Here is a 48,441-nt window from a genome sequence, read left to right on the forward strand (position 1 = left end):
GCCATCTTTTGCGCATCTTCGGCTTTCATTGACATCACTGTTTGTGGTTTCTCGGGGTGCTCGCCGTCACCAAAATGAATAAGAAAACTATGCTCGCCGCCTTCAGGGATGTTGGTGAAGGTGAACTGCAACAGCCCTTTGAGTTTCTGTAAGCGCTCGAAGCGTGATTTGGTCAGTTCACCTTGATTGTTTTTGCCTCCAGGACCGAACAGACCAGAATCCGTTGCTAACGATGCCGCCCAATCGAAGTAGGCACGTGATTGGTACACGGTCATCACTGGCGGAAACGCGGCCTCTTGCTCGGCGCGCATTTCCCCGCTCTTCACATTGAGACACCAGGTGCCGCCCCCGTCACCTTCGACGACGATGCGAACTGTGCCCTGCGCGGTTTGTCGTTCCTGAATTTGTTGCTGAATGGTGAGGATTTGTCGTTGCAGATCATCGATACGGCGACGAAACTGCGGCGCGATTTTCTCGCTGAAGAATACCTCTGGAGTAATCGGCGTCGTTTTGTTCTCTGCCATGCGTGTCTCCTTGAGACTGTTTAATGAAGAGCATCGTGCATAATCGCAATCGCTTGGTCAATTTCACTCGTCGAAATAATCAGCGGTGGTGCGAGACGGACAACCGTATCGCGGTGCAATGTCCATCCTAGAATGAGACCCGCAGCGAAACAATGCTGAACAAAGTGTTTGGTGGCTTCTGGTGAGGCGAAGTCCATGCCGATCATTAATCCGCGACCACGAACATTGGTGAACTCCCCGTGCCCGACGAGCGAGCGAAGCTGAGACAGTAGTTCTTGTCCTTTTTCCTGCGCTCGCTGCGGAAGATTCGTCTCTAACATAAAGTTCAACGACGCGAGACCGGCGGCACAGCACACCGGGTGACCGCCAAAAGTTGTGACATGAGCGAGTGGAGGATCAGTGGAGAGGGTGGCCATAATTTCAGGCGTGCTCATAAAAGCGCCAAGCGGCATGCCGCCGCCGAGGGCCTTTGCCAATACCATAATATCTGGCGTTATTTGCCAATGCTCAGCCGCGAACATTTTTCCGGTGCGACTGAAGCCAGTGATCACTTCGTCGAAGATCAGGAGTGCGCCGACGTCATCACAACGACGCCGGAGGGTAGGAAGAAAGTCGTCATCAGGAATGCGCACGCCACCTTCACCTTGAATTGGCTCGATAAGCACTGCGGCAATCGTCTCATCAATGCTATCGAGTGCAGTTGTGACGTTAAATGGTAGAAACGTGACGTCTGGCAGAAGCGGCTCAAACGGCTCACGGTAGAGTGGGTTGCCACCGACGGATAACGAGCCGAACGTATCACCATGAAAGCTACCAAAGAAACTGACGAAACCTGAGCGGCCAGTATATTTGCGCGCAGTTTTCAGTGCCCCTTCGATGGCTTCAGTGCCACTGTTGGTGAAATAGGTCACAGACAGTGGCGATGGAGCGACCTCAGCCAATCGTTGTGCAAGTCGCACTTGTGGTTCCTGCACGTACTCGCCATAGACCATCGCATGCAGGTAACGCTCGGCCTGTTCCTTGATCGCGTTTATAACTGCCGGATGCGTATGGCCGATACTGGCGACACCGATGCCAGAGAGAAAATCGAGATACTCCGTGCCATTTTTATCGACGACCACACAGCCGTGCGCACGGGCGACTTCGATACCCATTGGTTCGGGGGAGGTTTGGCAGACATAGCGAAAAAATGCTTCTCGCGAAGTAGGCATAGGAAAAAAATACGTGAGTCGAGCAAGAAGCACTAGTCCTGCCGTCATTCCAGCGAAGGATGGAGGCTCTCAGTTTTTGAATTGCTGGAGAAAAATAGAGTCTTTATCAGCACAGATGGTGGGGAGAATTTTACCTCTTTAGGCAATAGACTTTTTGATGCGGATGACTTGAAAATTGATCCACAGAATCCGAATAGGCTCTATGCTGTTAAAGCAGGGAGTGGAGTGTACGTGTACGAAAAACAGTAGGGGGAGAGGTGGAAGTGATGGATCGTCTTGTGGGTTGGGTAATACGTATCTCGTGAAGTCATTGTACTTTTTCTCAAGCGTAGTCTGAGGTAAGGCTGCAGGCTGTTCCCAGCAAATTTAGTGACTGCGCCGGAAACGCTTTGCTTATTCCGGCCTACCTTTTGCGCACTTCACGTTGATAGTGAGCGAGCGCTCTGCTGAAGCAAATCCAAATACCACCAGTGTGAAGGTGAGGCGTTCGCGCGTTGGCGGAGTTCCGGCATGGGAGCGATTTCAGCGAGCCGAGTCAGTGCGATGGGAGTGGCAGTTAGCAGACGGGCGTCTGCTTCTTCCGACTGTCGCTGTTGATCGAAGGAAAGGTCAGCTTCTTTCTCCGCCAGAGTACTACGAGTGGTAAGAAGGTCGAGCCATGATCAGACAGACGCTCGGATTTCGGAATTGGTATGGCCCGGTCAATATGCCGAACAATATCCAAGTCTGTCAATAAACTGGAGTCGGGTGGGTCATGGCTCGCCCGACTATGTCTGTGTCTAAGCGTGCCGGAGTTGCACTTCCCTTCTGTGTCCCGCACACTGGTTAAGTCTCTAAGTTGGAGGTTGATATGACAACAGCTCAATCTGATGAGAGTGGGATGCAGCCGATGATTTTACACACGCGGCCAACGCTCGATATGAACGACGAACTTTTTTTCGATTTCTGTCGAACCAATCGCGAATGGCGGATCGAACGGACTGCGGACGGAGAGGTGCAAATCATGCCACCAACCGGATGGGAAACTGGCACGTATAACTCTCGCCTCACTGCCTTCGTCACAATGTGGGCGCTACAAGAGGGGACTGGAGTCGCGACTGACTCTTCCACCGGCTTCACTCTGCCGAATGGAGCGATTCGCTCGCCTGATGTCGCATGGGTAAAGCGCTCACGACTTGTCACACTCACGCCGGGACAAAAGCAGCGGTTTCTTCCTCTTTGCCCTGACTTTGTCATTGAGCTGCGCTCTGCTTCTGACCATTTGCGGACGTTGCAAAACAAAATGCAAGAATACGTGGATAATGGAGCGCAGTTGGGATGGTTGTTCGATGCACCGAATCGACGCGTCTACGTTTATCGACCCGGCAAAGCGGTCGAGTGCTTGGAAAATCCTGCGACGATCTTGGGAGGTCCCGAACTGCCGGGTCTTGAGATTGACGTGGCGAAAATTTGGACGTCGGATTTTTAGACCTTTGCCGGCTGCTCCGCACCTTCACTCTCTGTTTCTTCCCTCATCTCTAGTAATACCGGCACGCGCAACCAAAACCACAGCGCAGCAAAGAGGCACCCGACACCAGTCAAACCGACAGTCATTGGCGCGCCGATATGATGGGTGAGCCAGCCTGCCAGCAAACTCGCCAACGGTGGCGTGCCCATGAACATCATCAGGAACAAACTCATCACGCGTCCGCGTAGACGATTGGGTGTGAGCGTTTGTAACATTGTGTTCGCTGCCGCCATCGGCACCATGAAGCCAGAACCAATCAGCGGCAACAGCAGCATGGAGAGCCAGAAGTTACGAGAGAGCGAGAACAAAATCATACCGATACCAAAGCGAATCAACGCGAAAGTAATGAAGCGCCCCATCTCTTCGGTGTTCCGTTGCCGCGCAAGAAACATGACGCCTACAACTGCGCCTGCTCCGGCTGCACCTAATAGGAGACCCATTGCATCTGGCCCACCATGAAGAACATCCTTGGCGAAAATCGGCATCAGCACGGTGTACGGCGTACTGAGCAAGCTGATGAGGCCAATAAGCGTTAACAGCAGGCGGATGGCTGGCGTGTGAAACGCGTACGACATGCCTTCACGAATGAAGCTAGAGACCGATGACGTCATTGCGCGAGCTGTGCTTGATGGCACCTGCATGGCCATGAACCCGCCAATGATAGCGAGATAGCAAATGCCATTGACGGTGAAGCACATCCCTTCGTCAAATTTGGCGACCAGCAACCCGGCGATCGCCGGACCAATAATACGGGCGACATTGACTAAGGCTGAGTTGAGCGCAATCGCACTGGTTAAATCGTCTTTACCAACAATTTCTTGCAGGAAGGCTTGCCGTGCTGGCATTTCAAATGTCTGTAAAGTCCCCGCTACCAGCGCCAGGAGGAACACTTGCCACACGGTGATGAGCTGGTGTGAGGTTAACGCGCCGAGGATAAACGCTTGGACCATGAAGAGGATTTGTGTGTAGAGACAAATTTTGTAGCGACTAAAACGATCGGCGACGACGCCACCAAAGGGCCCCAGCACAACAGCGGGAATCTGTCCGGCGAACGCGACGAGACCGAGCATGAGCGAGGACTGTGACAAGCGATAGACAAGCCATCCTTGCGCCATGCCTTGCATCCAGTAGCCAGTGCGAGAAACGAGTTGTCCAGCAAAAAAGAGACAAAAATTGCGATGACGAAGCGCGCGCAGCGCGTACGGGAGGCGACGCCCTTCCCCTGCGGCGTCTGATTCAGGTGATGTTGGCATTGGCTGAACCTATCGTTCGTGGCACGTGTCTGTCAATGAAACGTTGCTTTGCTTGCTGTCGCCGGTGGTTTGCATTAAAAGCCTATTCGAATAATAACAGCCGTTGCACGTTGTCATTCTGAGCGAGGCGAAGAATCTTTTCTCCAGCGCGGAAGGGAGATGTTTCACGGCGCTCAAAACGGCATGGATGCAACCATTGTTGGAAGAAGCGCAAAGACGAGAGCATAGTTCACAAAAGGAGGACCACTCATGAATGTAGGTATTTTGATTCCGGCAACGGCAACGACGGGCGATTTAGCAGAAATCGCCCGTCAAGTTGAAGCGAACGGGTTTGATTCGATCTGGATTCCTGAACATCCTGTGATTCCGTTTGGCTACAAAACCTCCGTGCCTGGCGGTGGCCAACTGCCAGAGCATTACAATCGGTGGCATGATCCGTTTATTGCGCTGACGGTCGCTGCGACTGCGACGAAAAAAATCAAGCTCGCAACCGGCATCTGTTTGCTGCCTGAGCGTGAACCGTTGATGACAGCCAAAGTGATTGCCAGTTTGGATTGTTATTCTGGTGGGCGGACGTTGCTTGGCGTCGGTGCCGGCTGGTTGAAAGAAGAAACAGAAGTAATGGGCACGAGCTTCCGGGTGCGGTGGAAACGATTACGTGAAACGGTCGAGGCGATGCGGGTCTGTTGGACGCAGGCTGAACCGAAGTATGAAGGAGAACTGGTCCGGTTCCCAGCGGTGCATTGTGAACCGAAGCCGATGCAGAAATCTGGTCCGCCTGTGTTGCTCGGTGCGCATGGACCGAAAGCGGCGGAACGCATTGCTCGTTTTGGTGATGGCTTGTGTCCACTCGTGGACAGCCCGGTGACACTGAAAAATGTGTACGTCGATCCGGCAAGAAAATTGGCACGTGAGGCCGGACGCAATTCCGACAGCTGGCAAATCTCCCCCTTTGTCGATGCCGAAAACGGCAATTTGTCGGAGGAGAAGCTGAAACAGTATCGCGATGCGGGAGCAACACGACTTGTGATGTTCTCTCAGCCGATGGCGACAGAGATCGCCAATGGCAAAGGACTGGAGTGGATTAAACGGACCACTGCTATTGTTGAGCGGGCGCAGAAGGTGTGACGTAAGCAGGGGCGCAGCATGCTGCGCCCCTACGTGTTACTTCTTGAGCACCGCTGTCAGCTCATTGCCAGCTACACACGGCAAATTGAACGCCGTTGCTACCCCAGGATGCGCAACTTGCCCTTGAATCGTATTCAACCCCCGCCGCAATGCAGCATTGGGTTGCAACGCTGACACTCCCTTATCGGCTAATTCCAATGCGTACGACAGCGTCACATTGGTCAACGCATACGTGGAAGTATGTGGTACGATCGCCGGCATGTTGGTAACGCAATAGTGCACCACACCTTCGTCTATATAGATAGGATTATGGTGTGCAGTGGGACGCGAGGTTTCTGCACTTCCGCCTTGATCGATCGAAATATCAACGAATGCCGCACCGGGTTTCATCCCGCGAAAGAGCGTGCGAGAGAGAAGCTTTGGGGCACGGGCACCGGGAACTAAAATCGAACTGATGACCAAGTCGGCAGAGAGGGCTTCTTCCTCAATGTTTGCACGGTTTGACATCACCGTCGTGACATGTCCACCAAGAATATCATGAACATACCGTAGGCGAGCCGGGTTAACATCAAGAATGCTGACCCGAGCGCCAATCCCTACCGCGACCTGACATGTACTCGTTCCAGCAATACCTGCCCCAATAATCACTACATGTGCAGGTTTGACTCCCGCCGCTCCGCTGAGCAACACGCCACGGCCTCCGTTCGTAGCTTGGAGGCTCCACGCTCCTACTTGAATCGCCAAACGCCCGGCGACTTCACTCATTGGCGCGAGCAAGGGTAAGGAACCATCGTCGAGTTGGATCGTTTCGTACGCTACTCCGGTGACGCGTTTCTCCAATAGCGTACGGGTGAGCGTTTCATCCGCAGCAAGATGAAGATAGGTAAAGACGATCAGTCTAGGACGCAGCAGCGGATACTCCGCTGGGAGTGGTTCTTTGACTTTCAGTACCATGTCGGCTTGTTCCCACACCTCTTTGGCGGTGGGGAGGATCGTGGCTCCGGCAGTCTGATAAAGATCATCCGGGATACTACTGCCATGCCCAGCGTTGTGTTCGATCAACACGTGATGACCGTGCGTGGCTAGTGCGGCAACGCCACTGGGAGTGATCGCTACGCGAGTTTCTTCAGCTTTGATTTCTTTTGGAATTCCGATGCGCATATTTGTTATTATAATAGTTCCCTTTGCAGTGAGGAAGCGAATTGCGTATCTTGATTAGATTATGACTGAAACCACCGGAACCCTCCTCGATGGAAAAGCGGTAGCACAGACCGTACGGCAAACTGTTAAAGTTGGAGTTGCGCAGTTTCTTGACCGACATGGATATGTCCCAGGCTTAGCGACCGTGTTGGTCGGTGATGATCCAGCCTCGCGTGTATACGTCAGTACAAAGGAAAAGGCATGCCAGGAAGTTGGCATTCGTTCTTGTCCACATCGACTTCCTGCCTCAACCGCAGCGAAGGAAGTGCTACAACTCATCAATGAATTGAACCAATGTCGCGACGTGCACGGTATTTTAGTGCAGTTGCCGTTGCCTGCACATTTGGATCAGCGGGCTCTCATTTTGGCGCTGGCTCCGGAGAAAGATGTTGATGGCCTCCACCCGTTCAATCAAGGGCGACTGGTGTTAGGGGAAGATGCGTTACGTCCCTGTACACCACTCGGAGTAATGCGGCTCATTGAACATACGGGTATGTCACTGACGGGAAAAAAAGCTATTGTCATTGGGCGCAGTATGTTGGTCGGCAAGCCTGTGGCACTGATGCTCCTTGAACAAAATGCGACAGTGACCTGTTGCCACTCAAAAACTGTCGATCTTGCTGGGGAAGTGCGAGCTGCTGATGTCGTCGTTGCCGCGATCGGACAACCGGAGGCGATCAAGGGAGATTGGATCAAGCCAGGGGCGGTGGTGATTGATGTAGGAATCTCGCGTATGACTGACAATAAACTCAGAGGGGACGTGGAATTTACTGTGGCGAAAGAACGTGCCTCGTTTATCACGCCCGTTCCTGGTGGAGTTGGACCGATGACCGTTGCGATGTTACTCGCGAATACGTTGAAGGCCACGGAGAGAATAAGTAGTCAGCATTCACAGTAGTCAGTAGGAAAAGAAGGGCATCCGTAGGCAGAGTAGAGGAAGGAGCATTGATCATGAGCACTATTTTATGCTGGCTACTGGCTACCGACTACTGGCTACTCTGAGGTTTGTATGCCCAAACGCACTCCTCTCTACGATACTCATCGATCTCTTGGGGCTCGCGTGATCGAGTTCGGCGGCTGGGATATGCCGGTGCAATACAGTGGCATCCTTGCCGAGCATCACGCTGTACGGACCAAGGCTGGTCTGTTTGATCTGAGCCATATGGGTGAGATTGAGGTCAGTGGGCCTCATGCACTTGAGGCGTTGCAAGAACTGGTTGTGACAGATGTTGCTCGTGTCCAACTGGGCCAAGCGCAATACGCGCTGATGTGTTATCCTGACGGTGGCATTGTCGATGACATTATCATTTATCGCCAGGCTGAAGATCGCTTCTTTGTTTGCGTGAACGCTGCCAATATCGACAAAGACTTTGCGTGGATGACAGAACATAATCGCCTCAAGGCGGTGATGGTTGATCACAGTGACGAATATGCTCTTATTGCTGTCCAGGGACCAATGGCTGTCGCGATCGTGCAACGCTTGACTTCGCTCAATCTGGCACAGATCAAACGCTATTGGTTTGCAATGGGAGAAGTCGCCGGAGTGCAGGCTCTGGTTGCGCGCACTGGTTACACTGGAGAAGACGGATTTGAGTTGTTTGTTGCTGCTGACCAAGCCGTGAAAGTATGGAACGCGTGTCTGGAAGCGGGCCAGTCTGACGGTCTTTTGCCGATTGGCTTGGGTGCGCGAGACACATTGCGCCTCGAAGCCGCGTATATGTTGTACGGCAATGATATCGATGCGCAAACGACTCCTTTAGAAGCAGGGCTACAGCGACTTGTCAGGTTTGAAAAACCTGCGTTTCTCGGACGGGACGCGCTGTCGCAGCAACAGTCGACGGGAATAGGCAAACAATTTGTTGGTTTGAGCATGGATGAAGCTGGTATTCCTCGACATGGGTACTCGTTGTGGCACGATGGCCAGCGCGTTGGGGTAGTGACGAGCGGGACACAGTCCCCCTCGCTTGGCGTTGGCATTGCGCTAGGGTACGTTCCTCCTGCGGGCGCTGCGGTGGGAACGTCACTAACAGTGGAGATCCGTGGTCGACAGGTACGAGCGCATATCGTAACACGACCATTTTATCGCAAGGGATGAGTAGACGGAGGTGGCTATGGAATTCCCCAAAGGGCTGCGATACTCGCAGGAACATGAGTGGGTTGCGGTAGACGGTGATATTGCGACCATTGGCATTACGGATTATGCGCAGGAGCAACTCGGTGATGTGGTCTATGTCGAGTTGCCTGCGGTTGGCAAAGCCCTCAACAAAGCTGATACGTTAGGGGTTATCGAGTCGGTGAAAGCGGTGTCTGACATCTACGCTCCAGTGGGCGGAACCGTGACCGAAATAAATGCAGATCTCCCCAACGCTCCAGAAACTGTCAATGCAGATCCCTATGGCAAGGCGTGGGTGGTGCGCTTACGTCTGAGCAATCCGCAAGAAGTGAACGAACTGATGGATGCCGCGGCATATGAAAAATTTGTTGCGGAAGCGTAGTGATTAACCAGGAAAGTATGGATAACCTGAGGACCGTCATTCCCGCGAAAGCGGGAATCTAGGATAATTAACCTCTAGCCTTGACTTGAAGTTCCTGGATGCCCGCCTTCGCGGGCATGACGGGCGAGTTCTCCTCAAATTTCATTAGACAAACTCCCAGACTTTTTAGACTCCCGGACTCTTCGACTTTATTTATGCGTTACATTCCCCATACTGACAGTGATATTGCGTTCATGCTGGCAACAATCGGTGCGGGCTCAGTTGCTGACTTATTTGCGCACCTGCCTGAAGCTCTCCGTTCACAAGCAGCGATCGATTTGCCGCTTGGCTTATCTGAAGCCGGAGTGCGATCTCGCTTAACGGAACTGGCAGCGACAAACCGTGTCAGTCCCGAGACCGTCGCGTTTCTTGGAGCAGGAGCCTACCCGCACTTCGTTCCTGTAGTGGTCGACCAGATCATTCAACGTTCTGAATTCGCCACTGCCTATACGCCCTACCAACCTGAAGTGAGCCAGGGAACGCTACAGACGATTTTCGAGTTTCAGTCACTGGTTGCGATGTTGTTCGGTTTAGACGTTGCCAATGCCAGTATGTATGATGGTGCGTCGGCGACTGCAGAAGCTGTGTTGATGACCAAACGCCTGCTGCCACAACGGACGACAGTGCTCGTGGCGCGCTCGCTCCATCCGCAATATCGGCAAGTGATTCAGACCTATCTTGATGGCGTATCTGGCTTACAGATTGTCGAGATCCCGTGGGGAGCAGATGGACGGGTGGATCTCTCTCAATTGTCACGCCATTTAGATAACACCGTCTGTGGTGTCCTTGTCGGCTATCCCAATGTGTTTGGTGTGGTTGAAGATGTTGCCGCTATTAGTGAGGCGGCCCATAAAGCTGGCGCACTGATGGCAACGTCAACTGCTGAGGCGCTTGCGTTAGGATTGCTCAAATCTCCAGGTGAACTGGACGTCGATATTGCTGTCGCCGAAGGGCAGAGCTTCGGCATTCCGGTGTCATATGGTGGCCCTGGGGTCGGACTCTTTGCGTGTCGTGAACGTTTCTTGCGGAGTATGCCGGGACGCCTGGCCGGTGAAACCGTCGATCATGATGGGCGCCGCGGTTTTGTCTTGACACTCTCCACGCGTGAACAACATATTCGTCGCGAGAAAGCGACTTCCAACATTTGTACGAACCAGGGGCTCTGCTCGTTGGCAGCAACTGTCTATCTCTGTCTCATGGGAAAACAGGGACTGCGAGAGCTTGCCGAACGGAATGTCAAGAAAAGCCACTATGCGTGCGACTTGTTGACGCAAACCGCCAATTACCAACAGCAATTCTCTGCACCCTTCTTTAACGAATTCGTGGTGAACGTGCCGAATGCGCGTGCCACATGGCAGCGATTACAGGGGCAAGGGATTGTTGCCGGAGTGGTGCTTGAAGATTGGTACCCTGAATTGAAAGACTGTTTGCTATTGTGCGTGACGGAGATGCATACTCGTGGTGAGATTGAACAGTTAGCAGATGAACTGAAACGTAATGCGTAAAACGTAATACGTAACCGCCTCTCGTCCCCTCTTACGAATTACGGATGACGTGCAATTTGTGACAACAGCAATGAAAAAAAGAACATTACTGGACGAATCTCTCATCTTCGAACGTAGCTCACCAGGCCGTGTCGGTTACTCATTGCCAGAAGACGACCTGCCAGAAAGGCAACTCTTACAGGATGTTCCTGTTGATCTGTGCCGTACCGCGCTTGCGGATTTTCCTGAAGTCAGTGAAGGTGAAATCGTTCGCCATTTTACGCGCTTGTCGCAGTGGAATCTGAGCGCGGCGACGACGCTGTACCCGCTGGGCTCGTGCACCATGAAATATAACCCTATCGTCAATGAGTTAGTCGCACGGTTCGCTGGATTGGCCCAACTCCATCCTTTGGTGCCAGATGAGTTCGCCCAGGGAGCGCTTGCCTTGCTGTACGATCTTCAGCACCGCCTTGCCGAAGTCAGTGGTATGGATGCGATAAGTCTGCAGCCTGCAGCCGGTGCCCAGGGTGAACTGACGGGTATGAAGTTAATCCGCGCACATCATGTCGAGCAGGGGCGACCACGCAAGAAAGTCCTCATTCCTGGGAGTGCGCACGGTACGAATCCAGCCTCAGCCGCATTGTGTGGCTATACAGTGACAGAAGTTCCGACTGGGGTAGGTGGCATGCTTGAAGCAGCGACTGTCGCGAAGCATGTTGATGATGAAGTTGCAGCACTGATGGTGACAAATCCGAATACACTCGGCTTGTTTGAGCGCGAGATCGTGCAGACTTGTGAAGTGCTGCATGCGCGGGGCGCATTGGTGTACATGGACGGCGCCAACCTGAATGCGCTCATGGGTGTAGCGAAACCCGGTCATATGGGCGCAGATGTTATCCAGTTTAATCTGCACAAAACGTTCTCCACGCCACATGGCGGTGGTGGACCTGGGGCTGGTCCTGTCGGGGTCAAAAAGATTCTGGAACCATACTTGCCAAATCCACGGGTGGTGAAAGAACGTGGGCAGTATCGATGGAGCAATGACTTTCCTCGATCGATTGGCAAGGTTCGGTCATTCTACGGCAACTTTGGTATTCTCGTTCGTGCCTATGCGTACATCCTGGCCATGGGAAGCGATGGACTGACTCAGGCAACGCACATGGCTGTGCTCAATGCGAATTATCTGCGTAAACGCCTCGAACACGAATTCACCATTGCCGAAGCGACGCCGTGTATGCATGAATGCGTGTTCTCTGACCGTTCATTTACGCACTCGGGGGTGAAGACGCTAGATATCGCCAAACGTCTCCTCGACTATGGCTTCTATGCGCCCACGATCTATTTCCCACTGGTTGTGAGTGGTGCGTTGATGATTGAGCCGACCGAGACTGAGAGCAAAGAAGCACTCGATGAATTTGCTGACGCACTGCTCGCCATTGCGCAAGAGATCAAAGACAACCCTGATACACTCAAGAACGCGCCGTTACTCACTCCCGTCAGCCGCCTCGACGAAACCCGCGCTGCACGGCATCCGGTGCTGCGGTGGCGGAAAGAACCAATGAAAAATTAAAAATGAAGAATGAAGAATTGGAAAAGGGAAAAGTACTGCTCTCTTTTTCCGTGGCCCCTTTCTGCATTTTTAATTCTTCCTTTTTCATTTTGTATTCTTGGCGCTTTCCTTGACAAAACTCTCGATTCACTCTAGGGGCTAGGTATCCTTGTTCGTAGGAGCAACTGTATGAATTTTGGTCTGCTCACCCTGTTCGATTACTACCCCGAGGATTGCTCACCCCAAGAATATTACCGCTTTCTATTGGATGAAATCGCGTACGCCGAAGACCTCGGCTTTGACTCGGTGTGGATGGGCGAGCATCATTTCTGTAACTACTTATGCCCATCGCCACAGGTGTTTGCTGCCGCAGTGGCCCAACGAACCAAGCGTCTGCGGCTCGGTACGGCGGTTGCCCTGCTGCCGTTACATGATCCTGTGCGTTTAGCTGAAGATTATGCGATGGTCGATGTGTTGAGTGACGGGCGGCTCGACTTCGGTGTCAGTCGCGGTTTTCAGAAGACTAGCTATGACGGTTTCGAGCGTTCGATGGATGACAGTCGAGAACGTTTTGCCGAAGGTATCGAGATTATTGATAAAGCATGGTCGCAAGACTCGATCTCTTACGAAGGCCAGTATCGACGACTATCGAATGTGTCCGTTTTACCTCGCCCAGTACAGCGTCCTCGCCCACCGATTTGGATTGGCGCGGGACCAACACCTGAGTCATACGAACTTGCAGCGGCGCATGGCTATAACATCCTGTTGGCTTCGGTATTCGCGCCGATCAAGACGTTCACTCCGTTTGTCAAACTCTATCGCGAGCGGTTGCAAGCTGCTGGATTCGATCCTGCGCAGATGTCCACTTCTACTGGGAATCACTGCTATGTAGGGACCTCTTCCGCGCAAGCGAAAGAGGTGTGGGCCAAGCACTACCTGCGCTATTTCCACTTCGTTTCCACCTTAGTGGAAGAGAAAGACTACCAGCAAAACAAACAGTTCAAAGCCTTTGCTGGGGTGAAGACATTTTTAGAAAAGGTTGATTTCGACAAAGCACGTCAGACCCTGGCGATTTGTGGCGATGCCGAAGAATGCATCGATCGTGTGGCGCAAGCCAAAGAAGCCGTCGGCAACACCCATTACTGGGTCTACTCCGATCTTGGTGGTTTGCCACGAGAAGAAGTGTGGGCGTCATTGCGCCGCTTTGCTGAGAAAGTAATGCCGAAGTTTCGCTGAGTACTGTGGACGCAATACGTATTCGCGGTGCCCGCGAACATAATCTGAAAAATATCTCGGTTGAGATCCCGCGTAACAAACTCGTGGTGATTACCGGAGTCTCAGGTTCGGGGAAGTCGTCGCTTGCGTTCGATACGCTCTATGCCGAAGGGCGGCGACGCTATGTCGAGTCGCTTTCCGCCTACGCGCGACAGTTTCTTGACCAACGGGCAAAACCAGATGTCGACGCTATCGAAGGTCTCTCTCCAGCGATTGCCATCGAACAACGCAGTGCGACGACATCGCCGCGTTCGACTGTTGCGACGGTAACCGAGATCGCCGATTATTTGCGAGTTCTCTATGCGCGCGTTGGTACACCATACTGCTTGCAGTGTGGACGAATTATTGCCCACCATAGCGTGCCGCAAATTGTCGATCGGATTGCCAGTCTCCCTGAAGGTTCGCGTTTGCATGTACTGGCGCCGATTCGACTGACTGAGGCGAAAAACTTTGTTGCGACTGTGCGTGAGTTGCGACAGGCGGGGTTTGTCCGTGTCCGTGTGGGGGAGACCCAGTACGAACTGGCAGAAGAAGCATCGTTGCCGCGAAAACCACCGAGTGAATTCGAGATTGTCATTGACCGCTTGATCGTGAGAAGCGGTATTGCCCAGCGTTTGGCGGACTCGCTCGAAACCGCGCTACGTCATGGCAAAGATGTGGTGAAAATTCTCGTTGGCGAGCATGAGGAATTGTTGTTTACTCAGCGCTTGGTCTGCGCAGCGTGTGGGTTTTCCTATCCTGAACTGACCCCAGCCTTCTTCTCTCCTAATAGCCCGCAGGGCACATGTGCGGAGTGTGATGGACTGGGGACACAGGTGGTGAAACAAAAGCCTAAGAAGGCAAGGGGCGCTGCTACAAGTGAAGAGGAGGGAGGAGAAATCACTTCATGCGCTGCGTGTCACGGGACACGGCTGCGATCGGAGGTGCAGGGCATTCGCCTCGCTGAGCGAGACATTACCCAAGTGCTGCAGATGTCAATCGTCGAGGCGCAGCAGTTTTTTGCTGCGTTGTCGCTCAGCGACCAACAGACCCTGATTGCCCAGCCCTTACGTCAAGCGATTGAGCTACGCCTGCAATTTCTCCTGAATATTGGTTTGAACTATCTTTCCCTTGATCGCCCCGCAAACACTCTTTCCGGTGGAGAAGTACAACGGGTGCGACTCGCAACGCAAATCGGAGGTGGGCTCTCTGGCGTTTTGTATGTGCTCGATGAACCGTCGATTGGGCTCCATCAACGTGACACTGAGCGTTTGCTGAGTGCGTTACGGGAATTGCGCGATCAAGGGAACTCGCTCGTTGTCGTAGAGCATGATCCTGAAACGATCTTGGCGGCTGATTATCTGCTCGATCTTGGTCCAGGCGCTGGAGCGCAAGGTGGTGAACTCTTGGCTGTCGGAACACCACAGGAAGTGATAGCCTCGCCTGCGTCAATTACAGGTAGTTATCTTCGTGGGGAGACGAAAATCCCTCTCCTAAAACAGCGACGAGCCGCGCAACAGTGGCTCACGCTTGCTGATGTGACGCTGCATAACCTCAAGAACGTTACCGCTCAATTCCCGCTTGGTACGCTTACCTGTGTGACCGGTGTCTCAGGTTCAGGAAAAAGCTCGCTGGTGATGGATGTGCTGTACCCACAGGTGACAATTCTATTGAACAAAAGGCAGGAAGGCGAAAAGGGCGTCAAACTGTCAGGCTGGCAGCAACTGAAGAGTGTCATTCGCGTCGATCAAGCTCCGATTAGTCGCACGCCGAATTCCAATGTTGCAACTTATCTTGGCTTGCTCAATCCAATACGCGACCTCTTTGCGCAATTGCCTGAAGCGCGGGTGCGCGGCTATGGACCAGAACGGTTCTCCTTCAACGTGAAAGGTGGTCGGTGCGAAGCTTGTGAAGGTGACGGGGTCGTTGCAGTCGAAATGCATCTGCTGCCAGATTTATATGTTGAGTGTGATGTCTGTCACAGTACTCGCTACAACCGCGAAACCTTAGAAGTGCGCTTCCGGGGAAAAAATATTGCTGAGGTGCTCAGCCTGTCAGTTGCTGAAGCGCTGGCTTTTGGTGGTGACGTTCCGCTGCTGCGCCCTAAACTCGAAACTCTGCGTGATGTCGGCTTGGAATATCTCCGCTTAGGACAGCCAGCGCCAACGCTTTCTGGCGGAGAAGCGCAGCGTCTCAAGCTGGCCAAGGAACTGAGCCGTAAAGCATCTGGTCACACGCTGTATATCCTCGACGAACCAACCACAGGTCTCCATTTTGCTGATATTCATCGTTTACTGCATGTTCTGCAAATGTTGGTCGAAGGCGGGCATACGGTCATTGTCATCGAGCATAATCTCGAAGTGATTAAGACGGCCGACTACGTCATTGATCTTGGCCCCGAAGGCGGTATAGAAGGCGGAGAGATTGTTGCGGTCGGAACACCGGAAGAGATTGCGCAGGTGGAACGTTCGCATACGGGACGGTTTTTACGGTCGGTGCTTAGGTAGTGTAGACCATATGATTACCGACAAATTGGATGAGGGATTGGTCATTAAACAGACTTCCAGGATCCTTCACTCAGGTTTCAGGATTCCAGCGTATCCCCCATCGCGTTTTAAGCTTTTCACAAAGACAGTAACTGGTTGTTTTTTTGATTCTTGTTGATTTAATAACTGCAAGATCTGCTGTGCCACTCGAGTGGCGAAAACGTTAGGTGCCAATCCTGGAGAAAAACCATAACCCCCTTCTTTGGCACGACATGAAGAGACAAAGTTCATGATACCCATAGGATAGCCACTAAGCGTGTCAAGCCTTCATGGGACATACCATTTGTGTTCGTTTACTTTTCTTGCTGGATCGAGATTTAGAATAGCATGAGTGTGAATGAGATTTGGACGAGCCTTCGGGAGAGTAGAAAAAGCACATTCTTCTTTTGACCAGCAGGCTAGAACGAAACTCTCTATTTTCTCAAAATAGGAGTTAAGTTCTTTGCCAATTTCTAATGTAGCGGCAAGGCGCGCCGCAAATATACAAGCTGTCAAACAAATGTCTGGAGAGTTGGGGGCAAGAGCAAAAGAAGCTAAACTTGATTCACGATTATATGAGGGTTGGTATGCTTTTCGGTAACAAGCAACAATATAATTATAAATAGGTTCGCGGAAGTCCTGAACGGGTTCGCCAAGTTGCCGTAAGATTAATAGGCAGACATGAAGATCAACCAAATCACCCTCATGCGAGCGGTTCTTGGTAATTGCCGACAAATCGGTACGAACCTGATCCGTCATTTCTCTCCTGTCTTTTTCAGAAAACCATCCTTCTTCCTCTACCTCTTTGATTTTTGTGCTGAGTGGTGTGTCACATGGCAAATCGATCATCGCCTTGATTACGACAATTTTCGCCCTGAAATCTTGAAGTTTACGCTTTAACCCACTTCTTAGGCCATGCTCATTTACGAAGTTGAAGAGGGAGTCCTTATGGAAATCAGTTTTCTGGTTGAGGAGTTGTTCTACCTCAACAGCGTGGCTTGTTGCAACGAGAGACGGGTTGTCCCATTGAGAGACTTCTTCAATGAACGCCGCCTCAAACTTGAGATCTTCCGTAACGACAGGAGGATTAGACTGCCGTCGGTTACGCAAGAGAGAGAAGAGCCAGTCGAATAAGAAGAAGGACACGGATGCAATGAAGAAAATGGCCGAAACCAAAAAAAAGAGGAAAAAATAAGTTCATCACAGTAACCTTTTCTCGTTCTAGCTAGCGATCCTAAAAAGAAAATGAAACGCTAGCGGAAAAACGAGAGAACATGCAGCAATACCAAACAAAAAAACGTGCCGGAAAGAGGTCACTTTGTTTGATGAAGTAAAAACTCGAGTACAGAATAGAAAAATAAACACAATAACCACAAGAGACAAGGTAAGCATCGCCTTCTCACAGTCGAGGGAAGCTTGGTTATCGCACTTTCGCCCCATGATGACAGCAAGCTTTGTTTGACCGCCAGGCTTTGGAAGGATCCAAGAAGAAAATAACGAAACAAGAGAAACGTTGAGGAAATTCTGAGTGGCGCTTCCGATATCTTTCCATGATCTCCGTACGCTTTTCTTTGGACTTCTAGAGGCAGGTTTTGCGTACCATGGATCCTGACGATTGGTTCTTAATCTTCTGTGGAAAAAAAGAGTTATACTTCTTAGTGATGGTTCATTTTGTACTCTCCTGACATCAACGAAAGAGAAATGCGCACTCATCATGACAGTAATGGCTAAGGGAAGAAAGACTGTATATATACAAAAATTCATTGTCATTACGTCTTTGAGGATGTCGAACACCATACTTGTTGTGACCTTTTGACGGAAATCTAGCGGTTTATTTCAGATAGAGCGAAGGGTTGTCAAGCTATTCGCTTCAGAAAGAGCGTGAGTTCAAGCATAGAAACAAAGCAGACTCTTCAAACAAAAGCCCCAGGTTCCCTTGACAGCTCTCAGCCTGCATCTTATCGTAGACTTGTAAGGTCCATTTTAAGACACGTAAAACGTACCCAGTAAAACGTAATAAGGAAGAGTGGGGTGGTTACGCATCACGTTTTACGTTTTCTGCAGGAAGAAAAGCATGGCGCAAGCGACAATTGATATCAGTGAGAATGCGGCAAAGAAGATTCAGTCACTCTTGGCTCAACAGGAAAAAGACGCACAGGGGCTGAGGGTCAAGGTTGTTGGCGGGGGGTGTTCAGGGCTCTCGTACAAGATGGACCTTGATGTCCAACGTGATGGTGACCGAGTCTTTGAGCGCGATAACGTTAAAGTGATTGTTGATCGCAAAAGTTTTATTTATCTCCGCGGCACCGAGCTAGACTACGCTGACGGGCTGATGGACTCTGGGTTCAAACTACAAAACCCTAACGTCAAACGCTCGTGTGGCTGTGGTAGCTCGTTCTCGGTGTAAGCCGCGCTGTATGATGCATGACTACTGTTGCTGTTCTGCGGTGTTGGCGGTGTGCCCATGAGCATTCCGCCACACTCTTCTGCCCGCGCTGCTCTGCCGTTCAACCCCTCCCACCTCAGACCGATTATTTCACTGTTTTTGGCTTACCCCTTCGACCAGCAATCGATGAAGCTGGGCTGACTCAGCGGTATTACGACCTCAGCCGCCGTCTTCATCCTGACCTGTACCAGGCTGGCACTGCAGAAGAAAAAGACGCGAGTCTGAAAAATACGGTTCTTTTGAATCGCGCGTATCGGACCTTGCGGGATCTGATTACGCGTGGTCAATACTGGCTTGAAATGCAAGGCGAAGCCCTCGGGAAGGAGAACAACCGTGTCCCGCCGACGCTTGCTGCCTTGGTGTTCGAGGTACAAGAGAAATTGGCCGAGATCCGTGATGCGCGAGCTGCAGGTGACGGTGAGGTCGATATCGCTACTCTGACGGAAATTCGCGCTGACCTGGATGGACAAATGCAGCGACTCCGTACCGCCTTAGTTGGGAATCTTGAGCAGTGGCCTGAGCCCTCGCGCTCGCAAGAATTACTTGTGCAACTGAAACGGTTATTATCTGAAATTGCTTATTTGCGTACCTTGTTACGTGATGTGGAAAAAGAGAGTGAGGTTTCGTGGAACGCATAGTTGGTATCGACCTTGGAACAACCAACAGTCTGATTGCTTTTGTAGATGGCGAGACACCACGTGTGATCGCTGATCCTACTAGCGGTGATCCATTGCTTCCCTCGGTCGTTGCATTTCTTACCAACGGCCAGATTGAGGTTGGACAGGAGGCCAAGGCGCTTCTTGCCGACCAGCCACTGACAACGATTCAATCGGTGAAACGCTTCATGGGATTAGGCATGGAGCATGTTAATGTGGAAGACCGTCGACGCTATCGTTTTGCTGATGAAGGTGGTGTTGTCCGCTTCGCGTTGCCAGGCCATCCCTATACTGCACCGGAAGTGTCTGCCTTTATCTTACGAGCCTTGCGAGATCGCGCAGCAGTGTACTTAAAAGAACCCATCAATAAAGTAGTGATTACTGTTCCTGCGTATTTTAACGACTCGCAACGACAAGCCACGAAGGATGCCGGTCGATTAGCAGGGCTAGAAGTGGTGCGCTTAGTCAATGAGCCCACTGCCGCATCGCTTGCCTACGGCCTTGATAAGAAGGAAGAGGGGCTTATTGCTGTCTATGATTTGGGTGGCGGCACCTTCGACATTTCGATCTTGCGATTGCACACCGGAATCTTTGAAGTCCTGTCGACCAATGGTGATACGCGACTGGGTGGGGATGATATCGACCAGCGGATCGCAGAACGGTTTCTTCTGGTAGGCCTTCCTGAAGCAGTACAGCATGATCCGCACGTTGCCAGTAGTGCCCGGCGTGTGGCCGAACAAGCAAAGCGAGCCCTCTCTGACAACGATGACACGCAACTGCGCTTAGAAGTGCCGGAGAAGAAGGTGTCGATTACGCGAACCCTCGCGCGCAAAGAGTTAGAAGCTGCGGTTGATGATATCGTTGCACGGACCTTAGCTCCGTGCCGACAAGCATTAAAAGACGCCGGCCTTGAACCACGCGAGATCGATGAAGTGGTGATGGTGGGTGGCTCGACGCGGATGCCGTTGGTGCGCCGGCGTGTTGGTGAGTTCTTTGGTCGCAAGCCACTGACTGACCTCAACCCTGACGAAGTTGTTGCGTTGGGGGCAGCAGTACAAGCCGATACACTTGCCGGACGTCGTAAAGACATGTTGCTGCTTGATGTGGTGCCGCTCTCGCTGGGTATTGAGACGATGGGCGGAGTAATGAGTCGCCTGATCGAACGCAATACGACGATTCCCACGAGTGTGAAAGAAACCTATACGACAGCAGTGGATGACCAGACCGCGGTCGATATACACGTTCTGCAAGGCGAGCGTGAATTGGTGCAGGATTGCCGCAGCCTCGCGCGCTTCAAAGTGCCGATCGATCCCCAACCAGCGGGAATGCCGCGTATCGAAGTGACGTTCATGATCGATGCGAATGGCATCCTCAATGTTGCCGCTTTAGATATGCGCACAGGGCGTGAGCGTTCAGTCGAGGTCAAACCTTCATATGGGTTGACTGATGAAGAAATTGAGCGGTTGCTCGAAGAGTCGATCGATTTTGCCGAAGACGATGTCACTCGCAGATTGATCATCGAAGCGCGCACGGAAGCAGATACCTTACTGCATGTGACAGAAAAGCAATTGCAGCAACACGCTGCGTTTCTTCAGCTTGGCGAAGAAGCGAAGATTCGCGCTGTCGTGGCGGCTCTCAAAGAAGCGAAAGAGGGCGAGGACTATAATCGCACTCGTGACCTGATTGAAGAATTAGGGACGACCTCAGCACCTTTTGCGCAGCGGATTATGGATACCTCGATTGGTGAAGCATTGGGAGGAAGAGAGTTGGGAAGGGTGTAGCTGCTGGGAGTGCGGGCGTCCCGCCCGCAAAAAAGGCGACCGAGACGGTCGCGCTCCCGGGAACAAGTGAGGAATATATGAAACTCTACTGGGACACTCCCGAAGATATTGCTGAACAACTTTTCGAAGCTCACGCTGAGATTGACCCACTCACCGTGCGTTTTACTGACTTACATCGTTGGATAATAGAGCTGGAAGGGTTCGCAGATGACCCAAAAGCATCCAGTGAAGGAAAACTAGAAAAAATTCAAATGACCTGGCTAGAACTCTACAAAGAACAAAACGAATGATATACACTATGTAGTGTTGTCTAGAGTCCAGCCCGTAAGGGCTGTTGGTTGTGGTGGATGTGGCGATCAAGGAAGTGATCCTTGGTCAGAAAGGGTAGGAGGCTTCAGTATGAAGGACCAACGTGTCGCGGATGGGGGAGCAGGCGTTTTCCAGCCGGATTTTCTTCTTCCTCTCCAATTCTTCACCGGGACCCGTGGAAAAGGATGTGGCGAAGGCGAGCGTCGTTTGATGCTGGCCATCTTGGAAGATGCGGTTGATTGTTTCCAGAAATATCTGGGAACGCGGGAAAGTCGCGGTCGACTGCTTTGCTCTGATGCTGAGGAGTGGTTTATGTCAGATGACCGCAGTTGGCTGTTCTCATTCGTCAATGTCTGCGAAGTGCTCGGATTACAGCCCGACTTTATTCGTGAAGGGTTACAGGACTGGAAGACGAGACAGCTGGAAAAAGCATTGTCACCAAAGCCACCGGTAGCAGATGGACCAACACAAGCAAGAGGTCGAAAACGGGGGACGTTGGTGGCGGCGTAAGTTGTCGGTAGGGTGAAGAAGAGATTTGAGCTGATCTCTTTTTCGCGGTAACTCCTCACAATGGTCATTCTGAGCAACGCGAGGAATGTGTCAGTAAGACTCTTCGCTACGCTCAGAGTGACGTTGTCGTTGTCCAGGTCACTTGAGACCTGACTGCGTGCGGCCAACTCGACAGAGCAAGCAACGAACGAACCGTTCATGCCCATACGCAAATCCCTCACCCGTCGTACCGTACTCGCCTTCTTGTGGGGCAAGGATCACCTTGCGCGTTTGTTCGGACGGACGAAGCCGTACAATGTTGTTCGTCTCGAACTGTCTGGCGCTTTACCAGAAGAGGCAGGACTCTCTCTGACCAATCTGTGGCATCGTACGAGCCTTGATTTTTTCTCTGCAACGTCGTTGTTGCGTTGGTTGAGAGAAGATCCGCAGGTGAAAGCTGTCGTGCTGACGATTGCTGACCTCGAAGTGGGATGGGCGCGACTCCAAAGCCTGCGCCGTTCGCTTTTGGCGTTACGTCAGGCAGGAAAACTCGTATGGGTGTACGTTGCCGAAGGTGGCATGCGTGAATACTATTTCGCCAGTGCCGCCGATAAAATCTTCCTCGCTCCTGCTGGGCATCTGGCGATCACTGGGTTGGCGGCAGAGACCATGTTCTTTAAAGGCGCGCTAGATAAACTTGGGGTGACGGCACAAGTCCATCGTGCTGGCCGCTACAAGTCGGCGGCTGAGCCGTTTACGCACGAATCGATGTCGCCAGCCAATCGTGAAATGCTCGATAGCTTGCTTGATGACCTCTATGGCCAGATTGTTGATGACATTGCCGACGCCCGTCGCAAGGCAAAGGCCGATGTGCGCGCACTGATTGATCATGGGTTATTTCTCGCTCGCGAAGCCCTGGCGGCTGGGTTGATCGATCACGTTGGGTACGAGGATGAAATCGATACACTGCTGGAAGCGCAATTGGGCGAGGTCGAAACGATTGAACTTGCGGACTATCAACGCCAGTACGGACGGACGCTCCGACGACGATTACTGCGGGAGGATCATGGAAAGATCGCAGTGGTCACAGTAGATGGTCCGATCAAACGTGGAGAGTCCGTCGATGGTGGTGAGGGAACGCACGCGGTGGGATCGACCTCTTTTGCTGCCGATGTGAAAGAGGCGCGCGAAGATGAGTCGATTGCCGCGATTGTCGTACGCATCACCAGTCCCGGCGGTTCTGGATTAGCGTCTGATCTGATGTGGCGCGAACTGGTCAAAACCAGTGGAGAAAAACCAATAGTGATATCGATGGGCGATGTTGCCGCCTCTGGGGGATATTATCTGGCACTTGCTGGTGGAAAAGTGTTCGCCGAGGCCGGCACCATTACTGGTTCCATTGGCGTGATCGCTGGTAAAGCGGTCTTACGTGATCTGTATACACGTGTTGGCGTGAATAAAGATATTATTACGCGGGGGAAAAAAGCTGCACTCTTTTCAGATTACCATGAGTTTTCCCCAGCTGAACGAGAACGTTTGGATTTTGAGATTCAAGCGTTTTATCAAGACTTCCTCTCCAAAGTCGCTTCTTGTCGCTCGTTAAGTATCGAGGCGGTTGAACCCAATGCCCAAGGCCGAGTTTGGAGCGGGCGACAGGCCTGGTCGCGCGGACTGATTGACGAGATTGGCGGCCTCGAAGAAGCGTTGCGCGAGGCCAAACACCGAGCTGGTTTTGCTGCCGATCAACCCGTTATGGTCGAACGCTTCCCCAGGCCTTCGTCCGTGTGGCAATTGCCAAAACTCCTGCGTCGTTTTCCCCGTACGCGCCTCGGCCTTCCCCTGTGGTGGGGGCAAGAGCGAGTCTGGGCCATTATGCCGTTTTCTCTACGATTTTTATAAGGTGAGGGGCTCCGTATTCTTGGTGCTTGTAATAGGAACCCAGCTACGCTAGGTTCCTGACAATTTCTTTGCACAACCCCCCTTTCATAAGGGATAAGACAGAAAGGAAAAGGAATGGCGACGACCCCAGTAGCTTCTGCGCTACCGAAACAGGTGCAGGAGCGGGAGAGTGTAGTTATCCGTTTCGCTGGTGACTCTGGCGATGGGATGCAAGTGACCGGGACGCAGTTTGCGACTGAGTCGGTGCTGGCTGGCAATGATATTGGTACACTGCCGGATTTCCCCGCAGAAATCCGCGCTCCTACCGGAACCCTGTATGGTGTGAGTGCGTTTCAGGTGCAGTTTGGCAGTCGGAGTGTATACACTCCTGGTGATGATCTTGATGCGCTGGTGGTGATGAACCCAGCCGCGCTAAAGACCAACCTTGGCGATCTGAAACAGAATGGGGTGCTTATTGTTGATAAGGAAGAGTTCAACGAAGCGAACCTGAAGAAAGCCGATTACACTACCAATCCTCTAGAGGATGGATCGCTCGCCAAGTATCAAGTATATCCGATCGAAATCACCAGGATGACAACCTCTGCACTGGAGGCGCTCAACTTGCCGAATCGGTCGGTTATGCGTTCTCGCAACTTCTTTGCCTTGGGGGTAGTGTCCTGGCTCTATCAACGACCGATTGAAAATACTTTGCAGTGGATCAACCAACGCTTCAAGCGCAATAATGAAGTCCTCGAAGCGAATACACGAGCACTCAAAGGCGGCTACGATTACGCCGAGAATACTGAAATTTTTGCTTCGTCGTATTCAGTCAAACCTGCGCAAATTGCGCCAGGGACCTATCGTAATATCTCAGGCAATACGGCAACAGCCCTCGGGTTCGTGGTGGCCGCGAAGAAAGCCGGTCTGCCTTTGTTCTTAGGCAGTTATCCCATCACCCCAGCGAGTGATGTCCTGCATGAACTTGCGTCCTTCAAAGATTTCGGCGTCATGACATTTCAGGCCGAAGACGAAATTGCCGGGGTCGGCTCAGCGTTGGGAGCGGCGTTTGGTGGGTCAATCGCGATCACCACGACCGCTGGTCCAGGCATGAACCTGAAAGCTGAGACCATTGGTTTGGCGACAGTTGTCGAACTCCCCATGGTCATTACTGACATTCAGCGGTCAGGGCCGAGTACTGGTATGCCGACGAAGCCTGAACAGTCGGATCTCTTACAGGCGTTGTATGGTCGGCATGGCGACGCACCAATTCCTGTTGTTGCGGCATCGACTCCTTCGGATTGTTTCTTTGCCGCGTTTGAGGCGGTCCGTATTGCAGTGACGTATATGACGCCCGTCGTTCTGCTCACTGATGGTTATCTGGCCAATGCGTCTGAGCCGTGGCTGTTACCGAAAGTTTCTGACTTGCCGGAGATCAACATTCAGTTCCGGACCGACCCACAAGGGTTTTTTCCGTATCTGCGAGATGAGAACACGCTCGCTCGTCCCTGGGTACGGCCAGGAACTCCTGGGCTCGAACACCGTGTGGGCGGGTTGGAGAAGGATTATACGACCGGCAACATCAGTTATGCGCCAGCGAACCACGAACAAATGGTGCGAGTCCGCTTTCGCAAGGTGGCGAAGATCACCCAAGATATTCCACCGACCAAGGTTCATGGTCCTGAGCGAGGCAAACTGTTGGTGATTGGTTGGGGAAGCACCTACGGTTCGATCACTGCAGCGGTCGGCGAATCTCAGCAACAAGGCAAGTCTGTGTCGCATGTCCACTTACGGCACTTGAACCCACTTCCGGCGGACCTCGGCGAGGTCATGTCTCGTTTCGAAAAAGTCTTAGTGGTGGAGATGAACATGGGGCAACTGCTACGTGTGTTGCGTGCAGAGTACTTGATTGACGCAGTAGGGCTCAACAAAATTCAGGGACGCCCATTCAAAGTTTCCGAGATTATTACCCGGATCGACCGTATGTTGGAGGAATAGCGACAATGAGCACGGCAACTGCACCGAAACTTACCCGTAAAGATTTTGCTTCAGATCAGGATGTTCGTTGGTGCCCAGGGTGCGGCGATTATTCGATCCTTGCCCAAGTGCAGAAAATTTTTCCTGAACTTGAGGTACCGAAGGAAAATGTCGTCTTCATCTCCGGAATTGGCTGTTCGAGCCGCTTTCCGTATTACATGAACACCTATGGTTTTCACACCATTCACGGTCGAGCACCGGCGATTGCGACCGGCTTGAAAGTGTCTCGACCTGACCTCATGGTATGGGTGGTAACTGGCGATGGGGACGCGCTCAGCATTGGTGGGAACCATTTGTTACATGCCTTACGGCGCAACGTCGATCTCAAAATTCTGCTATTCAATAACCGCATTTATGGTTTGACCAAGGGACAATTTTCCCCGACCTCAGAACTGGGGAAGGTGACGAAATCGACACCGATGGGCTCCTCTGACCATCCAGTGAATCCGTTGCTGTTTGCGCTCGGAGCTGATGCGACCTTCATTGGCCGTACGATCGACGTCGAAGCCAAACATCAACAAGACATGCTCAAGCGCGCGGCTGCTCATAAAGGTGCGTCGATCATCGAAATCCTCCAGAACTGTAACGTCTATAATGATGGTGCGTGGGATGCTCTCACGGATAAACAGACGAAAGCTGATAGCCAACTTGTCCTAGAGCACGGCAAGCCGATGATCTTTGGCAAAAACAAAGACAAAGGGATTCGGCTCAAAGGTATGACACCGGAGGTCGTTACCCTTGGTGATGGGGTAAGCACTTCAGACCTTCTGGTTCATGACGAGACCGACCCGGTGCTGGGCTTTTTGGTGAGTCGTATGGCGCCGCCGCAGTTTCCCACACCTATTGGCGTTGTCCGCGTCGCTCAACGCCCAAGCTTTGATGAATTGATGAACCGTCAGCTCACTGAGGCGCAGAAAGCTGGCTCCGGTGATTTAGAAAAGCTGCTGCACAGTGGCGACGTGTGGACGGTGAAATAATTACCAAGACACAGAAGAAGGACGTATTTATGGCCCAACAAGTACAACGAGTCCCGAAAGAAGAACAAGCTGAATTGAAAAGACGTATTCGCATGTTGAAAGCGAAACGTGACGAAGCCATTTCGCAGAAAGACTCTAAAAAAGTGTCAAGCTTGCGGCGTGGCATTCGTACGCTCAAACGACGCACCCGCGTTGTTGCTCAAGCGGTGAAGGCCGAAGCCGCAACGGCAAAAGCGGCGGCAGATGCTACGGCAGCCCAAGCTGCACCAGCCCAAGCTGCACCAGCAGCAGCTCCGCAAGAGGCAGCATCCTAGTTTTTTTCGTTGTTCCTGACAATCGCATTGCTGTTCCTTAAGAGGGCATGGACCTCCATGCCCTCTTTCTCTTTGCTGCCCTGCCTTTTCGCTCCGGCCCCTGAATTCCGGCAATCTCTAGTTGCGCTCACTCAGTCGAGTCGATAAGATCAGCGCCTTTCTGACGGTCGAGTGGGGATGTACATGAAAACCATGACTGGCGCGCAAATCATGATTGAAAGCCTCCTAGCAGAAGGAGTTGATACCATTTTTGGTTATCCTGGTGGGGCTATCCTTCCGACATACGATGCGTTGGTGCAGAACCCAGCCTTACGTCACATTCTTGTACGTCATGAACAGGGTGCTGCCCATATGGCTGAAGGATATGCGCGCGTGTCTGGCCGCCCAGGGGTTTGTCTGGTGACCTCTGGTCCTGGTGCGACGAATACCGTCACTGGTATCGCCGATGCCTACATGGACTCAACACCGCTGGTGGTGATCACTGGTCAGGTGCCGACCAGTATGATCGGCAACGATGCGTTTCAAGAAGCTGATCTCACGGGGATTACTCGCCCCTGTACAAAGCATAACTACCTTATCCGCAATGTGAACGATATCACGCGGGTGATGAAAGAGGCGTTTTATATTGCTGGGAGTGGCCGCCCGGGTCCGGTGTTAGTTGATTTTCCCAAAGATGTGCAAAATGCGACTGCACCATTCAAGTATCCTGAGACGGTTGACATCCGTGGCTATAAACCAACGATGAAAGGCAATGAGCGTCAGATTGAAAAGGCACTCGAAGCCATCGAGAAATCCGAGAAGCCGCTCTTTTACGTTGGTGGAGGAGTGCAGTGGTCTGATGCCGCTGCGTCACTGACGGAGTTGGTACGCGGGCTCAAGGTGCCGATTACGACCACGGTGATGGCGCTCGGTGTGTTCCCCAGTTCTGATCCTTTGTGTCTCGGGATGTTAGGGATGCACGGTGGCTACTGGACCAACATGGCGGTGCAGAGCTGCGATACGCTGATTGCCATTGGCGCCCGCTTTGATGACCGCGTGACTGGGCGCCTCTCTGACTTTGCTCCCAATGCAAAAACTATCATCCATGTTGACATTGACCCAGCTTCGATCAGTAAAAATATCAAGGTGCATATTCCTATCGTGGGTGACATCAAAGAAGTTGTCAGCACCATGCTGAAGAAGGTGAAAAGCCAAGAGGGCCTGGCTCCTCGCCAGAAAGTCTGGGCGGAGTGGCACAAGCAGATTATGCAGTGGAAAGAAGAGAAGCCACTGCCGTATGAGCATGCGAAGCCTGAGGAGAACGCTCGTCCGCGCGATGTCCTTGAGGAGATCCATACGATTACGAAAGGTGACGCCATTGTGGTCACCGATGTTGGGCAACATCAAATGTGGACGGCGCAGATGATGCCGTTCGATCATCCGCGGTCGTGGCTGACCTCTGGTGGACTTGGAACGATGGGGTATGGGCTACCGGCTGGCATTGGTGCTTATTTTGCTGCTCCCGACCGACCGGTGGTTGTTGTCAGTGGTGATGGTAGCATTCAGATGAACATTCAAGAGCTTGCCACTGCGGTGCAATATAGAGTCCCAGTAAAAGTCGTCATTATGAACAACTACTACCTGGGCATGGTGCGCCAATGGCAAGAGAAATTTTATGAAGGACGTTATTCGCACTCCTACATGGAATCGATGCCGAACTTTGTCAAATTAGCTGAAGCCTACGGTGCGGCGGGATTTCGTGTGGAAAAAGCGAAGGATCTGTCAGCGACATTAAAGGAAGCATTCGCCACCCCAGGGCCGGCGATGGTGGATGTCGTTATTCCGCAAAGTGAAGGTGTGTTCCCGATGGTGCCGGCGGGGAGCGCCATGCACGAGATGCTTTTCGCGTAAACCGTGGAAAAAGATATACCCTTCATAGAGAACAGCGAAGAGCGACCGAAGGATAACTTCTACCACGGTGTCATCAGCAAGATTTTTTGGAGTAACGAGACTGGCGTTATTCATAGTGACAGCGGTAAAGAAATTCCTTTCATCTTTGCGTTCGTGACATTACTTGGTGCTCCGCGTCAGGACATCAACTTCCTGCGACCTGGGATGCGGGTCGGTTTTGATGTAGGGTGGACCTCTAAAGGACTCCGCGCCTCGATCATCAAAATTTACGATCTCTATCAGGACGATATCGCACTAGAAGAGAATGGCGCAGGGGTTTCTGCTGAAAGCAGTGATCCCATTGCGTCAGACCACCCGATTAGCCGATATCGACCGCCAGAGATACACGACGCTGCTGAACCGCCACGTTATCGTCAACGTCGTTCTCGGCCACGATCGCAGCCGCAAGAATCACGACCGCAAACACAAACATCGCACGAACAAAACCGGCAAGAGGCTCATCCCCCAAAGCCAGAGTTCAGTTCAGATGGTCGTATGTCAGGGCAGCAACAGAGCCGCCCACATGGTCGTCCTGCGGGACAGGAACAACGCCGACCAGAACCACGTACGCAGGGGCAAGAACAACGCCGACCAGATCGACGTCAGCAAGGGCAAGAGCAAAGACGCTCCGAGCCACGCCATCAGATGCCGGGGCAGCACCGTGGAGATGCCCGCCCTCAAGGCCAACGCCGAGAGGAACAGCCCCGTTCCTCAGCGCCGCAGAATACTAGACCGCCCGATTCTGCTCAAAAGTCTGATACCACGGCGCAACCGACAGACGAACGGTCGCGTCGGTCACGCCGTCGCCGCGGACGAAGGTAGTCATAACGACCCTTTTGAGTTCCGTTGGCTCCTCTTTCTCTTGCGACAGTGACCTGCTATGGAATGTGGACAGTCTAAGTCTACATTCAGGGATGAGATGCATCGATGGAAGCGCAATCGCTGATTACTGACGAGATTCGTGCGTGGATTGGCAGAGAAACGCCGCCGTGGACGATTGAGGTGACCGCACTTGATGTGAAGCGATTTGCGGTTGCGACCGATGATCCGAATCCTCTCTATCTTGATGAAGAGCGCGCGAGAAACAGCCATTACGGTGGACGTATTGCGCCGCCGTTGTTTTATATGGCACCGCTCACCAACCCGGTACCAGAGACTGAATTACGTCCAGATGGGTTACCGTACGAAGGGAAATTTCCCATTCCGCCAACTCCGTTGCCACGACTTATGGATGGTGGCACCGAAATTGAGTTCTTTCTCCCGATTCGCGTGGGCGATACATTAACCGGGCGCTGTAAGATCACTGACATTTATCAGAAGGATGGTCGCACTGGTCCGCTGATTTTTGTCGTTCGTGAAACGACATTTATCAACCAGAAGGGGGAGTTGGTAGTGATAGAGAAAGGGGCGTCGATTTTGCGATGAGTACAACAGCAAGATCGGTACCTTGGAGATGTCACCCTAAACGAAGTGAACGGTCTCTCTGAGAAATTCTTCGCGAACGGATACGAGGCAGAATTCCAAGTCTAAGCTAAACGCTATGGCAGAACAGCAACTCTATTTTGAAGATGTGACGATAGGTACCGCGCTTCCTGAAGTGCGCAAAATGCCATCGAATACCCTGTTGTTTCTCTATAGTGCCATCACCTGGAACCCGCAGCGAATTCACTTTGATAAAGATTTCACGCTATCCGAAGGCTATCGCGATATCATCGTGCATGGACCATTGCGGGGAGCGTTTCTCTCTCAACTGATGACGCGGTGGATCGGCGACGCAGGAATGCTCAAGAAACTCTCGTATGCGAATCGCGACATTGCCTATGTTAACGAGCCGCTTCTTTGTAAAGGAACGGTAACACGTACCTGGATCACTGACGGAAAAGGGTACGCTGAGTGTGAGATTTGGGCTGAAAATACTCAAGGGGTAAAACTCACGTTGGGGAATGCCACTGTGATTCTGCCACGAAGGAGTCCTGAGTCCAAAGTCCAAAGTCCAAAGTCTTCGTAAGGAACATGACATGCCACGTCGACGCCTCAAAATTATTCATACCTCTGACGTCCACCTCGAAAGTGACACCTTCGGCAAAAGTGAAGAAGGGCAAGCGTTTCGCCGCAAGATTCAACGCTCATTTGAGCGTGTTGTAGATCGCGTGCTTGAAGAGCAGGCTGATTTCTTTTTGATCGCTGGCGATTTGTTTGATTCCAACCGCGTACCAGAATCCGGTGTCGAGTTCGTTCATACCCAGCTCTCACGGCTGGCGTGTCCAGTAGTCCTGATCCCTGGCAATCATGATTGCTATGATCAGCGATCGATTTACAAGAAAGTAGATTTTCGCGCGATAGGCCCTCACGTCTATCCGTTGACTCGTGAGGAAGGGGAGACGCTCGAATTTCCCGAATTACATGCGACGGTGTGGGGCAAGGGGCTTGTCGAGCATGACAACCGCTATCGTCCGCTTGCTGGGGTACCAGCCCGTACGGGAGATTACTGGCATATCGGGATGGCGCACGGTTATTTCGTTGAAGAAGAAGAGATGCAGCGCTCATCGCTCGTCAAGCCTAAAGAAATTGCGCAGTCAGGACTCGACTATCTGGCGATGGGGCACGTGCACGTGTTCACTGACCTCACACAAGGTGTGACGAAAGCCTGTTATCCCGGCACGCCTGCGCCATTACATCTCGGTGTGAATGATGGTGGAAGCGTTGTCTTGGCCGTCCTCGATCCAGACGACGGCGTAATTTTCACTCAGCAAAAGATTGATCTAGGGTGAAGAAAGCGTTCAGCTATCAGCGCTCAGCGAAAACAGCGGGCAGTTGGCAACGATCAGCGGCAAAGATCTGTCCCTCTCAACGACCTGCGTCATCTGAGCAGCAACACCAGATTTGCTATATTTCCTTCTCTGGCTGAAAGCTGACTGCTGAAAGCTTGAGGCTGGCTTTTTACGGCCCCCCTGTTTTGTCCCCCCGCCCACTTCTGCTAAGAAATAATCATGGTGGAGAAAGCGGATTTACATCGTCGTGCGCACCGCGTGACAATCAGAGATATTCTGCGGACTGCGGTCGACATGGAAAAGAAAACCATGGCGCTCTATATGCGTTTCGCTCGCAATTTTCAGAAACAAGAAGAGCTGCGCAAGTTCTGGTTTACCATGGCCCGACATGAAGCTGGTCACCTTGGGGCACTCGCGCTAGTCGAAGGAGTATTGGACAACGAACCTGATATCGGAGAGACAACGAAAGTGTGGTTCGATCCTTCGACGGTCGTGCGATTGCGTTCGTTACTCGCTGCCTATAGTCGGGAAGCCACCAAAAATATCTCGGTCGAGCGTTCGTTTGAGATCGCGCTCGATATCGAGGGATCTGAGCTTGAGGATGTTGTTGTCGAACTCTTACAAGTTGTGAAAGAGCCGATGCTCCATGACCAAGCTGTGAAACTCATGCTCCATGACTTAAGCGACCTCAGTTACATGGTAGAAAAATTCACCAAGAATGAGGCGTTACTCAATCGCGCGGATGAATTGGTCGACCGCCGCGTTGATGCGTTCACTGTGTCCCAGGCGGAGAAGGCGCACTCAACGTCGTCATAGGCTGCGCGATCAGAATATATTGGTACGGCAGGATGGTGAGTTTCTCTGTTACTTTCAGTCCGGCTGCCTGCAGTTCTTTTTCTACCTTGTCTTCGCTGAGGCGCATGTACATTGGTGGACCGACCGGTGTTTCTCGCTGGTAAAAATCGATAATTGCGACACGACCATTAGGCTTGAGGGCTTTGCGCATTCACCTATTTTCTTCCCTATGGCCTGTAGCCTACAGCCTATAGCCTTTGCCTCTCGTTACTGCCGACCGCGGAGCATCAAGGCAAGCGCCAATCCTGTAAGCAACAACACTGGGCTCCAGCCCGCAAGTGGTGGAGGCAATTTCCCTCCATACCCAAGTGAAGCGAAAACACCGGTCAACAAAACATATGCGACCCCAAGGACACTGCATGTGAGAATTGTTACTGCTGGACCTGGAAACGGCGGACCACTGACGGCGAAAAATAAGGCTGCCGCAGGAAGTAGCAGGCACGCGAACGGTGCGGCGAGCTTCACATGCCAATCCACGCGATACGTGGTTGCACTATAGCCGCTGGTTTCAACATCACGGATCGCCTCTGCAAGCTGTGTTGTGTTTAAGTGCATGCTGTCTGGCGTCGTGCTGGGGGCTTCCCCGAGCACGATCCGTGATGCTGCTGGAAGGGGTTGCAACCCTTGCGCTGAGATCCCAATTCGTACGGGTTCGATCAATTCCCATACTCCCTTGCCAATATGCCTGGCTTCTCGTGCATCGATCCGGCTGACCGGCAAGCCCGAGTCATTGAGTTCGTATACTGCCAATCCTTGAGCTTCGCCGACTTTCGAGTCGAGGGCCGACGCTTGGTACAAATGAGTACTGTCCTGATACCAGATCATTCGCTGCCGCAGATTCGCTTCTGGTCCACGTCGCTTGATCTCTTCGTCTTTGAGCTGATCGGCAAGTGCATTGGTGCGGGGGACAACCAACTCGTTAAGCAAGAAATAGGCGGGCAAAATGAGACCGCAGATGAGCAAGATCGGAGCTAAGGCACGAGGAACAGAGACACCACACGCCCGCATCCCGATAATCTCGCGATGGACAGTGAGAATACTCACCGTCAGTGCAGTGGCGAGCAAGAGTGACATCGGAATAACGCGCGAGGCTAAGAGCGGTGTCCGAGCGCCATAGAAGCGTAGCACGGCCAACAGGTGGGCTTGATGACGTGCGAACCATTGCAGACGTTCGAGGATATCAACGAGCAAATACCCAACGAAGAGCATGCCAAAAGCAAGGAGCAGCATGGTCAGGTACTGTTGGGTTACGTATCGTTGCAAGACAAACCGTCGGACACGAGGGTGAGATGTCTCCTCTGTTGGCGCAGGTTCTTCCGACGTTGTCCGCTCTCCTGCTTGACGGCCCCATGTGGCCCATTTACGGACTCTCCAAATGAGAAGAATGGCGACGATGGCAATAACGATATTGGCCAGCCACACACCAAGGATGAGAGGCACCGCACGTGCTTGTACGAGGCCGTCCCCGAGTTGCATGAGTCCGTAGTAGACCACAGTCACCAAAAGTCCGGTGACACCTCCAGCCGCACGCGAAAACCGTTTCCCGGCTAGGCTGAGCGGAACGGCTAGTAATCCTAACACCAGTGCAGCAACGGGATAGGCGAGTCGATGGTGAAACTCCACACGGGCGAGAGAAGCTGAGGATTCTTTTTCACCGGTTTGTTGCATGTGAGCGAGAAGCTGGGTTAACGATTCGCCCGGAAGGACATCCGCCTCTTTTCGTGCCGGAGTTGGATTTTCTTGCAGTGTTTGTATGAAACTGCCAAAACGGGTTGCTTCCCCACGCTCGGGTGGGGAAGGGAGCATGACCCCTTCATGCAGGGTTAATTGCGTTGTGTGTTGGCCAAGAGGCAGAAGGTCCCCATGTTCAGCGAACAGTGTCTGACCTTGCTCAGGCAACCAGAGTAAAATGCCGCGGAGGTGATCTCCACGTGCAGACACCTCGCGCGCAAGCATTTTCACTCCGCTGAAATCGTAGACCGTGCCAGCACGTAACGAGAGCCCAGGGTTCTCCGCTGCCATGCGTTGGAGTGCGGCATCGAGCGATCGGGTTGCCCACGGCGCAGCAACGAGAGAAAGCATGAACCCCAGTACAGTTGCGATCGCTCCCCACAAGAGTACGGGGTAGACGAGACGGCGGACGGAAATGCCTGCCGCTTCCATTGACAACACTTCGAGGTCAGCTCGTAAACGTCCCAGCCCTACCAATGTCCCAATGAGAAGAGCGAAAGGAAGCGTGCGAGATAGGAGTGGGATGATCTCGTACAGCGCGATCATGGCGACCGCTGAGGCCCCGAACCCGCGATTGATAACAAGGTCAGAGAAGCCCAGCAGATCTTTAGTCAATACGAGAGCAGTAAGGCCGCCGAGGGCCAGAAGAGTCGGGCGGATTAGCTCAGTAATGACGTACCAAACGAGTGTGATTCCAAGCGTGCCCTTCCGCTTAGGAGGGAGTTCCGAAAGCGACATCAGGGGCCACGTCGGCTGTTGTTGGTTGCCTCGATTCTTGCGTTGAGAGGCACTCCTCCTTGATTCTTTCACGGATTTCTCTTATACCGGTCTTCTCTCACAGATGAAAGCGATTATTTTGAGTGCGGGGCAGGGGCGGAGGTTGTTGCCGTTTACAGCGGAGACGCCGAAGTGCCTTCTTCCGGTGGATGCTGGTCGTACTGTCCTTGAACTCCAACTCCGAGCACTAGCCCAGTGCGGTATTCAAGATGTCACCGTTTTGGTCGGTTTTGCGGCAGACAAGGTAGAGCGGTTCTTACGCGCGCGACCGGTACCCGGTCTCGACATCCGTACGCGGTATAATCCATTCTTTGCCGCTTCGAATAATCTGATTACGTGTTGGGCTGCAATGTCGGAGATGACCGAGGATTTCCTCCTTCTCAATGGCGATTCGCTGTTTGAGCCTGATGCTCTCCGTCGTCTTTTGGCTGCACCCTGGGCCCCAGCGACCCTGACCATCAATCGTAAGGAAGAATACGACGACGACGACATGAAAGTCTCGCTGAACGGTGGACGGCGACTCAAGGCAGTGGGAAAAACCTTGCCACGCGCTGCTGTCCACGGTGAGTCGATCGGTCTCATGCGCTTCTGTGGCGAAGGAGTCGGTGCATTCCGTGGGACACTCGAAGAGGCGGTTCGCGGTCCTGAAGCTTTGCAGCGGTGGTATCTTTCTGTGCTAAACACCATGTGTGTTTCAACAGTGGTGGAAACCGTGTCAATTGAAGGCCTCTGGTGGGGAGAGATTGATACGCCAGAAGATTTAGCGAAGGTTCGTGCGCACTTTGCCCTTAGCTCACCGGTTATACGGCCAGCGCTTCGTCTTGCACTGGTTTCTTAGCCCCCGGCCTTTTTCATCGTGAAGGAGAATGGGCCATGCGGGTTGGTTTTCTCCTCAATCACTATGCCGTTCATCAAGTGCCGCACGTCGTTCCGTACGCGCTTGAGCTGTCTCGCCACTACCCTGAATTCGAGGTGGTGATTGCCTGCTCTTCCCGGCGGGAACTCCTCACGGCTCGCGCTATCAGTGAACTCTATCCTCACCATCGGTGTCGCTTCAAACGATTACGCCCAGTGTGGTATTACCAATTTGCCGATCCATTCGTTTATCAGTGGAAATTCAAGCGCAAAGAGATGGTGCTACGGAACAATCTTGCCTTCTTCCGTACCCTCAATGCGCTTGTGGCCCCGGAGCGTCACTGTCTGAGATTACAGAGACGCCATGGGTTGACCAATCTCAAATTTATTAACGTCCGCCATGGCGCAGGCGATAGAGAAGGAAGTTTTGACGACCGTTCGGAGGCCTTTGATCTGACACTTTTACCTGGACAGAAGTATGTCGATCGCCTGACCGAACTGGACTATCTTCGTTCTGACTCATACGCGGTTGTCGGGTGGCCAAAGTTTGAAGTTGTCGCTGCTACGCCACCCAAAGCGAAACGCTTCTTTGCCAATGATAAGCCGATTGTCGTCTACAACCCCCATTTTGAGCAGGACGTTTCTTCGTGGCAGACAGTCGGCTTACAGGTGCTCGATTTCTTTGCCACTACTCACAAGTATAATCTGATCTTCGCGCCGCACGTGATCTTGTTCAAACGGAACAAACGGCACCAGGCAGTGCTCCCCACCAAATACTCTCATCTCCCCAATATCTTGATTGACACAAAAAGTGATTCTCTCACGGATATGACGTACATCTTGGCGGCTGACATCTACCTTGGCGATGTGAGTAGCCAAGTGTACGAATTCTTGTTGCAGCCTCGTCCATGTATTTTCCTCAACGCTCACAACGTGCAATGGGAAGACAATCCCTATTATTCCCACTGGCGGCTTGGGAAGGTTGTCAATGATGTTGCCACTGAACTGCCTTTAGCTTTGGAACTCGCGTATCCCAGTCATCCACAGTTTCTGGCCAAGCAACGTGGAGCTTTTGCGTACACATTTCGCATTGACGTAGAGGGAACGGCAGCCCGACGCGGCGCCGAGGCGATTGCGAAATTTCTGCAAGCCACGGGCTCAAACGAAGCGTAGTGATCTGTCCCTTTTGCTCTGGCTTTGCGCCTGCGGTTCGTTATGATCCGTGGTGAGTATGCGTGGCTTGAAGAATCATTTATGGTGTCAAAAAGACCAAGTTCGTACGGTACTGGAAAACGTGACGTGATTCGCTATCGTGACGCGTTTCACCATGTATAACTTTATGTTTGACAGAAAGGAAACCTCATGACGCATCGAATCGATGCTGCTGAAGAAAAAACTGAGAAGAGCGAGAAGACCGAAAGCCTTTCAGAGCAATTGACGTTCAAGTCTCGCTTTGTCCTGGTTTTTGGTGAGATTAATCACGCGACTGCGCGGGCGACGTGCGAGCGACTCATTGCGCTTTCACAAGAGTCGGACGCTCCTATCCGAGTGTTAATTTCCTCGCCTGGTGGTCATGTCGAGTCTGGCGACGCGATTCACGATATGATTCGCTTCGTTCGTTCACCGGTGACAACGGTTGGGACAGGGTGGGTCGCAAGTGCCGGGACTCACATCTTCCTCGCCGCGCCAAAAGACCGTCGCGTGTGTTTACCGAATACCCGTTTCATGATCCACCAGCCTGGTGGCGGTGCGGGTGGCCCAGCTACTGATATTGCGATTCAAGCGAAAGAGATTCTGCGCACCCGCGAGCGCATTGCCCAAGTGATCGCGAAGCAAACTGGGCAGCCACTGAAGAAAGTGCTTGCTGACATGGAACGTGACTTCTGGATGAGTGCCGATGAAGCGATCGAGTATGGCATCGTCTCGCGGGTGATCGAGACGCATAAGGAACTGCAGTGATACGTCATCACAGGAGGAGAGCATGACCGAAGCATGCGTCAAGGGGTGGTTGGAGACCTACAATACTGCCGACCTCGATGGAGCGATGGCCTGCTACACCGATGATGTCGAATTCGAAGATCCAATCTTTGGCGAGCTCGTGCACGGCAAGCCCGCGCTCCGCCAGGCGTTCAGCCAATTCTTCTTTTCTGGTGTAACGAAATTACGCTTTCTTGAGTGGTCCGGTGGGCCAGTGGGTGGTGCCGTGGAATGGGAATGGACGGCAACCTGGGGAGCGAATCGCACGTTCCTCGGGTTCGATGCATCACATAAGCGCTTCGTTGTTCGCGGTGTGACCGTGCTCAAACTGCGAGACGGGAAGATTAGTCACCAGACCGACTACTGGGATGCGCGTGGAGCGTTGCGGCAGCTTGGCGGGCTTCAGTAGTGTAGTTTTCAGCTAGGTTTACCTCATTTGTTATCCTTCCCTGGACTTGTTGCGCTTGTGTTTCCCTCTCCCTGGCAGGGAGAGGGCTAGGGTGAGGGTCGAGAGCGAGGATCTGAGCGACAGGCAATCGCAAATTGCTCTAGCCAGGCCAGGGGTAAAGCGGTCGCCCCACTAGTCGTTTCCCACATTCTCCCATACATACATAAGCCGTATGGAAAAAAAGAAACAGCCAGTGATCCTTGCCATTCTTGGGACCTTGATTGGCATCACGCCATTTTCGATTGATATGTACTTACCGGGCTTTCCGGCTATCGCCAGCGATTTACACACGGATATTTCACAAGTTACGCTTTCGTTGACTAGCTTCTTTATTGGGGTCGCGGTCGGACAACTCTTCTTTGGACCGATTTCTGACCGCTATGGCAGAAAGACGCCGCTACTTGTTGGCTTAGCCCTGTACGTTATCGCTTCTCTTGGGTGCGTCTTTGTCCGTTCCGTCAACGCGCTCATTGCCCTGCGCGTGTTCGAAGCGGTTGGTGGGTGTGCGGGGATGGTGATCAGTCGAGCTATCGTGCGCGATATGTACAGTGGGCCTGACATTGCCAGGGTGTTTTCGTTGTTGATGTTAGTCATGGGAGTAGCACCAATTCTTGCCCCGACAATTGGCGGGATTGTGACGACGACTTTGGGATGGTGGTATATTTTCCTGGTGCTGATGCTGATCGGTCTCTCGTTGCTGATCATCTCTGCGCGTGTATTGCCCGAGACTCGGCAGGCCGATCCCTCCATTTCACTACATCCGTTACGAGTGTTGCGCGAATATCTCACAGTGTTACGTGAACCTCGCTTTGCCACGTATGCACTCACTGGCAGTATCGCTTCGGCAGGATTGTTTGCCTATATTTCTGGCTCACCGTTTGTGTTCATGAAGTTATTTAGTATCTCCGAAAAGCATTACGGCTGGATTTTCGGCATGAACGCGCTAGGGCTGATTACAGCAAGTCAGATAAACCGGGTGTTACTGCGAAAGCGCACCAGTGCAGAAATCATTCTCAGAGCCAGTAGCCTGCAATTTACCTTTGGTCTCTTGCTGGCTCTGAGTACGCGCATGCATCTGATTGGCTTTGTTGGCACGGTTCTCCTCATCTTTGGTTTCATGATGATGCAAGGCTTTGTCTTTCCTAATGCGTCGGCATTAGCGATCGAGCCCTTCACGCGCAACGCTGGGAGCGCCGCCGCACTACTTGGTGGCCTGCAAATGACCTCGGGTGCAGTAGCGTCGGCATTGGTCAGTTATCTGCACAACAATACCGCACTGCCGATGGCTGGGGTGATGGCAATCTGTGGGGTGATCAGTTTTTCGACCTTGCTCACTGGGCGTGCGGTGCTGCGGAGAAAAGTTGCGGCAACGGAGTTGAATCTTTCACCGTCGTGATTCTCTAAACCTTGGGGAGATTGGATCACTGAAGGAATGATGCCATAGATACTGCATTCGAGTGATGCTTCACAAAGGAGGGATGTTTTATGTGGCTTCGCGTACGACAAATCGCCTTGATTGCACGACAGTTGGCTCCAGTTGTTGACGATATCAAAGATGTGTTTGGCCTTGAGGTGGCGTTTCGTGACCCAGCGGTGAAAGTGTTCGGGCTGGAGAACGCGGTGTTCCCGATTGGCAACCAGTTTCTTGAAGTGGTCTCACCGATTAAAGAAGGTACGGCTGGTGGACGGTATCTTGATCGCCGTAATGGTGACGGTGGTTACATGGTGATCTGCCAGTGTGATGATGAAGAGCCACGTAAAAAACGTGTAGCTGAACTAGGGGTTCGCAAGGCGATGGAACACGATGAGCCGGAGATGCGTATTATGCAGCTTCATCCACGCGATACTGGTGGATGTTTCCTGGAGATCGATCAGCAACTTGGTGACACGAGTGAGTGGATGCCTGCTGGAAAGAATTGGAAATCGGCGGTTCGTACTGAGATCGTTCGTGGTATTGCTGCGGCAGAAATCCAAACGCCTGATCCAACAGAGCTTGCTGAACGCTGGGGGAAAATCGTAGAACTACCTGTGAATGACAATGCCGCTGGGCAGGCGAATCTGCACTTTGATAATGCTGACGTGCGCTTTGTCAAAGATACCGATGGCCGTGGGGAAGGACTTGGTGGGGTCGATCTGATCGTTGCCAATCGCGAGAAGTTGCTTGCTGCAGCGGAACGGCGTGGTAAACGCGTCGCTGATGATATGGTCAATATTTGCGGTGTGCGTTTTCGGTTGGTGGAGAAGTAGAAAGGCTTGACGCGTTTCGCAGTTCGTCATTCCCTCGGAAGCGAGAATCCAGGAGGAATAATCAAGAGCTTCTGCTTGAGGTCCCTGGACGCCCGCCTGCGCGGGCATGACGGACCTTCCCAGAATGTCTCTTGATTTTAACCGAGTGTTGGCTTTCTCCAGGCCTCGATTCCCAACGCCACAACCCACACCATCAACAACACACTTGCTGGCATATTGATGAGCATGGAAAGGTCCGAGAACCCTGTATACGCGATGGCAATCCCCGCGATCGCTGTTGGAATGCCGCTCACCATCGCCAATGCTCCGAGCCAGCGCGGAAAGCGCTGGTCAAGAACTAACGCGATACCATAAACCACGACTGTCAGTCCGAAGAGGATGCTGCTCATGCTGGCAAGCCCGATCTCAATTTGCCGCACGGCGAAGGTCGCGTGAAAGAGCGATGTTTTCTCTGGCTCTGTCGCTGCGGCCCAGTGATCCACCATAATCTTGAGAGCTACGCCATCAACTGCTTGTAGCGCTGTTGCCAGAGATAAGCTCGCGCCTGCACCGATTCTTATGACAGGCACCCAGAGTGCGGTTGGTCCATCCTCCAGCGTGTGAGAGAACAATACGAGCGCTGCGAGCAGTAATATGACACCGAGCAACTGCGCCAGATGACTGGCGACCCAGTGCGGATCGGCGGCATATTCGCCGAATGCTGCTACCGGTACATTGGGGTCTGCGCTCATTGGATGCAGAAAGGTACCGATCAACAACAGACCCGCACCAAGAATGGCCACGATCAAGCCGATTTTTCCATTTGGCATGTTTGACCTGTTACGTCGTGATTGTGCTATGCCCAGGGAATGCCTTGTTCTTTAGGGTGTTGTCTCTGGCCACAGGTTGCAAAACCGATAATCTGCCGCTATTACCCGATGCTCACATTTGCGCAGAGTACCAGAAAGGACACTGTTAGTATTCTCATGTCATTTCATTTGTCGCCAATAGACACCGTAACTGTTGACCAATCAACAAAATCACGCTTACCTATTGGTATGAATTGTCTCATCTCCCTTTGTATAAAGAATGTCTCCAAACGACCCGCAAAATCTTGTCCACCGGCAATCACTCTGAGAAAGGCTATCTATCACGGCTTTCTCTTGGTTGCGGTTCTGCTTGCCGCTAGCGGGTGTGAAACCCCGGCAAGCCCGCAAAAGGCGGCAACGCCGCCGCCGCCACCCGAGGTCCTTGTTACTGAAGTGGTTCAGCAAGATGTGCCTATCTATTTTGAATGGATTGGTACGACCGAAGGCTTTGTGAATGCGCAAATTCGCCCTCGGGTTCAGGGGAATCTGCAGTCGCGTGACTATAAGGAAGGCTCCTTTGTCAAGGCTGGGCAGCTTATCTTCGTGATTGATCCGCGCGAATACCAAGCTGCCCTCAAACAAGCGATAGGGGATTTGCGCCGGGCTGAGGCTAACCTCGGGAAGACGCAACTCGACGTTGCTCGCTATACGCCGCTGGCGAAAGAGGGCGCCATCAGTCAGCAGGAACTCGATAATGCGATTCAAGCCCACCAAGCGAATAAAGCCTCAGTCGAAGCGGCGCGTGCTACTGTGGAGCGAGCTGAGCTGAATCTGAGCTGGACGAAAGTGACCGCACCAATCAGTGGTATCGCTGGTATTTCGGTTGCCCAGATCGGGGATCTGGTGACGCCGAATACGGTGCTGACGACTATTTCGCAGGTCGATCCGATAAAAGTCTATTACCCGATCAGTGAGCAAGAGTATCTCCACTTCGCGAGTAGAATACGAGCCATAGAGCAGGGCCGAGGAGACGCTGCGCCACCACTCGAATTGACCCTGGCTGATGGCCGCGTGTATCCAAAACGAGGGACGTTCAGTCTTGCCGATCGTCAAGTCGATTTGCGCACCGGTACCATTACTGTCCAGAGCGTGTTTCCCAATCCTGACAACATTCTCCGCCCTGGTCAGTATGCCAAGATTCGGGTTGCAGCTGAGACGCGGAAAGGGGCGTTACTAATCCCACAGCAAGCCGTGCAGCATCTGCAGGGCAGCCACCAGGTTGCGGTCGTTGGGGCGGACAATAAAGTCGAACTCCGGTCAGTAAAAGTTGGGGATCAGGTCGGGAACATGTGGATCGTGACCGAAGGTATCAAGCAGGGGGAACGGATTGTTGTGTCAGGCATACAAAAAGTAAAAATGGGAGGGATAGTCAACCCAAAACCATTTGTGACCCCCTCTGAGCCCGCGCAAGCAACGGCTGGGGCGCCGAAGGGAACCTAGCTTAAGGACAAACGGGGAAAAACAAAAGCTGAAATGGAGAATCGGGGAAACGGGGAATCGGTGACAATAGGGAACAGGAGTTTTTTATTCTCCGATTCTCCCTGTCTCCGCTTCCCCGCTTCCCCTTCTCCTCTCATCCCCCTAGTTATGGAGATAACACCCAATGGCAAAGATTTTCGTTGACCGGCCTGTGGTGGCCATGGTCATTGCGATCCTTATGGTGATGGTCGGCATTGCTGCACTGGTGCGATTGCCGGTGGCGCAGTTTCCGAACATCGCCCCCCCACAAATTCAGCTCTGGGCAACGTACGTTGGTGCAGATGCGTTGACGCTTGAGCAGTCGGTCTCGACGCCGACGGAACAGCAGATGAGTGGCGTGGATAACATGCTGTACATGTACTCCATCAACTCGAACAACGGCCAAGTGCGGCTGAATGTCATTTATGATGTTGGTACTGACCCCAACACTAACCAAATCCTCACGCAGATGCGCTATCAGCAGTCGGAGTCGCAAATGCCGGTTGAGGTACGCAACTTCGGGATCACGCTCCGTAAAGCGGTTGCCAGTCCGCTGGCGCTCTTTTCTATTTATTCCCCCAACGGCACGCATGACGCGCTGTTTCTCACCAACTATGCCAACATCAACATCAACGATCCGATGACGCGCGTGCAAGGTGTTGGGCAGGTCAACGTGTTTGGCGCTGGCCAATATGCGATGCGCTTCTGGGTGCGGCCCGACACATTGGCGAAGCTCAATATCACTGTCAATGAGATTCTTGAGGCGCTCACCAAACAAAATAGTGTGAATCCGGCGGGCCAGATCGGTGCTGAACCGGTACCACCTGGTCAAGTCTATACCTATACTGTGCGAGCGCGGGGTCGTCTGAGCAGTGTTGAAGAGTTCGAGAATGTGATCGTGCGCGCCAATCCTGATGGCTCGATTGTACGGATGAAGGATGTCGCGCGGGTGGAACTCGGCTCGCAGACCTACAATATGCAAGGTCGCATCAATGGCCGTGCTGCGGCGCTGATCGCTATTTACCAGGTGCCGGGGTCGAACGCCCTTGAAACCATGGCTCGTGCCAAAGCGCTGCTGGATGAGGTGAAGACCCGGTTCCCAGCGGATATGGATTATGAACTGACACTGGATACCACACGCGCAGTGAGTGAAGGTATTCACGAGATCATCAAAACGCTCTTCATTGCCATCGTGCTGGTGACGCTGGTTGTGTATCTCTTTTTGCAAAGCTGGCGGGCAACGCTGATTCCGCTGCTCGCCGTTCCGGTGTCCTTGATCGGAACGTTCATCATCTTTCCATTCCTGGGTTTTTCGATTAACACGTTGTCTCTCTTTGGCTTGGTCCTTGCCATCGGTCTTGTCGTTGATGACGCGATCGTCGTGGTCGAAGCGGTTGAACGTCATATCGAAGAAGGACTGTCGCCACGCGATGCGACACTGAAAGCGATGGACGAAGTGTCCGGCCCAGTGGTCGCGATCGCGTTGATTTTGGTCGCAGTGTTTATTCCCTCTGCGTTTATTCCTGGGATTACCGGTGGTTTGTACCAGCAGTTCGCTGTGACCACTGCCGTCTCGGTGGTGATCTCTGCACTGAATGCGCTCACGCTGAGCCCGGCGTTGTCGGCATTGTTGTTAAAGCCACGTACCCATTCTCGTGGTCCTCTGGCTCTATTCTTTCGTGGCTTTAATTGGGTTTTTGACAAAGTCACGAACGGTTACGTTTCTAGCTGTGCGTTTCTGATCCGAAAAGTCTGGTTCTCATTGCTGCTCTTAGGCGCCTTTGCCGTAGCGGGTGGGTGGATCGGATGGAAATTGCCTACCAGTTTTCTGCCACCAGAGGATCAAGGCTATTTCTTTTTGAACATCCAGCTCCCGGTCGCTTCGTCCTTACAACGTACAGATGAGGTGTGCAAAAAGATTGAGGCGATGCTCAAAGAAACTCCTGGGGTCGAAACTTTCAACATGGTTATCGGCTTCAGCATGCTCAGCTTCTCGAATACCACCTTTAACGCCTTTGCTTTCGTGATGCTGAAGCCCTGGGGAGAGCGTGACCCCGAGGGGCTTACGGCTGACGTAGTCATGCGCCGCCTCAATCAGCGGCTTGCGGGTCTTGTGGAGGCGCAAGCGTTTGCCTTCTCACCACCAGCGATTCCTGGTGTTGGTACCTCTGGTGGTATCACTTTTATGCTGGAAGATCGTTCTGGTGGCAGTGTCGAGTTTCTCGCGCAGAATACCAGCAAGTTTCTTGAAGTCGCGCGGGCGCGCCCTGAGTTCGCGTCGTTAATGACGACATTTATTCCCAGTGTTCCGCAGGTTTTTGCCGATGTCGATCATGACAAGGTGATGAAGCAAGGCGTCGATTTGAGCGCGGTCTACCGCACGCTCCAGGCATTCATGGGTGGCAGCTTCGTCAACTACTTCAACCTCTTCGGGCGCACCTGGCAGGTGTACGTCCAAGCCGAAGGGGAGTATCGCACCAAGCCGGAGAACATCGGCCAGTTCCGCGTGCGTAATGCCGCAGGGCAAGCCGTGCCACTCTCGACCTTGATGAACATGAAGACCATCTACGGACCGGAGTTCACCATCCGTTTCAACGGCTACCGCGCTGCGCAAATCAACGGCGCGGTCGCACCAGGATATAGTACCGGTCAGGCCATGGCCGCGCTTGAGCAAGTGTTTGCCGAAACCATGCCCCCGGAAATGGGCTACGACTATATGGGCATGTCGTTCCAAGAGAAACAGGCGGCACTAGGAGTGAAGCCTCGTACGGTCTTTGCTCTCTCACTGTTGGTCGTGTTTCTGATTTTGGCGGCGCAATACGAGAGTTGGACGTTACCGTTCGGGGTGCTGCTCAGCACGCCAATTGCGGTCTTTGGGGCATTCCTCGTGCTCTGGTGGCGTGCGTTCGAGAACAATGTGTATACCCAGATCGGCTTGGTCATGCTGATTGGTCTGGCAGCCAAGAATGCCATTCTGATCGTTGAGTTCGCCAAATTGGAATATGAACGAGGGACCCCGCTGATAGAGGCGGCATTAACCGGTGCCCGCTTACGGCTCCGTCCCATTCTGATGACGGCATTTGCCTATATCTTAGGTGCTGTGCCATTGGCGATCGCGACCGGAGCGGGAGCACAGTCACGGCAAGTGCTTGGAACCGCTGTCATCGGTGGCATGATGGCAGCATCACTACTTGCTATTTTGCTGATCCCAGTGTCTTTCTATATGGTCGAGCGGCTCTTTCGACGCAAGAAAGTTGTGCCACCCTTACAAGAAGCAGACTTGCCTATGATGAAGATGACGGACTAACACATGGCAGCCAAACGCAACCCACGTGGCGGGCAGGACGTACGTCATACGTTGGGGCGTCAACGTGCGGAGGCACTGTTTCCGGTAGCTCCTCCTCGCGTTGGCTTACCGGATGACTACGGTGTTGTTCTCGAAGAGATCAGGCGTCGCATTCAACAAGAACGCTTGCGGGTAGTGATGGCCGCGAACTCGGCCATGGTGTTGTTGTACTGGGACATCGGGCAGATGATTTTGCAGCGACAAGGCGATGCGGGGTGGGGTGCCAAAGTGATTGACCGTTTGGCTCAAGATCTGCGTGACGCTTTTCCTGATACGAAAGGATTTTCGCCGCGGAATCTCAAGTATATGCGTGCCTTTGCCGCGGCATGGCCAGATCGTGCAATTGTGCAGCAGCTTGCTGCACAATTGCCGTGGTTTCACAACTGTGTGCTTCTCGATCGAGTTTCGGACCGTGCGGAACGCGACTGGTATGTGCGTCAGAGCATCAGGCACGGTTGGAGCCGCAATATCTTATCTTTGCAGATCGGCGCTCAAGCTTTTCAGCGAGTGAGTAGAGCCATCACCAATTTTTCTGAAACGCTTCCACCTACAGATTCCGACATGGCGAGTCAGATTTTCAAAGACCCGTATCTCTTTGATTTCCTTGGTACGGCTGACCCGCGCCGAGAGCATGAGGTTGAGCAAGCGCTTGTTGATCATATCCAACGCTTTCTGTTGGAACTCGGAACCGGCTTCGCCTTTGTTGGGCGTCAAGTGCTACTCGAAGTTGGAGACCAGGACTTTCACGTCGATTTGCTCTTCTATCATCTCAAACTTCGCAGTTATGTTGTGATCGAACTCAAAGCGGTACCGTTTGAGCCGGCATTTGTTGGACAGCTCAACCTCTATCTGTCTGCAGTCGATGACCTCTTACGTCACCCCGACGATAAACCTACTATCGGTTTGTTACTTTGCCGCTCGAAGAATAAAGTGGTCGTGGAGTATGCCCTCCGGCATCTGAAACGACCAATAGGCGTCGCGCAGTGGGAGACGAGCATTGTCAAATCGCTGCCGAAAGAACTTGAGGGGATTCTTCCGACGGTAGAAGAAATCGAAGCAGACCTCGCAGCGCATACCAAGGTTAAGGCAGGGTCTCGAAAGAGGAAGTCATAACGCAGAGAACATTCCAAAAAGCGAGAGCGCTCTTTTTCCTTAATGGCGTGGAATCTTACCCAACCATTTAAGTAGTGATGCGCAGATTGGGAAGATCATACTGACCGTTGGAGAGAACACGCACTAACAGTTCCTATAACACTCCGAGTTGTTGCTCCGGTACCCGCTGATATTCCGAATCTTTGAGTGAACCAAGTTCATTGGGATATTGCGCCTCGATCCTGCGTAGGGCGTCTTTGGCATTATACGCGGCTGGATGATCCGGGTCGGCAAGCACTTTGATATGGGCAGTCGCATGATAATTGCGTGGAAAGAGTCCGGCTTGGGCGAAGAGGTCACTGATGTCGATGGTATCCTCAGCGACGATGACGAAGTGTTCGTATCCCAGCTGCCTGGTCAACTGCGCACAGCGATAGAGCAGAAACTGTTCGACCTTTTCGCGTGAGGTGTAGTTGTTGCCTTTGAATCGAACACGATAGGCGTGCTCGGCGAGGCGCAAATTGGTGTAACCGCCGGTCATGTTTTCCGGGCGATACGCGGTAACGCAGCCCGCTAGTGGGATGAGCACAGCCACAAGTCCGACCCTTAGGAAACGAAGCAATGTTCTTCTCGCGGTTACTCGGTTCTGCATCGTGCACCTCCCTCTGCGGCCCAATTAGCGTGAAACTCTTCTTAGGAAAAGAGAAGGGGTTTTTCCTGCGCGAAAAAAGGCGGTACGGATTTGAGTCTTGTGACGCTCATGAAGTTTTATTGCCCGTTCGCGCAATTCTGCGGCCGGCGTGTGCTGTTGAATTTCACTAGTGATAGCATCAACTCGCGTGTGACCGACTTCATCCGCAGTGAAATCAAGCGGATTGTAGAGGATAGGGACATGCCAGGAGTGCGTAACTTTATCTAAATAGAACCCCACTCGACGGCAAGTGCTAGGCGGCGAGGGGAAGCGCATACACCTGACGTTCCACCGGGAAGGACCGGCGTTTTTGCAGCCAAGCAAAGACTAAATTGACTAATTCCTCTATACTCTGACAGCGAT

43 protein-coding genes (1 of these 43 cut by a window edge) are annotated in these 48,441 nt (G+C 52.6%); 33 read left to right on the forward strand and 10 right to left on the reverse strand.

Annotation, left to right across the window (positions count from 1 at the left end; translation table 11 throughout):
- Together FJ147_00260 and FJ147_00265 are read right to left on the reverse strand one after the other, a co-directional pair.
- Window positions 1–524: the 5' portion of an SCP2 sterol-binding domain-containing protein gene (locus FJ147_00260; protein ID MBM4254311.1), read on the reverse strand. The gene continues 100 nt to the left of window position 1, outside the view; only the first 524 of its 624 coding nucleotides appear in the window; the start codon lies at window positions 522–524; its stop codon lies off the left edge, out of view.
- A gap of 20 nt (window positions 525–544) precedes the next feature.
- The gene (locus FJ147_00265; GenBank protein MBM4254312.1) at window positions 545–1,735 is read right to left on the reverse strand and encodes an aspartate aminotransferase family protein; all 1,191 of its coding nucleotides are present in this window, start codon (window positions 1,733–1,735) and stop codon (window positions 545–547) included.
- Between the two features lie 919 nt (window positions 1,736–2,654).
- Between FJ147_00265 and FJ147_00270 the strand changes: the two genes are divergently transcribed.
- On the forward strand, window positions 2,655–3,203 hold the full coding sequence (locus FJ147_00270) for a Uma2 family endonuclease (GenBank protein ID MBM4254313.1): 549 nt from the start codon (window positions 2,655–2,657) through the stop codon (window positions 3,201–3,203).
- Here FJ147_00270 and FJ147_00275 read toward each other — a convergent pair.
- Window positions 3,200–4,495, reverse strand: coding sequence for an MFS transporter (locus FJ147_00275; protein ID MBM4254314.1), 1,296 nt, complete (start codon window positions 4,493–4,495; stop codon window positions 3,200–3,202). The two genes, FJ147_00270 and FJ147_00275, sit on opposite strands and share 4 nt — an antisense overlap.
- Window positions 4,496–4,744: 249 nt before the next feature.
- Here FJ147_00275 and FJ147_00280 point away from each other — a divergent pair, with 249 nt between their 5' ends.
- The gene (locus tag FJ147_00280; protein MBM4254315.1) at window positions 4,745–5,623 is read left to right on the forward strand and encodes an LLM class F420-dependent oxidoreductase; all 879 of its coding nucleotides are present in this window, start codon (window positions 4,745–4,747) and stop codon (window positions 5,621–5,623) included.
- Window positions 5,624–5,659: 36 nt separating this feature from the next.
- Here FJ147_00280 and ald read toward each other — a convergent pair whose 3' ends face one another.
- Complete coding sequence (gene ald, locus FJ147_00285; GenBank protein ID MBM4254316.1) at window positions 5,660–6,784, reverse strand: alanine dehydrogenase; 1,125 nt, start codon at window positions 6,782–6,784, stop codon at window positions 5,660–5,662.
- Window positions 6,785–6,845: 61 nt separating this feature from the next.
- Here ald and folD point away from each other — a divergent pair, with 61 nt between their 5' ends.
- The 7 genes from folD to uvrA all read left to right on the forward strand — a co-directional run bounded on the left by folD (window position 6,846) and on the right by uvrA (window position 16,151).
- Window positions 6,846–7,721, forward strand: a complete 876-nt coding sequence (gene folD, locus FJ147_00290) for a bifunctional methylenetetrahydrofolate dehydrogenase/methenyltetrahydrofolate cyclohydrolase FolD (protein MBM4254317.1) — start codon at window positions 6,846–6,848, stop codon at window positions 7,719–7,721.
- 111 nt (window positions 7,722–7,832) lie between these two features.
- Window positions 7,833–8,918, forward strand: a complete 1,086-nt coding sequence (gene gcvT, locus FJ147_00295; protein MBM4254318.1) for a glycine cleavage system aminomethyltransferase GcvT — start codon at window positions 7,833–7,835, stop codon at window positions 8,916–8,918.
- A 16-nt stretch (window positions 8,919–8,934) separates the two neighbouring features.
- A complete protein-coding gene (gcvH, locus tag FJ147_00300) occupies window positions 8,935–9,318 on the forward strand; it encodes a glycine cleavage system protein GcvH (GenBank protein MBM4254319.1) in 384 nt (127 codons plus the stop codon).
- Window positions 9,319–9,512: 194 nt separating this feature from the next.
- On the forward strand, window positions 9,513–10,862 hold the full coding sequence (locus FJ147_00305; GenBank protein MBM4254320.1) for an aminomethyl-transferring glycine dehydrogenase subunit GcvPA: 1,350 nt from the start codon (window positions 9,513–9,515) through the stop codon (window positions 10,860–10,862).
- A gap of 70 nt (window positions 10,863–10,932) precedes the next feature.
- Window positions 10,933–12,411, forward strand: coding sequence for a glycine dehydrogenase subunit 2 (locus tag FJ147_00310; protein ID MBM4254321.1), 1,479 nt, complete (start codon window positions 10,933–10,935; stop codon window positions 12,409–12,411).
- A 168-nt stretch (window positions 12,412–12,579) separates the two neighbouring features.
- Entirely contained in the window at window positions 12,580–13,626 is a 1,047-nt protein-coding gene (locus tag FJ147_00315) for an LLM class flavin-dependent oxidoreductase (protein MBM4254322.1), read from the forward strand.
- The gene (uvrA, locus tag FJ147_00320) at window positions 13,623–16,151 is read left to right on the forward strand and encodes an excinuclease ABC subunit A (GenBank protein ID MBM4254323.1); all 2,529 of its coding nucleotides are present in this window, start codon (window positions 13,623–13,625) and stop codon (window positions 16,149–16,151) included. Before FJ147_00315 ends, uvrA begins: the two co-directional genes overlap by 4 nt.
- 66 nt (window positions 16,152–16,217) lie before the next feature.
- Here the strand turns inward: uvrA and FJ147_00325 are convergent, their stop codons facing one another.
- Together FJ147_00325 and FJ147_00330 are read right to left on the reverse strand one after the other, a co-directional pair.
- Window positions 16,218–16,430 carry a hypothetical protein gene (locus FJ147_00325; protein MBM4254324.1) on the reverse strand — a complete coding sequence of 71 codons (213 nt, stop codon included), beginning with the start codon at window positions 16,428–16,430 and terminating at the stop codon, window positions 16,218–16,220.
- A 27-nt stretch (window positions 16,431–16,457) separates the two neighbouring features.
- On the reverse strand, window positions 16,458–17,315 hold the full coding sequence (locus FJ147_00330) for a hypothetical protein (GenBank protein ID MBM4254325.1): 858 nt from the start codon (window positions 17,313–17,315) through the stop codon (window positions 16,458–16,460).
- 928 nt (window positions 17,316–18,243) lie between these two features.
- On the opposite strand from FJ147_00330, the gene FJ147_00335 reads away from it, so the two are divergent.
- From FJ147_00335 to FJ147_00405, 15 genes are all read left to right on the forward strand, one after another.
- The gene (locus FJ147_00335; GenBank protein MBM4254326.1) at window positions 18,244–18,576 is read left to right on the forward strand and encodes an iron-sulfur cluster assembly accessory protein; all 333 of its coding nucleotides are present in this window, start codon (window positions 18,244–18,246) and stop codon (window positions 18,574–18,576) included.
- A gap of 17 nt (window positions 18,577–18,593) precedes the next feature.
- Window positions 18,594–19,253 carry a Fe-S protein assembly co-chaperone HscB gene (gene hscB / locus FJ147_00340; GenBank protein ID MBM4254327.1) on the forward strand — a complete coding sequence of 220 codons (660 nt, stop codon included), beginning with the start codon at window positions 18,594–18,596 and terminating at the stop codon, window positions 19,251–19,253.
- A complete protein-coding gene (gene hscA / locus FJ147_00345) occupies window positions 19,241–21,052 on the forward strand; it encodes a Fe-S protein assembly chaperone HscA (protein ID MBM4254328.1) in 1,812 nt (603 codons plus the stop codon). Before hscB ends, hscA begins: the two co-directional genes overlap by 13 nt.
- A gap of 77 nt (window positions 21,053–21,129) precedes the next feature.
- Window positions 21,130–21,342: a Fe-S cluster assembly protein IscX gene (gene iscX / locus FJ147_00350; protein ID MBM4254329.1), complete on the forward strand. Its 213-nt coding sequence runs from the start codon at window positions 21,130–21,132 to the stop codon at window positions 21,340–21,342.
- Window positions 21,343–21,451: 109 nt separating this feature from the next.
- Window positions 21,452–21,871, forward strand: coding sequence for a hypothetical protein (locus tag FJ147_00355; protein ID MBM4254330.1), 420 nt, complete (start codon window positions 21,452–21,454; stop codon window positions 21,869–21,871).
- Window positions 21,872–22,069: 198 nt separating this feature from the next.
- Entirely contained in the window at window positions 22,070–23,749 is a 1,680-nt protein-coding gene (gene sppA / locus FJ147_00360) for a signal peptide peptidase SppA (protein ID MBM4254331.1), read from the forward strand.
- 114 nt (window positions 23,750–23,863) lie between these two features.
- Window positions 23,864–25,723: a 2-oxoacid:acceptor oxidoreductase subunit alpha gene (locus FJ147_00365; GenBank protein MBM4254332.1), complete on the forward strand. Its 1,860-nt coding sequence runs from the start codon at window positions 23,864–23,866 to the stop codon at window positions 25,721–25,723.
- Window positions 25,724–25,728: 5 nt separating this feature from the next.
- Window positions 25,729–26,739, forward strand: coding sequence for a 2-oxoacid:ferredoxin oxidoreductase subunit beta (locus FJ147_00370; GenBank protein MBM4254333.1), 1,011 nt, complete (start codon window positions 25,729–25,731; stop codon window positions 26,737–26,739).
- A 29-nt stretch (window positions 26,740–26,768) separates the two neighbouring features.
- Window positions 26,769–27,053, forward strand: coding sequence for a hypothetical protein (locus tag FJ147_00375; protein ID MBM4254334.1), 285 nt, complete (start codon window positions 26,769–26,771; stop codon window positions 27,051–27,053).
- A 183-nt stretch (window positions 27,054–27,236) separates the two neighbouring features.
- On the forward strand, window positions 27,237–28,943 hold the full coding sequence (gene ilvB / locus FJ147_00380) for a biosynthetic-type acetolactate synthase large subunit (protein MBM4254335.1): 1,707 nt from the start codon (window positions 27,237–27,239) through the stop codon (window positions 28,941–28,943).
- A gap of 3 nt (window positions 28,944–28,946) precedes the next feature.
- On the forward strand, window positions 28,947–29,804 hold the full coding sequence (locus FJ147_00385; GenBank protein ID MBM4254336.1) for a hypothetical protein: 858 nt from the start codon (window positions 28,947–28,949) through the stop codon (window positions 29,802–29,804).
- Between the two features lie 105 nt (window positions 29,805–29,909).
- Window positions 29,910–30,407, forward strand: coding sequence for a MaoC family dehydratase (locus FJ147_00390; protein MBM4254337.1), 498 nt, complete (start codon window positions 29,910–29,912; stop codon window positions 30,405–30,407).
- Between the two features lie 115 nt (window positions 30,408–30,522).
- Window positions 30,523–30,990, forward strand: coding sequence for an acyl dehydratase (locus FJ147_00395; protein MBM4254338.1), 468 nt, complete (start codon window positions 30,523–30,525; stop codon window positions 30,988–30,990).
- A gap of 10 nt (window positions 30,991–31,000) precedes the next feature.
- Window positions 31,001–31,753 carry a DNA repair exonuclease gene (locus tag FJ147_00400; GenBank protein MBM4254339.1) on the forward strand — a complete coding sequence of 251 codons (753 nt, stop codon included), beginning with the start codon at window positions 31,001–31,003 and terminating at the stop codon, window positions 31,751–31,753.
- A gap of 219 nt (window positions 31,754–31,972) precedes the next feature.
- On the forward strand, window positions 31,973–32,569 hold the full coding sequence (locus tag FJ147_00405; GenBank protein ID MBM4254340.1) for a hypothetical protein: 597 nt from the start codon (window positions 31,973–31,975) through the stop codon (window positions 32,567–32,569).
- On the opposite strand, the gene FJ147_00410 is transcribed toward FJ147_00405, so the two are convergent.
- Window positions 32,526–32,759, reverse strand: a complete 234-nt coding sequence (locus tag FJ147_00410; protein ID MBM4254341.1) for a hypothetical protein — start codon at window positions 32,757–32,759, stop codon at window positions 32,526–32,528. The genes FJ147_00405 and FJ147_00410 overlap by 44 nt on opposite strands.
- Before the next feature lie 56 nt (window positions 32,760–32,815).
- The gene (locus FJ147_00415) at window positions 32,816–35,077 is read right to left on the reverse strand and encodes an LptF/LptG family permease (GenBank protein ID MBM4254342.1); all 2,262 of its coding nucleotides are present in this window, start codon (window positions 35,075–35,077) and stop codon (window positions 32,816–32,818) included.
- A 115-nt stretch (window positions 35,078–35,192) separates the two neighbouring features.
- Here FJ147_00415 and FJ147_00420 point away from each other — a divergent pair, with 115 nt between their 5' ends.
- The 6 genes from FJ147_00420 (at window position 35,193) to FJ147_00445 (ending at window position 40,643) form a co-directional block, all read left to right on the forward strand.
- On the forward strand, window positions 35,193–35,954 hold the full coding sequence (locus tag FJ147_00420; GenBank protein ID MBM4254343.1) for a phosphocholine cytidylyltransferase family protein: 762 nt from the start codon (window positions 35,193–35,195) through the stop codon (window positions 35,952–35,954).
- Window positions 35,955–35,989: 35 nt separating this feature from the next.
- The gene (locus tag FJ147_00425; protein ID MBM4254344.1) at window positions 35,990–37,144 is read left to right on the forward strand and encodes a hypothetical protein; all 1,155 of its coding nucleotides are present in this window, start codon (window positions 35,990–35,992) and stop codon (window positions 37,142–37,144) included.
- Window positions 37,145–37,333: 189 nt separating this feature from the next.
- Window positions 37,334–37,930: an ATP-dependent Clp protease proteolytic subunit gene (locus FJ147_00430; protein ID MBM4254345.1), complete on the forward strand. Its 597-nt coding sequence runs from the start codon at window positions 37,334–37,336 to the stop codon at window positions 37,928–37,930.
- A 22-nt stretch (window positions 37,931–37,952) separates the two neighbouring features.
- A complete protein-coding gene (locus tag FJ147_00435) occupies window positions 37,953–38,357 on the forward strand; it encodes a hypothetical protein (GenBank protein ID MBM4254346.1) in 405 nt (134 codons plus the stop codon).
- Between the two features lie 211 nt (window positions 38,358–38,568).
- Complete coding sequence (locus tag FJ147_00440; protein MBM4254347.1) at window positions 38,569–39,792, forward strand: multidrug effflux MFS transporter; 1,224 nt, start codon at window positions 38,569–38,571, stop codon at window positions 39,790–39,792.
- An 89-nt stretch (window positions 39,793–39,881) separates the two neighbouring features.
- Window positions 39,882–40,643: a hypothetical protein gene (locus FJ147_00445; GenBank protein ID MBM4254348.1), complete on the forward strand. Its 762-nt coding sequence runs from the start codon at window positions 39,882–39,884 to the stop codon at window positions 40,641–40,643.
- Window positions 40,644–40,780: 137 nt separating this feature from the next.
- On the opposite strand, the gene FJ147_00450 is transcribed toward FJ147_00445, so the two are convergent.
- Window positions 40,781–41,452 carry a hypothetical protein gene (locus FJ147_00450; GenBank protein MBM4254349.1) on the reverse strand — a complete coding sequence of 224 codons (672 nt, stop codon included), beginning with the start codon at window positions 41,450–41,452 and terminating at the stop codon, window positions 40,781–40,783.
- A 228-nt stretch (window positions 41,453–41,680) separates the two neighbouring features.
- Here FJ147_00450 and FJ147_00455 point away from each other — a divergent pair, with 228 nt between their 5' ends.
- The 3 genes from FJ147_00455 to FJ147_00465 all read left to right on the forward strand — a co-directional run bounded on the left by FJ147_00455 (window position 41,681) and on the right by FJ147_00465 (window position 47,408).
- On the forward strand, window positions 41,681–42,931 hold the full coding sequence (locus FJ147_00455; GenBank protein ID MBM4254350.1) for an efflux RND transporter periplasmic adaptor subunit: 1,251 nt from the start codon (window positions 41,681–41,683) through the stop codon (window positions 42,929–42,931).
- Between the two features lie 163 nt (window positions 42,932–43,094).
- Window positions 43,095–46,256, forward strand: coding sequence for a multidrug efflux RND transporter permease subunit (locus FJ147_00460; protein ID MBM4254351.1), 3,162 nt, complete (start codon window positions 43,095–43,097; stop codon window positions 46,254–46,256).
- 51 nt (window positions 46,257–46,307) lie between these two features.
- On the forward strand, window positions 46,308–47,408 hold the full coding sequence (locus FJ147_00465; protein MBM4254352.1) for a DUF1016 domain-containing protein: 1,101 nt from the start codon (window positions 46,308–46,310) through the stop codon (window positions 47,406–47,408).
- A gap of 133 nt (window positions 47,409–47,541) precedes the next feature.
- On the opposite strand, the gene FJ147_00470 is transcribed toward FJ147_00465, so the two are convergent.
- Window positions 47,542–47,982, reverse strand: a complete 441-nt coding sequence (locus FJ147_00470) for a hypothetical protein (protein MBM4254353.1) — start codon at window positions 47,980–47,982, stop codon at window positions 47,542–47,544.
- Window positions 47,983–48,441 lie beyond the last annotated feature (459 nt).

Source organism: Deltaproteobacteria bacterium (assembly GCA_016874775.1).
Classification (GTDB): Bacteria; Desulfobacterota; Binatia; order Bin18; family Bin18; genus VGTJ01.

Bases quoted from the DNA above. Each gene is read 5' to 3' on its own strand.
- FJ147_00335 (MBM4254326.1), top strand. From the start codon at position 18,244: ATGGCGCAAGCGACAATTGATATCAGTGAGAATGCGGCAAAGAAGATT.
- FJ147_00425 (MBM4254344.1), top strand. From the start codon at position 35,990: ATGCGGGTTGGTTTTCTCCTCAATCACTATGCCGTTCATCAAGTGCCG.
- FJ147_00435 (MBM4254346.1), top strand. From the start codon at position 37,953: ATGACCGAAGCATGCGTCAAGGGGTGGTTGGAGACCTACAATACTGCC.
- FJ147_00315 (MBM4254322.1), top strand. From the start codon at position 12,580: ATGAATTTTGGTCTGCTCACCCTGTTCGATTACTACCCCGAGGATTGC.
- sppA (MBM4254331.1), top strand. From the start codon at position 22,070: ATGCCCATACGCAAATCCCTCACCCGTCGTACCGTACTCGCCTTCTTG.
- hscB (MBM4254327.1), top strand. From the start codon at position 18,594: ATGACTACTGTTGCTGTTCTGCGGTGTTGGCGGTGTGCCCATGAGCAT.
- FJ147_00370 (MBM4254333.1), top strand. From the start codon at position 25,729: ATGAGCACGGCAACTGCACCGAAACTTACCCGTAAAGATTTTGCTTCA.
- FJ147_00355 (MBM4254330.1), top strand. From the start codon at position 21,452: ATGAAGGACCAACGTGTCGCGGATGGGGGAGCAGGCGTTTTCCAGCCG.
- FJ147_00390 (MBM4254337.1), top strand. From the start codon at position 29,910: ATGGAAGCGCAATCGCTGATTACTGACGAGATTCGTGCGTGGATTGGC.
- FJ147_00430 (MBM4254345.1), top strand. From the start codon at position 37,334: ATGACGCATCGAATCGATGCTGCTGAAGAAAAAACTGAGAAGAGCGAG.
- ilvB (MBM4254335.1), top strand. From the start codon at position 27,237: ATGAAAACCATGACTGGCGCGCAAATCATGATTGAAAGCCTCCTAGCA.
- FJ147_00305 (MBM4254320.1), top strand. From the start codon at position 9,513: ATGCGTTACATTCCCCATACTGACAGTGATATTGCGTTCATGCTGGCA.
- FJ147_00365 (MBM4254332.1), top strand. From the start codon at position 23,864: ATGGCGACGACCCCAGTAGCTTCTGCGCTACCGAAACAGGTGCAGGAG.
- FJ147_00440 (MBM4254347.1), top strand. From the start codon at position 38,569: ATGGAAAAAAAGAAACAGCCAGTGATCCTTGCCATTCTTGGGACCTTG.
- FJ147_00270 (MBM4254313.1), top strand. From the start codon at position 2,655: ATGAACGACGAACTTTTTTTCGATTTCTGTCGAACCAATCGCGAATGG.
- iscX (MBM4254329.1), top strand. From the start codon at position 21,130: ATGAAACTCTACTGGGACACTCCCGAAGATATTGCTGAACAACTTTTC.
- FJ147_00310 (MBM4254321.1), top strand. From the start codon at position 10,933: ATGAAAAAAAGAACATTACTGGACGAATCTCTCATCTTCGAACGTAGC.
- FJ147_00415 (MBM4254342.1), bottom strand. From the start codon at position 35,077: ATGTCGCTTTCGGAACTCCCTCCTAAGCGGAAGGGCACGCTTGGAATC.
- FJ147_00450 (MBM4254349.1), bottom strand. From the start codon at position 41,452: ATGCCAAATGGAAAAATCGGCTTGATCGTGGCCATTCTTGGTGCGGGT.
- FJ147_00275 (MBM4254314.1), bottom strand. From the start codon at position 4,495: ATGCCAACATCACCTGAATCAGACGCCGCAGGGGAAGGGCGTCGCCTC.
- FJ147_00375 (MBM4254334.1), top strand. From the start codon at position 26,769: ATGGCCCAACAAGTACAACGAGTCCCGAAAGAAGAACAAGCTGAATTG.
- FJ147_00395 (MBM4254338.1), top strand. From the start codon at position 30,523: ATGGCAGAACAGCAACTCTATTTTGAAGATGTGACGATAGGTACCGCG.
- FJ147_00265 (MBM4254312.1), bottom strand. From the start codon at position 1,735: ATGCCTACTTCGCGAGAAGCATTTTTTCGCTATGTCTGCCAAACCTCC.
- ald (MBM4254316.1), bottom strand. From the start codon at position 6,784: ATGCGCATCGGAATTCCAAAAGAAATCAAAGCTGAAGAAACTCGCGTA.
- FJ147_00410 (MBM4254341.1), bottom strand. From the start codon at position 32,759: ATGCGCAAAGCCCTCAAGCCTAATGGTCGTGTCGCAATTATCGATTTT.
- FJ147_00455 (MBM4254350.1), top strand. From the start codon at position 41,681: ATGAATTGTCTCATCTCCCTTTGTATAAAGAATGTCTCCAAACGACCC.
- FJ147_00405 (MBM4254340.1), top strand. From the start codon at position 31,973: ATGGTGGAGAAAGCGGATTTACATCGTCGTGCGCACCGCGTGACAATC.
- FJ147_00445 (MBM4254348.1), top strand. From the start codon at position 39,882: ATGTGGCTTCGCGTACGACAAATCGCCTTGATTGCACGACAGTTGGCT.
- FJ147_00280 (MBM4254315.1), top strand. From the start codon at position 4,745: ATGAATGTAGGTATTTTGATTCCGGCAACGGCAACGACGGGCGATTTA.
- FJ147_00400 (MBM4254339.1), top strand. From the start codon at position 31,001: ATGCCACGTCGACGCCTCAAAATTATTCATACCTCTGACGTCCACCTC.
- FJ147_00460 (MBM4254351.1), top strand. From the start codon at position 43,095: ATGGCAAAGATTTTCGTTGACCGGCCTGTGGTGGCCATGGTCATTGCG.
- gcvT (MBM4254318.1), top strand. From the start codon at position 7,833: ATGCCCAAACGCACTCCTCTCTACGATACTCATCGATCTCTTGGGGCT.
- FJ147_00325 (MBM4254324.1), bottom strand. From the start codon at position 16,430: ATGGGTATCATGAACTTTGTCTCTTCATGTCGTGCCAAAGAAGGGGGT.
- gcvH (MBM4254319.1), top strand. From the start codon at position 8,935: ATGGAATTCCCCAAAGGGCTGCGATACTCGCAGGAACATGAGTGGGTT.
- folD (MBM4254317.1), top strand. From the start codon at position 6,846: ATGACTGAAACCACCGGAACCCTCCTCGATGGAAAAGCGGTAGCACAG.